Origin of the sequence: Flavobacterium frigoritolerans, from assembly GCF_025847275.1 — a bacterium.
Taxonomy (GTDB): domain Bacteria; phylum Bacteroidota; class Bacteroidia; order Flavobacteriales; family Flavobacteriaceae; genus Flavobacterium; species Flavobacterium frigoritolerans.
Map to the genome: position 1 here is coordinate 1 of NZ_JAOZEV010000012.1, position 57,671 is coordinate 57,671.

Here is a 57,671-nt window from a genome sequence, read left to right on the forward strand (position 1 = left end):
GTAAGTAACACCATTGGAGAAAATAAATTTGTTTATGATGTTTCTAATACCAATAACGTTTCACTAGGCGCTAATAGTCCAACTGATTTTAAAGCAGGAAATCACTCTTTTTTACAAAATACTGTAAATGCCGATGTGACAAGACTGTATAAAGATATTTTTAATGGTCTGAATGTAGCTTTTGGAGGAGAATATCGTTTCGAAAAATATAAAATTGTTGCAGGAGAAGAAGCTTCATATATTGATGGAGGATCGCAATCATTCCCAGGATTCTCTCCTTTAAATGCTGTAAATGAAAATAGGAATAGTGTAGGAGTTTATGCTGATGTAGAAGCAGATATTACCGAAAAATTATTAATAGGAGTTGCTGGTCGTTATGAAGATTTTTCAGATTTTGGAAATACTTTAAACGGAAAATTATCTGCTAGATATAAAATTCTGGATAATCTTTTTGTACGTGGAGCAATAAGTACTGGATTTAGAGCACCATCATTACATCAACAATACTTTAATAACATAGCTACTGATGCTGTTGATGGAAAAATTTTAAATTCAGGTATTTTTAGAAATGATAGCGATGTAGCTAAACAACTCGGAATTCCGAAATTAAAGGAAGAAACCTCTAGAAATTACAGTTTTGGAGTTGTTTTTTCTCCAATAAAGAAATTAAACATTACAGCCGATTATTATCATATCAGAATCGATAACAGAATTATCTTAACTGGAAATTTAGGTAATGATGCCTACGGAGAACCAGTTCCAGAACTTCGCGATTTGTTTGCTGTTTATGGAGCTCAAACAGGACGTTTCTTTACTAATGCAATCAATACTACTACAAACGGACTTGATTTAGTTATTGATTATGATATGAATGTAGGTGAAGGAAAAATGAATCTTTCGTTGTTGTATAACTATAATGATAATAAAGTTGACAAGCATTTAAACAATGTTCCAGCCTTATTTGCTGGTCAGGAAGATGTTTATTATGGCCCACAAGAAAGAAGTTTGATTGAAACCAATACGCCTAAACACAAAGGGACTTTTGCAATAAATTACAGTTTAAGCAAATGGAACTTTTTATTGAGAAATACTTATTTTGGAGAAGTAATTCGTGATGGATTTCCATTTGGTGGGATTCAAAAACATAACGGAAAAGTTGTTACAGATTTAACTGTTGCGTATAAGTTAACTCCAAAAATTCAAGTTGCTTTAGGAGCTAATAACCTATTTGATGTTTTCCCAGACAAGCAAATCTATGAAAATAGTTACTACGGAGTATTTAAATATGCACCTGTACAAATGGGAACAACTGGAGCTTACTATTTTGGAAGAATGAGTTTTAGTTTGTAGTAAGTGAACGGTGAGATGAAAAATCTAAACTAAACATTGTAAGGATTACTGTAAGTTGAAACTGAGTACTTATAAACAAAGAAACCGCCTAAATAGGCGGTTTCTTTGTTTATAATAGATTTTTTATTCTAGTTTGACACATTCAAAATTTTGAATATTAAGTAGTTCTATGATTTTGTCAGATTCTATCTTGTTAGCTTCAATTCGTAGTATTTTATCACAGTCTTCCAAATCAAAATTTATTTGATGGTCATGAAAATACTCTTGAATCCTTTTTATGATGATAGTTGTATCGGTTTCGTTTTGAACATTTGTTTTAAAAACTTCAATCATGATTTCTTTTTTATTGGTCCATTTTATTTCAAGTTAATGGCATAAATGCATTATTTTGATTTATTAATATGGATCGTTTCTTGTTTTTTCTAAAAGGGATTATAAGATAAACCAAGTCTAAAATAAGCTTGAGCATCTTGTTTGTTCTCATAAATATATTTATCGGTACGTTCTCCTTTTTCGGTAACGCGAGTGCTTAAAACATTATTTATTCCTGCTTTAAATGTGCCTATAATTTTTCTATCTAAATGATATTCGTAAGTTACCCCAGATTTTAGCTCAAGAGAATTCACTTCATAAATTCCGTTTAATTGAGGCTTTTTTAAATTCAGGTAAAAATTTTCAGAATCAAATTCAGTTCCAAACGAAATACGGCCGTTCTCTAGTAGCCCTCTTCTTAAAAGAATACTTTTAGGAAGGATTACATCAATTTCCCATTTAGAGTCTAAGAACTGGTGATTATAAGTAAATAAAGGAGCAACAGGAACTATTGAAGAAGGATCGGCAATTACCAAAAGACCTGCAGTAATAGTTGTATTTGCTGTTCTTTTAAGGACTAAGCTAGCAGTAGCAAATCCTTTAATACGCTGTATGTTTTCCTGATTTCCATCTGCTATTATTGTAGCATTGTAAATTATAGGTTTACTAAAGAGTGAAGACACATAGGTTGCACTTAATGCTCCTGCAAAATAATGAAAATCTTGTGTTGATCTTGTATGAGTTGCATTAGAATTAAAATTATAAATAGCACCAAATCCATAAGATTCATACTTATAAACGTAGGTGTTTGTTACAACAAATCGTTGCGATTTAGTTTTATACAAGGGTAAGTTTACTGCGAGTTTTAATCTGTTGTGACTGTCAAATCTCCCTTTTTCTTGTTTTTGCCCAAAGAGTTTAGAATCATAGTTTGCAGGACCAAATTGATCATATTGTAAGTCGAAAGTACGTGTAATTGGAAAGTTCTTCTTTACGCCTTTAATAAAGCCCTTCATTGTAGGGTTCTCTTCCTGAGCCGTGGCTTGTAAAGAAGCCAATCCTAATAGTGTAAAATAAATAATTCTTTTCATGGTTAGCGTATAAAAAAAAGTAAATCCATGCTACTGACTAGCGAAAAACAGGAGGCAAATATAGTTAGTAGTTTCTTATTATAAGAGAACAATTATACTAATGGCGCATGATTTATACCAATGGCGTTTGTATAATTTTAGCATTATAAAAGATTATAAATTAAATATTAAGCTAATTTTGCATTTATGAAATTTTTTAAAATTTATCAAAACTTTTTCTTAAGAAATCTTATTATAAATGCTCTTGTTGTAGGGATTATTTTTGCTTGTGTGTATGATGAGTTTAGTGTAGAGAATCTAGATTGGTTTTATCTTTTTAAGAAAATATGTTTGGGATATTTACCAATGTATTTTGGCGTATTGTGCAGTAATATTGTTTTGATTAAGATATTCTTTTTTCAAAAAAAGTATAAAATTTTTGCTGTACTTTTTATTGTCTATTGGATTTGTTTCTATTTTCTGATGTCTTGGTATTTTTTATATACAGATTTAGGCAGACTTAAAACGTTATCTGTATTTTCATTAGTTTGCAATGGTACAGGTATTTATTTTCTTCATTTATGGATTGTTCAGAAAATTTCTCAAACCAGTAAGGATCTTATTAATTATGAATCGGAACTTTCTTTTCTTAAACAACAACTCAATCCTCATTTTTTACTCAATGCAATGAATAATCTTTATGGAGAATCATTGGTTGCACCAGAAAGGCTTCCGGATCGAATATTAAATTTATCTGATATGCTTCGGTATCAGATAGAAGCTACCAAAAAAGATTTTGTGTTACTTGTTGAAGAAGTAGAATTTATTAAAAAATATATAGAGTATTATGCTTTTCGGAATGAACGTCTTTCGATTACACAAAATTATGAAGGTCATTTTGAAGGAATTGAGATATCGCCATTGTTTTTTTTACCATTAGTAGAGAATGCTATTAAATTTTCAGGAGAAACTTCTGCACCTTATATAATTCTAGATGTAAGCGTTAAGGAGAGAAAACTATCGTTTTCGATAAATAACAACTTTTTGATAACAGGTTCCAGACTTTCAAGTACTGGAATAGGGATTGAAAACCTTAAAAGACGCCTTGAAGTTTATGGATTAAAGCATGAACTTAAATACGAGAAAAAGGATGATTTATTTAGTATAAAATTAATAATATGGGATTTACCTACCGCTGCCTTATAATAGATGATGAGACTCCTGCTCACAAGGCTTTAGCTTCGCATATTGCTAAATATGATGATCTAGAGCATTCTGGAAGTGCATTTAGTGGTATGGAAGCCTTAAAATTGCTCAATGAAAATACCTATGATATTATTTTTCTGGATATTAATATGCCAGTTATATCTGGAGTAGAATTAATGGAGTTGCAGCCTAATCGTCCGCTCACAATTGTTACAACAGCCTATTCTGATTTTGCCCTTTCTGCCTACGAAAATGATGCTATCGATTATTTGCTTAAGCCTATTTCGATAGAAAAATTCACGAAAGCAATTACAAAAGCAAAAGCTTATTTTTTGGGTAAAAGCTTGAAAAAGGAAAATGAGAATAATTACCAAGACAAGGTTCTTTGTTATCGGGTAAATGGTCAAATAGCAAAAATATTATTAAAAGATATTATTTACATAGAAAGTTTAGGTAACTACATGAAACTATTTAGTAATAAACTAGATATTCCAATTATAATATATGGATCGCTTTCTAGTATAGCTAAAGATATTGATAGTATTAACTTTGTACAAATACATCGATCATTTATTGTAAATACACATGCTATACAGTCTCTAACTCCAAGAACGCTGACGATGTATAATGGTGAAATTTTACCTGTTGGAAGGAAATATCAAATTTTGGTTGATAATTTAAATTTATAGATTACAAAGATGTTTGACAGCAAAGAGAGCAAAGATTTAGTCTGAAAATGTTGATTATAGAATTGATTATTCTTTATATTATACTACTAAAAAATAATCTAAAATTTTTATAAGTTATTGATTACCTTTATGTAAGCCATTAATATGTGATTTATGGAAAGCAAGTCAGATCTAGAAAATAGTTTTTGGAGTTTAAGCATAGATGATGCTTATCATAAGTTAAATGCTAGTCCTAATGGACTAAATGATTCTGATGTTGCACAAAGGCTCAAGCAGTATGGGTCTAATACATTAAAGAACAATGCTAATACTTCTATGTTTATATTGTTTCTTTCGCAGTTTAAAAGCCCTATTACTATATTGCTTATTGTTGCGGCGATATTATCAGCTGGTTTAGGCGATATTTCGGATACTTTGATTATTCTTTGTATCATATTACTAAGTAGTTTACTTGGTTTTTGGCAGGAAAAAGGAGCAGCAAATGCTGTAAAAGAACTGCTAAAAATGGTTCGGCTCCAATGTAGAGTAGTAAGAAATGGAGTTTCGAAAGAAATAGCTGTAGAAGAGGTTGTACCAGGAGATGTGGTGACTTTATCAGCTGGAGATATAATTCCTGGTGATTGTCTTATTCTGGAATCTAAAGAATTGTTTGTTGATGAAGCCGCTTTTACAGGAGAAACTTTCCCTGTAGAAAAAAATAGTGGCGAACCGCTTCCTGCCAAAACAGTACTTTCTAAAAGGAGCAATACCTTGTTTATGGGCGCAAGCGTTATTAGCGGAAAAGCTTCGGCGCTTGTAATGGCAACAGGAAAGCAAACAGAATTTGGGAAAATATCGACTAACCTTCAATTAAAAGCACCAGAAACAGATTTTGAACTTGGAATACGTAAATTCGGGTATTTGTTGATGGAAGTTACATTAATACTTGTAATTATTATTTTTGGTGTAAACGTATTTCTGCATAAGCCTATACTAGACTCGTTCTTATTTTCCCTCGCACTTGCAGTAGGACTTACACCACAATTGCTTCCTGCTATTATTAGTGTCAATTTATCAACAGGTGCCAAAAGAATGGCTAAATTACAAGTAATTGTAAAACGATTGTCTTCGATAGAAAATATCGGAAGTATGAATATTCTTTGTTCAGATAAAACAGGAACAATTACTCAAGGAAAAGTAAACCTAAAAGATACTTTAGATATTGAGGGACAACATAGTGATAAAGTATTGCAATATGCATGGCTTAATGCATCTATGCAGCAAGGGTTTCGTAACCCCATCGACGAAGCAATATGTTTATCGTACAAAGAAACTACAACTGTATTTATAGCCAAGTCTGAGATACCTTATGATTTTATTCGCAAACGCTTGACTATAGTAGTAAAAGATGACAAACAAAGTTTAGCTATTACTAAAGGCGCTTTAAATTCAATATTTTCTATATGTACGCATGCAGAAGTTTCAGAAGGAAAGCTGTTGGATATATCAGATTCTAAGGCGTCAATATTAAAACAATATCAAGAGTTAAGCGAGGCTGGTTTCAGAACTTTAGGAGTAGCTTATAAGCCAGTAATTAATACTGCTGGATTTACTCGTGACGATGAAAAAGAAATGATTTTTTTAGGATTCATTACTTTATTCGACCCCCCAAAACCAAACGTTCAGGAAATAATAAGTAAATTAAATACACTTGGGGTAAAGCTTAAAATTATTACTGGAGATAATGCGCTTGTAGCAAAAAGTTTAGCATTACAAGTAGGTATCAAAGATCCAAAGATACTTACTGGTGCCGAATTGTTAAAAATGAATAAAGCAGCATTAATGCATCAGGCAATACATACGGATATTTTTGCAGAAGTAGAACCCAATCAAAAAGAACGTATTATTTCTATTTTAAAAAGTGGTGGTAATGTAGTAGGATTTATGGGAGATGGTATTAACGATGCTCCTGCCTTGCATACTGCCGATGTAGGTATATCTGTAGATACGGCTGTAGATGTTGCTAAAGAAGCTGCAGATATTGTATTATTGAGTCAGGATTTGGGTGTTTTAACAAATGGTATAGTTGAAGGGCGTAAAACATTTACCAATACAATGAAATATATTTTCATGGCTACCAGTGCCAATTTTGGTAATATGTTTAGTATGGCAGGAGCCTCATTATTTCTTCCCTTTTTGCCCTTATTACCTAAACAGATTTTATTGACCAATCTTTTAACAGATTTTCCAGAAATGGCAATTGCGACCGATCGTGTAGATGATCTCAATATACAAGAACCACAGCGCTGGGATATTTCTTTTATTCGAAAATTCATGATTGTTTTTGGTTTGTTAAGCTCCGTGTTTGATTTCTTGATGTTTGGTATTCTATTATTTATTTTTCATGCCAAAGAAAAAGAATTTCAAACGGCATGGTTTATAGAATCGGTAATTTCGGCAACATTAATAGTATTGGTAGTACGAACCAGATTACCATTCTTTAAGAGTTTGCCAGGTAAGTATTTATCTATTGCAACAGCAATAATTGTATTGTTTGTACTCCTATTACCATTTACGCCAATATCAGAATGGTTTGATTTTGTCAAGTTGCCTTTTATGATTTATATATGGATGTTTTTATTAATCACTACTTATATTATATCTGCAGAAATTGTAAAACATAAGTTTTATAAAGTCATGCTAAAAAAGCATAGGAAGCACCATTAGTTTTACTATTCTAAAAAGATATATTAAAAACATAAACTTAAAATCATTTGTTTGCTTAAAAGAATGTATCAGATAAGTTTATTTTAATTATGATTATAAAGATCTTGCTTCGGTAAAAGTGTTAAAATAATCGTTATATTTGATATGATTAATTGTTTTGTACAATGTTAGTATTAATAATGTACTAAATTCCCCTTTTTAGTCAAATCCATAATACGCTCAAAGCAAATTTTTATTATCTAAGATCAGGTTGCATTTTATTTTTTAATTTAAAATAAGTACAAGTATGAGGTCATTTATGATAAATACTTTAATGGCTATTTTGATTATTCATTCTGTGCGTATTAGAGCACAAACTATTGAATCTAATCAATTGCCTACAGTATGGAATCTTGAACAATGTATTGCTTACTCAAAGCAACAGAACATTCAAATTAATACTTTAAGATTAACAACTAAATCTACAGAACAAGATTTATTGTTATCGAAAGCAGCAAAGCAACCTAATCTTTTGGGCAATGCATCACAGACTTTCACTAATGCAAAAAATGCAGATTTAGTTGTTGGAGGTTTTCAGACCCAGTCTAGTTTTGCTGGTAACTATTCTTTAGGATCATCAATGGTTTTATACAATGGAGGTTATTTAAATAATGATGTCAGACAGAAAGAATTATTTATAAAATCGGCACAATTTAATGCCGATGCTGCTCAGAATAGTATTACAATATTAATCACGCAGGCATATTTAACCATTCTTTTGGCAAAAGAGAATAGTGTGTATTTAAATGAAATTGTGACTACTTCAAAAGCACAACTCAAGTTAGGAGAATTAAAATATAATGCAGGCAGCATTGCTAAGAAAGACTTTGTTTTATTAAAAGCACAATTAGCAACGGATAATTATAATTTGGTTGTTTCTCAGAATAATGAACGTCAAAATACATTAACATTAAAGCAGTTATTACAGCTTCCGTCAGGATATAATTTAAATATTCAGAAACCTGAAAATTTGACGACTACTTTACCTGTGATTAATTTAGAAGATGCTCAAAAAATTGCGTTAGAACAAAGACCTGAAATTAAAAGTAGTTTACTGGAAAAAGAGGCAGCTGATTTGGAGTTATTAAAATCCAAAGCTAGTTTTAAACCAACACTTACTGCTAGTGGTACATTGGCTTCGGGATATTCAGATAATCTTAATACCCCATTTGTATCACAATTGGATAATAATTTTTATCAGCGTGTAGGTCTTTCATTGACTATTCCGGTATTTAATAATCGGATAGCAAGAACAAGTGTCGAAAAATCTAAGATAGCAATAGATCAATCTAAGTTAGATCTTACCAATACTGAAACAGTACTTTCTCAAGAAGTAGAGCAAGCGTATATTAATGTACTTAATGCACAATCTCAGTTTACTGCTGCCAATGAACAACTTGACGCCAATACAGAGAATTATCGTATAGCAAATGAACAATTAAGATTGGGTGGAATTAATACTGTAGATTATCTACTGGAGAAGAATTTGTATGTTCAGGCATTCCAGAGTTTTATACAAGCAAAATACAATGCTGTAGTGAGTTTAAAAATATATGATTTCTATAAAGGAGATCCAATTAAACTATAAAAAGTGCAAAATGAAAAAAAGTAAATTAATCATCATCATCATTGGGGTATTACTTATAGGGTGCATAGGATACTTTATTTTTCATAAAGAGGGTAATACCGTAGCATTGATTACCGAAAAACCTCATTATGGAGATATAGCAACTAGTGTAACCGCAACAGGAAAAATTCAACCTGTAGATACCGTTGCGGTAGGAACGCAGGTTTCGGGTACGATACTAAAGGTATTTGTAGATTTTAATTCGGTTGTAAAAAAAGGGCAATTGCTTGCACAAATAGATCAGTCGCTATTTCTTGCACAAGTAGAGCAAATAAATGCCAATTTACAATTAGCAAAAAGTAATTTAAGTTATCAATCATCCAATTACAATAGGCAAACAGAATTATATAAGGCTGGTGGAATTAGCAGAGCCGATTTTGAAAGTGCAAAAAATCAATATGAAGTTGCGAGAGATAATGTAAATAGTGTTGTCGCACAATTAAAATCAGCACAGAAGAATCTTTCTTTTACCAATATTTTGTCTCCAATTGATGGTACTGTTTTGTCTAGAAAAGTAAGTGAGGGACAAACAGTGGCTGCGAGTTTAAATACTCCAACATTATTTAGTATAGCCAAAGACCTTACCAAAATGCAAGTTCAGGCATCAGTTGATGAGGCTGATGTAGGGAATGTTAAAGTAGGAGAGAATGCGAGTTTTACAGTCGATGCTTTCCCTGATGATGTCTTTACAGGAACTGTGATCGAAGTTCGCTTACAACCTGCTATATCTTCAAATGTAGTTACTTATACAACTATTATCAATGCTCCTAATAATGCTTTAAAGCTAAAGCCAGGAATGACAGCTAATATTATTATTTATACTAAAGAGGTAAAAAATGCATTACTTATTTCGGCAAAAGCAATCGCTTTTCAGCCCGATTCTACATTGGGAAAACAATTTAAGATTAGAAAAGTATTTCTAGGAAACAATAAAGAAAAGAAGGGTAGAATAAATTCTAAAAATGAAACTGCTCCCAAGCCACAAAAAGATAGTATCGATCATAAAAAAGCTATTGTATGGAAAAGAGTAGGCGATTCACTATTGCCATTGCATATAAAGATAGGGTTGGATGATGATGTTAATGTTCAGATACTAAGAGGGATCACTGCGCAAGATGAAATTATTACCGGTGTCAATACAGTGAAGCAATCTAAAAATTCTAAAGCAACAGAACAAAGTCCGTTTATGCCAAAACGTGGCGGTGGTGGATCAGGAAAAAAATAACAGCGTTTAGAAACACAAAATACATTGTGATGAGCAAAAAGATTTTGGAAATACAAGACTTAAAGAGAGAATTCACCATGGGATCAGAAACTGTTAGAGCCTTAAAAGGGGTATCTTTTGATGTTATGGAAGGAGAGTTTGTTACTATTATGGGAAGTAGTGGTTCTGGAAAAACTACCTTACTTAATATTTTAGGATGTTTGGATAAGCCTTCGGATGGGAATTACTTATTGGATCAGGTAAATGTAAAGTCATTATCTAAGAATGAATTGGCAGCATTAAGAAATACCAAGATTGGTTTTATTTTTCAATCGTACAATCTTTTGGCTCGTACTTCGGCTATAGAAAACGTAGAGCTTCCATTATTATATAATTCAAAAATATCTACAAAAGAAAGAAGAGAAAGAGCCATTCATGCACTCGAAGCAGTAAAGTTAGCTGATAGGCTGGATCACTTTCCGAATCAGCTTTCAGGAGGGCAGCAGCAGCGTGTAGCTATTGCTAGAGCTTTAGTAAACGACCCTGTAATGATTCTTGCTGATGAAGCTACAGGGAATTTGGATACAAGAACTTCTTATGAAATTATGGCATTAATTCAGGAATTAAACACACAAGGGAAAACAATAATTTTTGTAACGCATGAGCCAGATATAGCTGCTTTTAGCAATAGAACAGTAACACTTCGTGACGGCAGAATCATAAAAGATTTTAATAACCAAAACATAAAATCAGCGAAACAAATGCTAGCAGATTTTCATGTAGATGAAGATTATAAATATGAAAATAGCTAATCTTTTTCTGATAGCTTTAAAAGCTTTACGCCGCAATAAGCTTCGCGCATTATTAACAATGTTGGGAATTATTATTGGTGTGGCTTCAGTTATTGCCATGGTAGCTATAGGGCAGGGCTCTAAAAAAAGTATACAAGATCAATTATCTAGTATGGGATCGAATATGATTACGATTCGTCCAAATAGTAATGTAACAGCTGGAGCGCGTTTGGATATATCCAGTGTACAAACTCTTACGCTTAGCGATGTTGATGCACTAAAGAAAGAAACCAAATATTTAAATGCAATTTCCCCAGCTGTATCAAGCAAGGGGCAGGCTATAAATGGAGCACTTAATTGGCCTACGACGATGCAAGGTGTAAGTATGGATTATCTAAAAATTAGAGATTGGCCATTAAAAGAAGGTATAGTCTTTAGGGAATCGGATATACATACTGCAAATAAGGTTTGTCTTATTGGCCAAACGGTAGTAGATAATATATTTCCCTATGGCGTAAATCCGATAGGACAAATTATTAGATTTAATAAAATTCCTTTTAGAGTTATTGGTGTGTTAGAATCTAAAGGAGAAAATGCGTTCGGGCAAGATCAGGATGATATCATTATTTCACCCTTTACAACAGTACAAAAAAGGATAACAAATTCTATTTACCTGCAAAATATTTATGCATCAACATCCGATGAGAGTTTAACGCAATTGGCAACAGACGAGATTGAGCAAATCATGCGTACAGCGCATCGGCTTAAAGGCAAGGATGAGAATGATTTTTCGGTACGAACACAGGCTGAATTAATTAGTACGTTTAGTTCAACTAGTCAGCTATTAACGGTATTGTTAACTGCAATTTCAGGAATTTCACTTTTAATTGGCGGAATCGGAATTATGAATATTATGTATGTTTCGGTTACGGAACGAACTAAAGAAATAGGATTACGTATGTCTATTGGAGCAAACGGTAGAGATATCTTATTGCAGTTTTTAGTTGAAGCTATATTAATTAGTTTGACTGGTGGATTAATAGGTATTGTTTTAGGAATTGTTGCTTCTGAGTTGATACAATATTTCTTGCATTGGCCTACTTTAATATCTGAATCTTCGGTTATACTTTCGTTTTTAGTTTGTGCTATTACAGGCATATTTTTCGGGTATTATCCTGCGTTAAAAGCATCTAAACTTGATCCAATAGAAGCCTTGCATTTTGAATAAAATAAAATATTAAATTGTATCTGATTTTAAGTTATTTAGAATTACTTATTTAAAGATATAGTTTTATATGCATAATTGTAAAAACAGAAATGGTTTAATAATAAAAAAGTAATTATTTTGGATACATCAGAATTTTTAATACGCCTTGTAATAGCTTCTTTCGCAGGATTAATTATTGGTTTTGAAAGACAATGGCATCATAAGGAAACAGGTTTAAAAACCAATATGTTGGTAGCAACTGGCGCAGCAGCCTTTGTTTTGTTATCTATAAAAGTGGCAGCAACTGCACCAAATATTGATGTAACTCGTATTACAGCCCAAGTCGTTATGGGGGTAGGTTTCCTTGGGGCAGGAGTAATTTTTAGAGAAGGACCAAATGTACATGGATTAAATTCGGCAGCTACGATATGGTGCAGTGCGGCAATAGGATGTATAGCTGCATCGGGTTATTTTATAGAAGCTTTAATCTGTACGTTTTTGGTGATTATAGTAAATACTGCTATTGAACCTGTAGATAAGTGGCTGCGAAATAGAAAGTAATACGGTGGACTAAGAACCGAAAATAAAGTTTAGTTTTTAATTAAAAACTTGAAACTTGAAACTTGAAAATGATACTGAATTTTTGGCACGCAGAATTGGCAGATTAAGGAGATTGTTGCTAGTGAGTAGTTCTCTATCAGTTGTAATTCGATTAATTATTTAAGGTTTTTTACTTAAAATCTAATAAGCCATTCCTTAATAAGAGTAGTTTTTTATTTATTGTTTTTACGCTTGTATTCTAAATAAAAAAGAGGACTATAAAAGTCCTCTCTGTATATAATTATAGAAGCTCAGTGATTATTCACTTTCGGCACCAACAAAATCATCTCCTGTTTCTCCTGCTGCTACTAATTCTGGTTTTGAAGCTTTAAGAGCATTGAATCTTTCTAACTGTTCCATTTCTCCTTCTTCACCACTAAAGTATGGGAAAACATCCATAATTGGAGATTCTGCAATAGCTGGAATGGTATAATCTCCCATAGTATTTTTCATTATGGCAATTGTATTGTCATAAGCTTCTTTTACATCATTGGCTTGTACTAATATATACATATTTGATCTGCGCTCTTTACCACTTTCTTCGTCATATGCCATTAAAGAAACTTTTGATTTAAACCAGCGATCTGCATTTTCAAAAGGGTGAATTTCGGCATAATTAGCCATTTTTATATTTGTGATTTTAAATTCTTCACTAATATAGGCAGACATTTCTTCATTAATTCTGGTTTCTGCCTCTGTATAAGATAAAGCATCTACCAAATAAGGTTCTGTTGTAACCTTTTGTGTTCCAATATCATCTGTCTTTCTATATTTTACCTTGCATTCGTACCAAATTGTGCTCATTTCTTTTTTTTTAAGGGTGTCAAAGATAGATTTTAATGAAAAAGAAATCAACAATATATTAAATAGATATTCACAATTTAAAAAGTTGGTATCGTATTGGTTTTTTATGTCTTTTTTACGGGTTTTAAAAAATAACATAACTGTTTCAAAATAATCTGACAATATTAATCTACTATTTCTTATTTTTGAAGAAACATAACAACGTAATTTATGATTCTGGAAACAATAAAAAAGCATGTAGTGAGTCTATTAATTTCTTTATTTGGGATTGTTTTATTAGTGTTGTTCTACAGTTGTAATCCAAGAGAAAAACCAGCTAAAGAAAAGCAATCTATTTATCGCGCAGTAAATGCCAATAAAGACACCGCGGTTTTATCAATAGTGATAAATAAAACCCGTTTCTATGGTCAGTATGAAATTAAATATGGTGAAACTACTAAAGATTCTGGAAGTGTAAAAGGAAATATTAAAGGGAATATATTTATAGGCGAATATTATTGTAGACCTTACGGAGGTAACCTAAAAAGAGTTCCGATATCTTTATTAAGAAAAGATAATAAATTATTCTTAGGAAATGGAGTCACAACCACATATCTTGGATTTCCTTGTTTCGCTCCTGGAGTTCCTATAACTTATGCTGATGCTGAATTTGTATTTGAAGAGATAAAAAAATAAGTATTTTTTCTAAAGTTACAAAGGTTCTGAGTTGCAAAGGTTCAAAGACTGAGAATTTTGCAAGAGGGCACTGAAAAAGTAGTCATTTATCAAAAGAGGCTGTTTTCGATATCGAAAACAGCCTCTTTTTCTTTGGCGTACTCGGATAGTTTAACGGAGAGCACTTTCTTTTATTTGTAAAACTACCTCTTCAACTTTTAAGGACTTTTCAATGCTGTCCTTTGCAACTCAGAACCTTTGAGCCTTTGCTCCTTAAAAAAAACCTTAGCGCCTCAGAATCTTTTATTTAATTTCTGTAATAAATTCTTCTTTAGGAGTTCTGACTTTTTTCATGTTAACCAACCAGTCATTAGCTTCATCTCTGTAGCCAAGTGGTAACATTAATACGCTTTTTAAGCCTTGTTCTTTTAATCCTAAAAGTTTGTCCAATTCTGCAGGAATAAAGCCTTCCATTGGTGTAGCATCTACTTTTTGCTCAGCAGCTGCTACAATTGCAATTCCCATCGAGATATAAGCTTGGTGTGCTGCATGATTTGCATGTGACTCTGTAGAAAGAGGTTCGTAAAGTCCCCAAAGTGTTTTCTTGTAATCATCCATTGTATCAGCAGGTAAGCCTCTTTCAGCTAGAGTTTTGTTGAATACAGCAGTAATTCTTTCAAGAGAATAGCCATCCCAAGCAGCGAAAACTAGTAAATGTGAACAATCTGTAATCTGACTTTGGTTCCAACCTATAGCTTTTATTTTTTCTAATAATTCAGGATTACTAATTACAAAAATTTTATAAGGCTGCAATCCCGAAGAAGAAGGGGCAAGTCTGGCAGCTTCCAGTATATAATCCAATTTTTCTTGTGGTACTTTATTACCGTTCATTTTTTTAGTAGCATAACGCCACTTCAATGTGTCTAATAAATTCATCTTTATATTATTTTTAATTAGGAGATACAAATCTATATAAAAGCTTGTTACTTTTGGTAACTTTGTAACGAAAAGTAATAGTGACAAACGAGTAACCAAGTAACATGGTATGGAAACAGATAATGAAATTAGATTAAAACAATGCTATAGCACAGTGATGGCTATTCAAGATGTGGTTGATATTCTAAATGGTAAATGGAAAATATCTATTATTGCCTGTTTATGCTACAAAAAAATGCGTTATTCAGACTTGTTAAATGAAATCAAAGGAATATCAGGTAAGATGCTAAGTAGGGATTTGAAGGAATTAGAAGCAAATCTTCTTATTACAAGAACAGTTTTAAGTACTCAACCTATAATGGTTGAATATGAAATTACTGAATATGGCGCAACGCTCAAAGATGTTACTAAAGTAATCGCAGATTGGGGTATTAAACATCGACAGAGAATAATTAATAAATAATACCAAGTCTTTAGTATTCTGTCATGTTTTTTTTATTGTAGTACTATAGTATTTACTCTCAATAATTAAAAATTTAATCCTAAATATTCTCCAATATTGTCATTTTTGTAAATGTACAATATTGGAGTTATTTTGTGGATATAAAAGTATTCGATACAAGTTTTCATTCTCAGAACCTTAGTACCTCATAATCTTTATACTTTGATAAAATTATTTGGCTACTTTTTTAAATCTCATCATTGGAATTTCATCCATCATTAGATTAAGCTTACCATCTTTATCGATAGCATAGCCATTAATTTTTTTGATTGTTTGTAAAAACGTTTGTTCTCCACCACCTTCACAAAACATCAGCGTTGCTGGACCTTGCTCTCCAAAACTTAGTTTTTTACCTTTTAGAGTATATGGAGCACTATAACCATTGCAACCCGCGTTTCCAAAAACCTGACCAGCGCTTTCGTCAAACTTAAGAAATGGCTTTTTGTCTGGATATAAACCTTCAAAAGCAATACGTGGACCAGTAATATATTCTAGTTCCCAAGTTGTATTATAAAGATCAGCAGTTTTTGTGGTGTCTTTCATCGTTGTACAAGAATTAAATGACAGTGTTAAAACAGAAACAAATAGTAATACGTAGTTTTTCATAAGAGATATTTTAGAATATAAATTTAAATATTTTTAATCAGATTTGTTTATAAAAATCATGATTATTTTTGATTTGACTTGTTGAATTTTCTTATTTTGGTACGAGCACAATCTCAATAGGTTATAATGATATTATTCTTTATAAATCATTTGCAAAGAAATTAAAAGATTAAAGTTGTGCGCAAACGTGACAAATTAACGTCTGACAGTATGATTTATTATCTGGTTTTAGTCTGATTTTATTAGATATTAATAAGTGAGTACAAAAAAAGAGAATAGTAATTTTACTATTCTCTTTCCTTATTTAAAAGATACTTTTGTGGTGTTATTGGGCTAACCAATTTTTAAGGGTTTTCATTATTTTTTCCTGATCCTGTTCTGGAAAGTTTTTAATTCTTGTAGCATGACTTCCGCCAGGTAAAACCATTTTTAGAGCATCAAGCTTAGGATTTGGCGTTGGTGAACAAGCTCCCCATGTATCATAACCTCCGTAGATATAAAGTATTTTTGAACCTTTATTTTCTACATATTCTCTAACTTTTTTGATATATTTTGGATTGTAATTTGTTTGAACATCTTTAGGTGCAAATCGTGAATTTGATGTACTCTTTACTGAAGTTACTAAATCTTTTACTGGTGTAAAATCAAAACCATAATAACCCAATTCGCTCATATGTTGGTAATAAGATGGTAATAAATCATGAAAAGTGGCGTCGTTGTAAAAACTAATACCAACTATCTTATTCATATAATCAAACAGTTCTTTTGAAGTGGCATTTTTACTTGGAATATCTTCACATTTTCCTCCCCATTGCCAGAAAGAAAAAGGAAATTCCATAGCACTATATTCCAATGCTTCATCCATAGAAACTTCGGTAAAAGTCATTTTTTTAAGTTCTGCATAAGCTTTTATTTCATTAAGAAGCGCTGTTCTGTTTTGTAGTAATGCACGTTGAAACTCAATTATTTTCTCGCGACATTCTGCAGTTCCTACTGTTGCAAGATGTTGTTGTATTCTGGGATCTTCTTGTGTATTAATTAATGGAGCTACATAAGGAACTGCAATAGCAACATCTTTTGGGTATTTCGATTTGTAAATTAAGGTCGTTTCTCCTCCTTTACTAATTCCAGTTGAAATCCACTTGCCTGTATATAATTGTTTTAGTTTGGTAACTATATTATGATAATCGGCTATAGCCTGATCGTTGGTTAAGTATTCCCAAGGAATTGGGTTAGGTCTTGATTTTCCATAAAAACGATATTCTACAATAACCTGATTTGCATTTAATAAAGTGCTTAATTCGGTTTTTGTGTATCGAGCTGCGTACCCTTCTGTTTCAATGATCATTGGACTATTAAAATCTAAATGTGATAAATAGATGTAATGTTTAAACGTTCCTTTTTTAGGGTTTTTATGATCTAATGGTTCATTAAGAACTAATTGATACGATTCGGTAAATCCTTCCAAATCCTTCATTTTGGTAACCTCAACACCAGGAAATAATTGGGATAATTTATTCTCTAAATCGGTTTTAATGGCGGTTTCGGTTTGTGCAAAACTCAAACATGAAATGAGGGAAACTACCAGAAGTAATAAAATGTGTTTTAACTTTTTCATTATTTTTAAATTGATTTTTTTATAAAAATATAGCCTTCAAAACTAATCAATTTATACTATATTAACCTTAAGTTGCCTTATGTTAACTAGTTCTTTGTGAAATTGGATTTGGAAAAAATAATCTACTATTTTTAGTAAAATTTCAACTTAAAATATGGAACCTATTCAATTTATTTCAGACAATTTCATTGAAGAAAATTGTGATTTTAAAAAACTAATCGAAGGACTTCGTGAGGGATTTTCGACTTCGGCTATAGAAGTACCTCTTCGGCATCATCATGATTTTGCTAATCCAGAAGAAAACAAAGATTCAACATTATTATTAATGCCTGCTTTCCAACCGGGAAAAGATTTGGGAGTAAAAATCGTTACTGTAAGTCCTAATAATGGTAAATATGATTTGCCTTCGATACAAGGAACATACATTTATCTAGATGCTCATAAGGGTAATATTAAAGCTATTCTGGATGCAAAATCCTTAACGGGCAAAAGAACTGCTGCAACATCTGCATTGGCTAGTAGTTATCTTTCTCGTAAGGACGCTTCGTCTATGCTTATGATTGGAACTGGTGCTTTGGCTATTAATTTAATTCAGGCGCATGCCAGTGTTCGCCCTATAAAAGAGGTATATGTGTGGGGGAGAACCATACAAAAAGCACAATTGGTTTGCGACGCATTAAAAGGTTTTCCTTTTACATGTAAAGCAGTTTCTACAATAGAAGAGGTGATATCGCAAGTTGCCATTATTTCTTCGGCAACATTATCTCCTGTTCCGCTTGTGTTTGGTAAATGGCTTAAAGAAGGACAACATTTGGATTTAGTTGGTGCCTACAAAAAAGATATGCGTGAAGCTGATGATGAAGCAATCCTAAAATCTAGTGTGTTCCTTGATACCTATCAAGGCGGGCTAAAAGAAAGTGGTGATATATTGATTCCGTTAACTAATGGTATTATTACAAGAGAATCTATTAAGGCAGATTTATTTGAATTATGCAGTAATAAAAAAACAGGCAGAACATCTGATACTGAAATCACTTTTTTTAAGTCAGTAGGTCATGCTTTAGAAGATCTTGTTGCCGCGGCTTATTTTTATAAAGAGTTTAATTTAAAATCAGAAATAAATGTCTAAAACGTATACTAATATTTGCACCAACACTGAATATAAAATGGCTTCGAATGCGCTACAAATTAAAACAATTGATATGCATACTGGTGGTGAACCATTGCGTGTTATTGTTTCTGGGTTTCCTGAACTTAAAGGAAATAGTGTATTGGAATATCGTCGTGACATAAAAGAAAATTACGATTACTTAAGAACGTCATTGATGTTTGAGCCTCGTGGTCATGCTGATATGTACGGTTGTATTTTGCTTCCGCCAAATGACGACGATGCCGATTTTGGAATTTTGTTTATGCATAATGAGGGATATAGTAGTATGTGCGGTCACGCTATTATTGCTATTAGTACACTTGCCGCAAAAATGAATTGGATTAGTATTAAGGAAGGTGAAAATGAATTAAAAATAGATGCTCCTTGTGGTCGTATTTATTCATATGTAAATATAAAAAACAGAGAAGTAACAGGAGTACGATTTCATTGTGTACCTAGTTTTGTTGTAGGATTGGATCGTATTGTAGATGTTCCGGGTATAGGAAATATTATTTATGATTTGGCGTATGGTGGTGCTTTTTATGCTTATGTTGATTTGAGAAAGAATACGAATTTGAACTTTGGTTTGACAGAAGAAGACTACCGTGCTATTATCTTAAGCGGAATTGATATAAAACATGCTGTAATGAATCAAGACAAAGAAATTTTGCATCCATTTGAAGATGATTTGAGTTTTCTTTACGGAACTATTTTTATAGATGAACCTCAGGATATTGTTAATCATAGCAGAAATGTTTGTGTTTTTGCCGATGGTGAAGTCGATCGTTCTCCAACAGGTTCGGGTGTGTCGGGTAGAATCGCTATTGAGAACGCAAGGAATACTATAAATTTAAATGAATCTATTACGATTGAAAGTATTACCGGAAGTACTTTTAAAGGTTCGCTTGTTGAAGAAAAAGACTTTGGACCATTTAAGGCTGTGATTCCACAAGTAGAAGGAACTGCTTTTGTAACTGGCGTAAATACTTTTATTATTGATCCAAAAGATCCTATGAAAAATGGGTTTATTTTGAGATAGGTTTTTTCTTGAGGTTCAAAGGGGCAGAGGTTCTGAGGGGCTAGGAAACTGAGAGTGATTTTTTTGTTAAAAGGGAATCACAATCTTGCTATCCTGTGAAATGAAGGGGGGCGCATTAAATAGCTTGACAAAGATTATGTAGTTTCTCGTGATGATTCTTCGACTCCGCTCAGAATGACAATATTGAGGAGGAACTTTGTGAACTTTATGTATCCCGATAGCTATCGGGACTGTGTTCTTTGCGGTTAATTTCCCGCTCTTGATTAGAAAGAATTTAAAATCTTTGCGAGCTTTGCGTAAATCTTTGCGAACTTAGCGGTTAAAATTTTCACCACATAAGTTTTAAACATATTAATTAAACAATTTAAAATATAAAAAATGACAATTGGAATAGGAGGTTCAACCGTTGCTGTTGAGTTAGAAAAAATAGTAAATATGACACTGGATGTAAAACCAATACAAGCAGAGGAATATTTAGGACGAATTAAAAAAGCAGTTACTATTATGAAGGATATAAAGGTAAAGGCAACATTTGTTAATGCTGGAACGAACCTTTATTATTTTACTGGTACAAAATGGAATCCTTCTGAAAGAATGGTTGGAGCTTTATTATATGATGATGGAACACTGGATTATATTGTTCCTAAGTTTGAAGAAGGTACTTTTAAAAAGTATATGGAAATTAACGGAAAAATCAACTGTTGGGAAGAGCATGAATCCCCTTATGCGTTAATGGGAGAATTATTAAAGAATAAAAATATAGATAACGAAACTATCGCTATAGATGAATCGGCTCCATATTTTTTAGTCGATGGTGTGATCAAAACAAATCATACATACACTATCGTAAATGCACTTCCAATTACTTCGGGTTGTCGAATGCAAAAATCGGTTAATGAAATTGCGATTATACAAAAAGCGAAGGACATTACGATGGTAGTACAACGTGCTGCAGCTAGAATATTGCGACCTGGTATTAGCGTTAATGAGGTTACAGCTTTTATCAACGATGCACATATAAAAGCTGGTGTATCTTCGGGATCGTATTTTTGTATTGTCTTGTTTGCTGATGATACTCAATATCCTCACGGGGTATCTGTTCCTCAGGATTTAAAAGAAAATGGAGCTGTTATTATAGATACTGGTTGCAGACTAGAAGGGTATCTTTCGGATATTACCAGATCATACGCTTACGGAACTCCATCTGAAGAATATAAAACGATTTGGAATCTTGAAAAAGCAACACAACGTACCGCTTTTGAAGCTGCTCAAATAGGAGCGACTTGTGGTTCTGTTGATGATGCTGCCAGAAAAACTCTTGCAGAAGCAGGATTAAGCCCTGATTATAATTTACCGGGATTGCCACACAGAGTAGGGCATGGAACAGGTTTAGACATTCATGAGTATCCTTATTTGGTACGAGGTAGCGAAATTAAACTTGAAGAAGGAATGGTTGTAAGTAATGAACCGATGATTTGTATTCCAGGAAAATTTGGTATTCGTCATGAAGATCATTTTTATATGACTACTAATGGTCCAAAATGGTTTACCGAACCAATGGATAGTGTTGAAAATCCATTTGGGTATTAAAATTATTTAAAGTCTTTTAAGATGTTTGAAGTTTAAGCTTTAAATTTTCACGCAGATTTATTATCCTGCAAGGTCTTTTTTGACCTTGTAGGTATGATTATTAATATTAAAAACCTGTTGGGTATTTAGTACCGACTATCTATATACCTACAAGGTTTTAAAAACCTTGCAGGAAATAAGGAAAGTTTAATTTTCAATACGGTAGTTCGTCTGCCGGAATACCTATAAAATCGGGTTCGGGTGTAGTTTCAAACTGTACTGCTTTAATATCAGTATGACCTTGTTGAAGCGCCTTCATTACTCTATGCATTCCATCCATTAATCGCCCATTGGCACACAAGATAATAGGATATTCTAAACTTGCTTCTTCCATAAGTTTTATATGCTCCAGAATTGCCGTACCAGTGGGTAATTGGCTTGGGTCTTGAAACCAATATATTTCGTTTACTTCGTTAATTTCACTTAGTAAAATACGTTTAACTGAGAAGTTTTTTGACAACTCTATTAATCGATGTATATCCCAAGCTCTTAGGCCTTCTTTACTCGGACGTAAGTTATATTGTTTTCTCATATTGTTTCTTACTTAATCATGCAAAGTTATGTAAAAAGAAAAACCGCCGAAAGGATATCTTTCGGCGGTTTAGTTTTAGAAATTATTTTTCTAAAATCACTACTTATTTAATTACTAACTTTTTGGTTTCTTTAATCGTACCATCAGTAAAAACTACATAATAAATACCTGTTGGTAAATGGTTCACATAATAACTAGTTGCATTACGAACTGTATCGATTAAAGCTCCGGTATTATTATAAATTGAAATGACAAGAGTTGTTGTGTCTATATTCTTAAAGGAGAAATTAACAACATCTGAAGCTGGATTTGGGGAAACTGTAAATGATTTTTCATTTTCAACTTCATTAACTCCAAGTGTAGGAGGAAGGGTAACATCCATAGGAGCGCTCCAATCACTTGCACCAGTTGCATATACTGCTCTAATTCTTATTTTATAGTTTTTTTCTTCACCTTGTTTAGCTATATATTGGTTATAAGTAGTAGATGTTGCAAAATCTGCCCATCCTGTTACTGCGTTATATAATTGTATTTCATAACTAGTAGCTCCACTAATTAAAGCCCATGTAGCGTAAAAACCATAAGTGTAAGTTCCATTTGTTGGGTCATAAAATACTGGTATTTCAAGACCTGGGTTTACATCATCGAAAGTTACTGTTGCAATATTCGAATACGTAGAATATGTTGCATTCTCGTTTGCTCTTACTTTATATGAGTAGCTACTTCCTGCTGTTAACCCTGTATCTGTATATGAATTTTCATCGGCTCCAAGAGTTGCAATTACGCTGTATGTTCCGTTACCTAAGGCTCTTTCTATAGAGAATCCAGTTTCGATATCTGAGTTATCATCCCATGTTAAATCAACTTCAAGAGTAGTTGCATTTGCTGTTGCAACAAGATTAGATGGCGCTAGTAATGCTCCAGGAAGAATGAAATCTCTAGGAGTGCTCCAGTCACTTGTGCCAGTTGCATTTACAGCTCTCATTCTTACTCTATAACTTGTTTGTGTTCCTTTCTTAGTGATATATAAGAAATGCTCTGTTGATGTTCCTTGATCAACCCATCCGTCAGTTTCATTATATACCTGAATATCATAACTCGTTGCGCCATTAATTAATCCCCATGTTACATAAAATCCTGTAGCATATATTCCTGTATTACCTTCATTAATTACTGGTTTAGCCAATGTAGGGTTAGGATTTGTATCTTCGATAGTTGCGGTTACAACATTCGAATAATCAGAGCTTGTAGCATTCATGTTTGCTTTTATTCTATAAGAATACGCATTTCCTTTTGTTAATCCAGTATCAGTATAAGAAGGGATGTTTGGGGCAAAAGTTTTGATAACGCTATATGCGCCAGTTCCTTCGGCTCTTTCTAATGTAAAGCCTGTTTCATTATCTGAGTTGTCTACCCATGTTAATGCAACCGTAAGTGCTGTTACATTTATTGTTGCTGCCAGATTACTTGGAGCATTAATAATAGGTGTTGTTATAGACTCATTTGGTTTTGTATTATAAGCAAAATTAGTGATGGTATATCCATTTCCAGTTGCATCTACTTTTACTTTCATCCATCCATAACATATTCTTCCTCTGTTGGTGTATTCAAAACCTACATAACCAGTTTCGTTATCCCATACATTGTATGCTGCTGTACGTAAATCTAATTGATTAGGATATGCTCCCGGGGCTGTAAAATTACTTGACGATCCTATTGTGCCTCCTGCAGGAACTTTAGTAATATTTCTTGTTCCAGATTCGCAAACCAATCTTTTACCATAGGTTTCAATTTTTAATGCATTTGCTGCAAATTGCCATGCTCCATATTCGGTATTATCTCCAATAGCCAAACTAAACCATTTCCAGTTTGCTGCAGATGAAGCGCTATAATCAGGATTGTCTACATAATAGATTCCAAAAGGAGCCTCAAATTCTACTTTTATTGTTTTTGATGCATTATCAAGTGTTGTAACTCCACCAGTTATAGCTGCATCTTTAAATGTTACTATTACCGAAGAATTATTATTAGGTAAGTGAGAAGTTGCCTTTCCTGTGAAAGCAAGTACAGCTTTGGAGTTGTTCTCTAATGTTAAAGTTGCGGTTAATCCAGCTGGAACTCCTGTAATTGTATAATCAGTACCTGCTGTTAATGCACCTGTACTTTTTGTAAAAGTTCCGTTATTGGTCGATAACGTAATTACGGCATTTGCAGGAACGCTACCATCATTATTATCTGATTCATATAACGTACTAGGAGATAATGTTACACCAACTTTTGCAGTTACTCCAGTAGTAATAGGTGAGCCTGGTTGTGTGTTATATGCGTATTCAGATATTGTATATCCGTTTCCATCCGCATCTACAGTAACTTTAAACCATCCATAACAAGTCGCGCCCTCAAGTAGATAGTCAAAACCTACATATCCTGTTTTACCATCCCAAGCTTTGTATGTTGTTGTACGTAAATCCAATTGGTCAGGATATGCTCCTGGAGCTTTAAAATTGCTTGTTGGTCCTACTTGTGTATTTGCAGGAAGTAATGAAATATTTCTTGTTCCTGTTTCGCATACTAATTTTTTAGCATAAGTCTCGATCTTTAATGCATTGGCTGCATATCTCCAAGCTCCAAAAGATGGATCATCTCCTTTTTCTATGTCAAATGCTTTCCATGTAAGTGATGCATTTGCAGTAGCATCAGGCATATCTACGAAGTAAATTCCGTACGGATCTACAAATTTAATATCGAAATACATAGCAGTACAGGTCATAGTTGAAGCTCCACCTGAAAAAGCTGCTGGTAAGAATGTAATTGTTCCTTTGGCACTATTAGATTTTAAATGACTTGTCGCTTTTCCTGTTAAGGTAACGGTTAATTGAGAATTAGAATTAACTGTAATTACTGGAGTAATTCCTGCAGGAAAGTTATGAGTGAAATGTGTTCCAGATGCAAGTGTTCCAGATGCAAGTGCAAATGTTTCTGTTCCTGAAAGGGTAATTACTGGTGCAGCATCAAATGAACCATCGTTTATAACGGCTTCCTTAAAGAAGTTTGTACTTGATGCTAATAGACCTCCTGTAGTGTTTACTCCTGTAGCTATTAAGTTGCTTTCTTGCCAAAGTGTTTTTCTTGAAGGGTGCTCTAATGCAGCAAGCATTCTATCGATTTGTCCCTGAGTGTACATTTTATAGCAACCTTGGGCTCCATTGTATCCCATATAGTTTTCATTGTTTACTCTGTCGCCATTACAGTTTGTTCCTTGTGTACAAGATAAAGTATGTTTTCCGTCTTCGAGAGGAGTGTCATCTACCTCATCTGAACCTGTACATCCACCTTCGAAAGTATGTATTAAGTTTAAATAATGGCCAAATTCATGTGTTAGAGTAGCAGAAAACTCTTTGCTGTATGAGTTGTCAAATAAATAGGCTCCGTTAAAAACAACCCTAGCTGTATTGCTGGCAGTCATGCTTGAGCTAGGATACCATGCAACTCCTGAATTGTTAAGTGTACCGTCAGCATACAAATCGTTTTGGATGTAAACATTCATGTACTTTTTATTGTCCCATGCATCTGCTGCAATTTGATCATCGTATCCACCGCCATTACCATAACCATTTTTGGCTGGGTGAAATACAACTCCTGAGCTGCAACCACCATTTGGATCGATTTTGGCAAGTTTGAATTCAATTTTTAATGTTCCTCTTCTTGCTTGAAAAAAAGGATCAACCGTAGCGTAATCAGCATTACGTCCATTAAAATCATCATTAAGTTCTTTTAGATGATTTACGATTTTTTGGTAAGTAACGGTTTTTCCACTTTGCACATCACCATAAATATGAAACACTACTGGTATAACATAGGATGTTTCTACTTTTTTGGATGTTATGGATTTTCTCTCTGTACTGAATTTTTTACTAAATGCATCAAAGTCTTGTTTTTCTTTTAATGCATGGGGATTCAGTTTGTAGATTTTTTCGTTTTCTTCGCTAGTCCGACAAGGAAGACCTTGTGCACTTATTTTTAAAACGAAAATGAACGCCATAAATAAAAATAATTTTGTTTTCATAATCTTAGGAATTTGTTAGTATGAAACCAAAGATATTTTTATATTAAATTATGTAGTTATACTATTTTATTCGTTTATGATATGAAATTATCTATAAATTATGTTTAAAATTTCATTATGTATTTTTATTCTTATAAAATGATGAATATTTCTCATTTTGCGAATATTGGCTTTGAATAATAATTATTATCGAGTGTAACTCTATAAGACGGCATCTAGCATATTGAAGCATAGATTTTATGCGTAAAAAAGAATACCAAAAAATAAAATATTTCTTTAACAGCCTTGTTTGCTATGTGGATTTTGAATAAGTGAAACGTCTTTTTTAGAGTTTGTAAAATCTATATGTTAAAAAGTTTGTATCCAACTGCTTAATAATAAACTATTAAATTAGGCATAAAAAAAACAGGCACTGGGGAGTGCCTGTTTAAATTCAAGGAAAGCTTAATATGTTACTAATTCAAAATTAAAATTTATCCCAGAATAATTTTGTTGTCATTTTATCACCGCCAATTGCAGTGGCAGCAGCATTGTAGTTATCTCTGTTTAATGTAGAATCAAAAAGAGAATATATATTTCGTACTGGTACTTTTCCTTCAGCCTCAGCAACTGCTGTTGGAGGAGCTACCAAAATAGGGAAGTCTAGTCTTCTGTACTCAGTCCAAGCTTCGAAACCGCGGTTGTAGTAAGCAATCCAAAGTTGGTAAGCAATTTTTTGTTTATCAGTTCCAGAAGCAGTAGCAAAAGCTACATCAGTTCTAGCTATATAAGCATCTGCATCAGCACTTGAAACGTTCCAATAATCCATGCTAGAGCGAATTCCTTTTTCATAGTAATCGGCAGCTGTGCCACCTACGCTAAAGCCTCTGTTTGCAGCATCGGCAAGCAAGAAACAAGTTTCAGTATAATCGAAAATTACACCTGGATTTGTATTTTGTTTTATTCTAACTCCAGGAAGTGAGTAGCCACTGTAGGTAACTTGTTTTGCATATGGAGCACCTTTATATACTCCATCAATTTTTGAAATTGGATCAAAAAAGATATCTCTTCTTGGGTCAGATTTGGCATTTAATTCGTTTACAAAAAATTCTGTAAGTATGATTTGTGTTTCGTCTACCAAACTTGTATATAATGGATTTTGATCTACAGTAGTACTGAAGTATTGAAACAAAGCGTTTTCAGAATTGTTATTCATTAATCCGGAGTTATACGCAGATTCTACCATAGCCTTTGCTTTTGCAGCATCAACATCAGCAAGATGTAATCCCATTTTCAACTTAACACTGTTGGCTAGTTTTTTCCATTTTGCAACATTACCTTTATAAATAAGATCTGCCGAATCAAAACTTTTGTTACCACTATCTAGGTTTCCAATAGCCTCATCTAATCTGCGTGCTAAATCAAGATAAACTGTTTTGGCATCATCATATTTTGGAGTTGGATGATTCGTAATATCCAATGCTTCTGAGTAAACAATGTCACCAAAAATATCAACTAAAGTTTGGTAAGCCATTATGATTTGAATATCTAATACAGCTAATTTGTTTTTCTTAACAGCAATTTCTATTGAACCTAGAGCTTGCTCGTTAGTTATCATGTTTTTAGCAACTTGTAAATCTTTTAAAACATCTCTATATAATATTACCGAATGAGAGTTTCCCAAATTTCTTTTTGCCTGGTTGTAGTTTACTTCATCTGTATAAGTTGATGTAGACCAATATTGAGCATATCCTCTAAAGTTATTATCATTTACAGATGCATTTGTCAAGAAATAAGAATAATTTACTTGAGAGGTAGTCATTAAAGCACTAGGTATAGTAGTTGTATACGCTTTAGTGTTTTCGTTTAATGTATCGAGATCATCACAAGAAGCTATTGTAAGCAATAGTGCTCCTGCAAAGAATATTGTTTTTAAATTTTTCATTTTATTTGTTTTTAGAATTGAACTTTTAAATTAAAGTTATACTCCTTTGTTGTAGGCAATACTCCTGATTGAAAACCTTGTAAGTTACCAGATGATGTTCCAGCTTCTGGATCTGCATACGGAAGGTTTTTACTAATGATCCATAAGTTGCTACCGTTTACAGCAAAAATGACACTATTCATAAATGTGTTTGTTAAGTATTTAGAAGGCAGTCTATAGCTTAATCCTACTTCACGTAATTTTACATAAGATGCATCGTAAACGTATCTTTCTTGTGGCATAGCGTTATAAGTATCATAATCAGCCAAAACAACTGTAGTGTTAGGAGTTCCATTTGCCTTTACACCATCAAGAATAATTCCTCCACCATCAGCAATAGAATTTCTCACTGGGTTGCCTAAATGGTTGTTTCCTACAGTACTTTGGTAAATACCTGTTGTATGGCCATATTGTTGATCTAATGAATACACATCGCCACCTTTTTTAATATCTATAAGGAAGTTAAAAGTGAAATTTTTGTAGTTAAGGATGTTGTTGATACCTCCTGTCCATTCAGGATTTACATCACCAATTGTTGCTCCATTTACAATTTCATATTGTCCGTTGTCTTTTACAACTTTCTGTCCGTCTAGATATTTATATCCTCTTCCGATAAGTTGTCCGATTGGTTTACCAACTTCTGCGATATATCCAATTCCTTGAGTTGATCCAATAGAAAGTCTTTCGGCACCACCAAGGTCAAGCACTTTATTTTTATTGGTTGCCCAGTTAATTCTAGCTTCCCAAGAAAAGTCTTTAGTTTTAAACGGAATAACATTCAAAGAAAGTTCATATCCTTTGTTCTCAACATCTCCACCGTTTATCCATGATCTGCTATATCCAGTTTGTGAAGGAGTTTCGATTGATAAAATTTGATTAGTAGTATTTGTTTTGTAATAAGAAAAATCTAATCCTACTCTGTTTTTAAAGAATTTAAGTTCGATACCAGCTTCATAACCTTTAGTAAGTTCACTCTTTAAGTCGGCGTTACTCTTATTGTTTTCATCGGAAAAACGTATACCATCAGGTCCAAAATTACTCAATTTGTCATAGGTTGATTGGATTACTGCAAATTCAGCATCATTTCCAGTTTCAGCATAATTTAAACGTAGTTTACCAAATGATAACCAACTAGCATCGATATGATTGCTAAAAATATAAGTACCTGTAATGGAAGGGTATGTATATGTATTATTTTTCTTAGGTAATGTTGAAGATTGGTCAACTCTATAAGAACCTTCCAAGAAATAGGTTTCTTTAAAATTGAAAGTTGCATTTGCATATACACTTTGTGTACCTATAGTTTCTAAAAATTCCTGAGGGAAGTTAATAGGGGATATAGTATTACTTAACATATACTTTTCAGGAACGATTAAACCTCCATTAGTTGTTGAAAGGGTATTACCTTTAACTGATCGTCTTGAATTACCTCCTAATAACCCATAAAATTTGATATTTTCTGTTATATCAGTTTTAAAATTTAAGATTAAATCTAAATTGACTTCACGGAATGTTTTGTCATATCTGGAATATTGCCCTTTTTTATTTGCTACTCTTCTAGACCCTACTGCTATACGTTCTTCTTGTAATTGCGTATAATAATCTACAGATCCTTTACCTACAACGTTTAACCATTTTGCTACGTCTGTGCTTATTGCAAAATTACCAAAGAAACGATCTCTGTTTAAAGAGTTGTAGTTTTTATCTCGTTGAAAGTATGGATTATCATGAAATTGTACATCTAAATTTTTTGGTATTCCAATACTCCAACTCGTGTTTCTGCCTGTTATATTGTAAGCATCTTCTAAATCCTGAAAATCAATGCTTGTATTATACCATTGTCTCACACTACTTAGGTAGTTATTTCCACCATCGCCATATCCTGTTTCGTTCATCCCTTTTGCATACGCCTTTAGGTAATTTGCTGAAGCTGATATTTTGGTTTTTGGACTAAGGTTGTAGCTAGCTGATAAATTAAAGTTATCTTTTTTGTTACTGCTATTTGGTAATATACCTTGTGCTTGATTGTAATTTGTATATCCAAATCTAAAATCTCCATTTTCATTAGAACCTGCTACAGCTATACTATTAGTATAAGTAAGACTATGTTGGTAAAAATCATTAGGCGTTTTTTTAACAGGAGCCCATGGAGTTGGGATACCATAGGTAGGTAATTCTGGATAAAAAGAGTTCCACTTGTAAACTAATATGCTTGGATCATATTTTGGTCCCCAAGAAGCATCATCTGTTGCCGCATAAGGATGTACGCCACCACCTAGATTTACAGTACCACTAAAATCGCCATAACCGCCACCGTATTCCATTTGGTATTCTGGTAATGTTTTTTTATCAGCAACTCCTATGTTTACACCACTATTAAAAGTGATACCTAATCCAGCTTTGGTTTTGTTACCTTTTTTTAGAGTTACAAGAATAACTCCATTAGCAGCTCTAGAGCCATAAAGAGCAGAAGCAGCGGCCCCTTTTAGGACATTTATAGATTCGATATCATCTGGATTTATATCCGATGCAGCATTTCCATAATCATATCCACCGGTGTTTCCAGCTGTTTTTTGTTCTTTTGTATTGGTGTTGTCATTGTTCAACGGAACACCATCTACAACCCATAAAGCTTGATTATCTCCAGTTAACGATGATGATCCACGGATAACAACATTCGTTGAACCACCTATGTTGTTATTTCGTCTAATATCAACACCAGCAACTTTTCCTGAGAGTGAATTTGCTACGTTACCGCTATTTACCTTAGTTAAATCTTCTCCTTTTACTTCCTGAGTAGCATAACCAAGAGATTTTTTTTCTCTTTTTACACCTAATGCTGTAACTACAACTTCGTTAAGTGATGTCGAACCGCCAGACATTTTAATGTTTACCTTATTGGTAGTTGCAGGCATTTCTTGAGTTTTCATTCCGATGTAGCTAAATGAAAGAATTTGACTAGGAGACGCATTGATAGCGTACGCTCCATCAAAGTCAGTCTGTGTTCCTGTTTTAGTTCCTTTAACTAATACACTCACGCCTGGTAAAGGCATTCCTGTATCATCGGTCACAATTCCTGTAACTAATCTTTCTTGTGCAAGAATTAGTTGTGTTGCAAATACAAAAAAGAGTATTGCAACTTTCCTAAAATTAAATTTAAATTTCATATACTGGTTTTATTATTAATAAGTGCAAATATTTTGCATTTATAGCTTTTTTTATGCCAATATATTATCATAAACTCAGATTATATTATCTTGTTTTGAGTATATTTTATTTTTAATTTATTGTGTTTTCTAGATTTGAAAGTATTTGTTTACTAAATGGTTCTTTATTTGTTTTATTGAAAAAATTACGGGATAATATTTACTAAAATAATAAGGTGTAAATAGGGGATAAATGGCATATATTATGCATATTTATTTAGAAAAACTGGACAATTATTTATGTGTGATTTTGACAAAAAAGAAGCTAGATTTGAGTTTTATAAAATTTAATTTTTCAAGTAAAGTCGCAAAGTTTACAGGTTATTTTTTTTCGTCTTTGCGACCTTGCGAGAGATTTATAAGCAAAGTATTATCTTGATTTATAAACAGGAAATAATTAAAATAAATTCAAAAAAAAACAGTTACAAAATTGCTCTTGTAACTGTTAAAATTAATAGTCCTAAAAGGAGGGTATAAGACTATTTTTTTTGAATAAGTCTTTCTATATCTTCAATCTCTATAGGTAATGCTTCTGAAAGATTGATGTTACCATTATCTGTGAGCAGGTAATCATTTTCTAATCGACAACCGATTTCCTCTTCAGGTATATAAATTCCAGGTTCGCAGGTAAGCACCATTCCTTTTTCTAAAATGCGAGAATACAATCCCACATCATGAACATCTAGTCCTAGATGATGGGCTGTTCCGTGCATAAAATATTTTTTATAAGCTGGAGAATCTGGTTTTTGATTAGCTATATCTTCGTTGGTAATTAATCCAAGTTTAATTAGTTCTTTTTCAACCAAAGCAGCCATTTGTTTTTCGTAATCACTATGTTTGATACCAGGTTTTAATAACTTAGAACCTTCTTTTAAACAATGTAAAACAGACGAATATACTTCTCGCTGACGAGGAGAAAATACTCCATTTACAGGAACACATCTGGTAGTATCTGAATTATAATTGGCGTAACAAACACCAAAGTCAACCAAAACCATTTGATCGTCTTTACAAACGGTATCATTAGAATTATAATGTAGGGCACATGCATTTTTTCCAGCAGCAATAATTGGTTTAAAAGCATGACGTGTAGCACCATTTTTTATTAGCTCGTAAACAAGTTCGGCTTCTAATTCAAATTCATTTATGTTTGGTTTAATAGCACTAAGAAGGCCTTCGAAGCCTTTAACGCTAATAGCTACTGCTTTTTTTATAAGACTAACTTCTTCTTCAGACTTTATTGGTCTTAATTCACGGGTAATTTTTGCAGCTCGATCGTATTGATGTAATGGATATTTTTCTTTGCACCATTGTATCATTCGGTCTTGTCGAGTGACCATTTCGGATGTAATTCTTTTAATGTGTTCATTGTGACCCAAATAAAAGGTATCAGCTTCAAAAGCAAAAAGCTGCAATGTCTTTTCGTATTCATGAACCCATTTTACATTTTTTATACCCGAAATTGCTGTTGCTTCATCTTTGGTCAAAAAATCCCCATCCCAAAGTTTAGTATGTTCGCTTACTTCTTTTACAAATAAAACAGCTCGATTTTCTTCTTTATATGCATCTGGATAAAGAACCAAAATAGTTTCGTCCTGATCAATTCCTGTTAAATAGAATAAATCATTGTTTTGTGCAAACCCCATAACATCATCTGCATTATTAGGCATTACATCATTAGAAACTAAAATAGCCAAGCTATTTGGGCTCATTTTTTTCGAAAAGCGTTTTCTGTTTTCGATAAATAAAGAAGAAGGAATCGATTCGTATCTCATAAATTTTATAATTGAAACATTTGTGTATTAACGGAGGTGTTTTTTCCAGAAATAATTTCTGAAACAATTTTACCAGTTGCAGGTGCCAAACTTAATCCCATCATGGCATGTCCAGTTGCCAAAGTTAAGTTTTTTATTCTTTTATCTCTAGCAATTATTGGCATTCCCGATGGAGTGCAAGGTCTGAATCCGTACCATGTTTCTTTTTCTTTGGGCATTTCAATCTTTAAGTCAGGGTAAAAATCATTGATACTATTAACAATTCCCTGAACTCTATTTTGGTTGATTTTGGTATCGTTAGTATGAGTAATTTCCATTGTACCTCCAAAACGAATATCATTGTTCATAGGAGTCACAGCAACTTTTCCTTCGCATAGAATTGCTGGGATAGAAGGTTTTTTACTCATATCTTTTAAAGTAAAGCTATATCCTTTTCCTGGTAGAATAGAAATAGATCTATTTAATTTTTTGGCAATATTTGGGCTCCATGATCCAGTTGCTAAAACAACTTCGTCGGTCATAAAAGGCCCCATGTCGGTAAGTATTTCGGTAACAGTATTGTTTTTTATTACAAAATCTTCAACTAGGGTTCTATTGTGAATTGTTACATTCAATCTACTCAACTCTGCTTTTATAAATTGCATGAATTTTTGAGGATAGATATGCGCATCACTTTTATAATGTACACCGCCTAATACATCAGTTTTAGTGCCTTTTTCTAGTTTAGTTACTTCATCTTTAGAAAGGTAATCTACTTCTAAACCAAAACATTCAGCTAATTTTCCTTCATGATTAATTTCTTCGGCTGTTTTCTCTGTTTTATAAAGCATTAGGAGTCCTTTTTTTTCATAAAAAAAAGAATTATTTTCTTTGATAAAATCTTGATATAGCTCTTTACTAAAAAGGGATAAATTACAAAGTGCTGGCATTGCTTTTTCTACATGTTGTTTATTGGCATGTTTGTAAAATTGTAATCCCCATTTTGCCAAATCCATACTTAATCTGGGTTTTACATAAAACGGACTTTGACTATCAAACATCCATTTTATCCCTTGAGTAATCATCCCTGGTTGTGCCAACGGAATAATATGTGAAGGAACTATCATTCCTGCATTCCCATAAGAACAACCATCTGTCATATCCGATTTATCGAAAATAACCACCTGATATCCTTCTTTTGCTAAATAATATGCTGAACATAGTCCGATTATTCCTCCACCAATAATGCTTACTTTTTTCATTATACTTATAAATTTATAAAATCATTGATACGAATTATGTTCTGTAAAACAATGATTTGTTTTGAATTATATTTTTATTAAATTACTTGAAAACCAAATGCATAAGGATCTTCATCTTCATCAATGATTATATTGTTGTATCCATATACTTTTGCCCATCCTTGTATGCTTGGAACAATAGCTTTTATATCTCCAATAGTAGTTTCTTCTTCGACTCTTCCTATAAATTTGCTGCCAATAAAACTTTCGTGTATATAATCTTCCCCTTTTTTTAGTTTGCCCTTTGCGTGAAGCTGAGCAAGTCTAGCTGATGTTCCAGTTCCACAAGGAGAACGATCTATGGCTTTGTCACCATAAAAAACAGCATTTCTTCCTGATGATGTAGGGTCTATAGGATCGCCTGTCCATAACATATGACTTACATCGCGAATAGTATCATTTTCTGGATGGATGAAAAAGTTAGGATACTTTTCGTTAATTCGCTTGCGAACTTCCTGACTGTATTGAACAATTTTTCCTGCTGTAAAATTCTGTATTCCCGAAAAATTGGTTTGCGGATCTACTATTGCATAATAATTTCCGCCATAAGCTACATCAAAAACTATTTCGCCCAATTCAGGACAATCCACAGTAAGACCTTCTGCAGCTAAGTATGATTTAACATTGGTTAATCGTACCCAGTCTACTTTTTTTCCTGTTTGTTGGTATTCAATCTGAACCAAACCAGCAGGAGCTTCCATTTTTATCTTACCTGGAATTTTTGGAGTTACCAATCCTTCTTCAATAGCGATAGTTATCGTCCCGATAGTTCCGTGACCGCACATTGGCAAACAGCCAGATGTTTCGATAAATAAGATTCCAAAATCATTATTAGGATCACTTGGTGGATAAAGTATGCTGCCGCTCATCATATCATGACCTCGAGGTTCAAACATTAGTCCTTTTCGGATCCAATCGTACTCTTTTAAGAAATGTTGGCGTTTCTCACTCATGTTGTTCCCAACCAAATTCGGACCGCCTCCAGCAACCACTCTCACTGGGTTACCGCAGGTATGTGCATCGACACAAAAAAAAGTTTTTCTTGGCATATACTAAATAGGTTTGTTGGTTATTATATCATTTACGGTTCTGGTAATATTTAAAGGATTTTTATTTTGTAATGCACTAGGTAATAACTCGTCTGGCCAATTTTGGTAACTAAACGGGCGTACCCAGCGTTTAACCGCATGAATTCCTACAGCTGTAAATCGTGAGTCAGATGAAGCAGGATAGGGGCCACCATGAATCATCGAAGCACACACTTCGACACCAGTAGGTACTCCATTAAAAATTAATCTTCCGACTCTGTTCTGTAAAGCATCTACAACTGCATTATAATTAGAAAGTTCCATTGGCTCAGCAATTATAGTTCCTGTTAACTGTCCGTCTAATTTATTAATTATTGTTAGCAATTCCTCATTATTTTTACATTGAACAATAATAGAAAATGGACCAAAAACTTCATGGCTTAAAGCAGGGTTTTCTAAGAAGGTTTTACCATCTACAGTGAGTATTGTTTGTGGAGCATAATTTGGAGCGATTTCTCCCTTATATTCAGCAACAGTACTTACTCCGTTTTGCGATTGTATCTTCTCTTTTCCATTATTAAAATCAGCTTTGATTGATGGATGCAACATACAAGAGGGAGCTATTTTTTCAATTTCTTCTGCTAATTGATCTATAAATTGATTTAATTTTTCTCCTTTTATCCCTAAAAGTAATCCTGGATTAGTACAAAACTGACCTGTTCCTAATGTTATTGAACCTGCATAGGCAGCTGCCCATTTTTTACTGTTTTTTTCTAATGCATCAGGTAATATAACCACAGGATTAATGCTTCCCATTTCGGCAAATACAGGAATAGGTTCCGGACGTTGTGAAGCCAAATCAAATAAAGCTCTACCACCATTAATACTTCCTGTAAAACCTACAGCTTTTACAAGCGGATGTTTTACCAAGCTTGTTCCGAGTGTTACTCCGCTACCAATTAAGTTGGAGAAAACGCCTTCGGGAATATTGTTCTTTTTTGCTGCTTTTATGACTGCGGAGGCAACCATTTCGCCTGTTCCGATATGCATCGAATGACTTTTTACGATTACTGGACAGCCTGCTGCCAAAGCTGAAGCGGTATCACCGCCTGCAGTAGAAAATGCAAATGGAAAATTACTCGAGCCGAAAACAACAACTGGTCCTAATGGAACTAGCATTTTACGTAAATCGTCTTTTGGTAAAGGCAATCTATCCGGAATAGAAGTATCTATTGTTGCTTCGAGCCAGCTTCCTTCAGTTAGCATGTTTGCAAAAGTACGTAATTGAAAAATTGTGCGTCCGCGTTCTCCTTCGGCTCTGCCTTTTGGATATCCTGATTCTGAGCAATATACTTCTAGTAATTCATCGCCAAGAGCGAGAATTTCTTCGGCAATAGCATTTAAAAAATCAGCCTTTTTTTGTGCTGGATAATTTTTATAAATTTTAAACGCATCATTTGCCAGAGCAACAGCTTCATTTATTTCCTCAGGAGTTGCTTCTATAAACGACCAAGGATTTTCTATATTCAACTGAGGATTTATTGTTTTATATATTTTAGTTCCTGCTGCTTTAAGCTGACTTCCTATATAATTTTTTCCTGTAATCATTTTTTGTATGTTTAAGATTATAATTGAATCCGGACTTGCTAAAAAAATATTATGTTTTATGAGCTGGCTATCATCACAAAATAACCAGCTCAAAAACAAACCAAACTAAAAACAAATCAACTTTTAAAAAAAAAGTATTTTTAATCCCGTTGGTTTTGAATTGCAAAGTTTTATTCGACACTTAGAGTTGTGTGTTTTGTTTTGCTGCAGATTTTATAGATTAAAACGATTCAGCTTTTTAATCTTTTAGTCTGGGCAATTTTTTTTAAAATGTCTTTAGAACTTTACAATAAATAATTTCAAATTTTTAATAAAAAATCTGTTTATAAACCAACGGGGTATATTTTTATAGTACTATCGATTTATAATCAGGGAGCGTAGGTCTTGTACGTAAGCCTTCTGCAATAATTGCCAAAACTCTTTCTCTTTCGGCTCCATGAAGTGGTAATCTCGGGGCACGAACATGTTCTGTTCCCAGACCTGTAGCTACTTCAGCTAATTTTATGTTTTGTACCAAAAGCGGATTAATATCCAATTCTAATAAAGGCAAGAACCATCTATAAATAGCCAATGCTTCTTCGGCTCTTCCTGCTTTTGCTAATTTGAAAATCGCTACTGTTTCTGCTGGAAATGCATCTACTAGACCCGAAACCCATCCATCAGACCCCATAAAAATACTTTCTAATGCTAGAGTATCAACACCAGACAATACTTTTAAACGGCCTTTAAAACGATTTATAATTCGGGTTACATTTGATATGTCTCTGGTAGATTCTTTTACCGCTTGAATATTATCGAATTTCAAAATTTCTTCGAACATATCCAATGAAACGTCAATTTTATAATCGATAGGATTGTTGTAAATCATGATAGGAAGCGAAGTGCTTTTTGCCACTTCAGAGAAATAGGTAACTGTTTCATGACTAGCTGCATTGTAACGCATAGGAGGTAATAACATTAATCCTTTAGCACCATTTTCTTCGGCTTTATTAGCAGCAAGAATTGCAGCCCGCGTAGTTTGTTCGGCTATATTCATGATCACTGGAACTTGTCCGTTAACGATGTTAATAGTCTCTTTGATCAATTCTTTTTTCTCATCTTCTAATAGCGTGCTTGCTTCTCCAAGAGTTCCTCCCAGAATAATTCCAGAAACACCAGCTTCAAGCTGCGCTTTTACATTTACTTCAAACATATTGAAGTCTAATTTGTCATCGGCAGTAAACTTTGTTGTAACTGCTGGCATAACGCCTTTCCATTGAATACTCATAATTACGATTTTAATTTTTTTCAAAAATATTTATAACCTGTAAATATGTAATTAGGTAAGTTATCATAAAAAGATACTATATTATCCGATTTAATGCTAATTTTTAAAAATATTACTTAATATCTATATGTTTTTTTATATTTATGGCATATAATTTATCTGTTATGAAAGTATTTCCATTTAAAATTCCAAAAACTAAAGAAGATTCACTAATTTATCAAGAGGATGTAGAGTTTGTTTTTTATGATAAATTACATCAACACGAAGAAATTCAAATAAGCTATATTGAAAATGGTGAAGGAACCATTTTTGTAGGCGACACTATTTCTCCATATCAAAAAGGAGATATTGTCGTCATAGGAAGTAATTTACCACACGTGTTTAGAAGTGAAACCAATACAAATGAGTTATCAGTTATGTTAACATTGTTTTTTACATCTAATTCCTTTGGAAAAGATTTCTTTATGCTGCCTGCTTTAAAAGACATCCAGCCTTTTTGGGAAAATAGCAAAAACGGATTTGTAGTTAATAATCCTTCTAATAAGGTCGTTAAGTGTTTTAAGAAAATTAAAAAAGTAAATGAATTTGATCGTTTTATTCTGTTTTTAGAAATAACTAAGAAACTTTCTCAAGATAAGAAGGTGCCACTTTCTAGTTATATCTATGATAAGAAAATTACAGATAATGAAGGTAAGCGTATGCAAACGGTTTTTGAATATGTAATGACTAATTTTCAGAAGAATATTACCCTCGAGGAAATTGCTGCTTTATCGAATATGACTAAAAATGCTTTTTGCAAATATTTTAAAGTCCGGACGAACAAGACTTTTTTTCAGTTCCTGATAGAAATACGGATTGAGCGGGCCGGGAAGCTATTATCCCGGTCCCAAGAGCTTTCGGTTTTAGAAGTTTCTGAATTATGCGGGTTTAATAATATTTCTAATTTTAATCGAAAATTCAAAGAAATTAAAGGGATTTCTCCCTTGGCTTATAGGAAATCCCAAATGCTAAAATGGAAACAAAAAGTATAATAGCTATTTATGAAGTACCAGTACTATATAAAAAAAGCTAAATCCAAATGAATTTAGCTTTTTGATAATTGTTTTCAAGTTTGCTTAAGTTGAAAAAGTTAGTCCTTTATTTTTAAAATTACTAAACAAAGCTTGACGGGCACTACTGATAGTTTCTTCGGTACGGTAAATACTGCACCAAAATTTTACTAATAATTTATAATTTCCATCGGATATGGCGGTGTAGTAAATTTGTGGAGTTCTGGTGTCATTTATCAACGGCTGACTATTTAAGGCTTCTAACACGATTAAATTGATGTTTTCTGGAATTATATCACCTACAACCTCAAAGGAAATTTCTACAAGTTTAAAATTATCAGTGTACGTCCAGTTGGTTATATTTTGAGATAATAAATTACCATTCGGAATAATTATTTCAGCACCATTTGGAGCATTAATTTTGGTAGTACGAAGTCCCATAGCTTTTACTCGGCCTGATTGAGAGCTAATCTCGATAACATCACCAATTTGTATTGGTTTATCAAAAATCAAAATAATACCAGATACAAAGTTGCTTACAATGTTTTGTAAACCAAGTCCAACACCAACTCCCAACGCACCTAGTAAGATGCTAAGTTTGTCTAATGGCATTCCCGATGCTGCTACAGCCAGTAAATAACCACCAATTAGCACTACAAGACGTGTAATTAATAATTTGGAATGCTGACGTTTATTTACGTTTTCTTCATTCTCTTCATCGACTTCTCCAAAAAAGTAAGCAACATATTTTTGAAGAAGATGAGCCATCCAGATTATAATAAAAAATAAAACAATATTTTCCAGAGTAAATGTGATACTTCCGATAGTATTGGGATGGGTAAGGATTGAATTAAATGAAACACGCAACGATTCCCATATATTTAAATTAGATGCAATCACAATTAACCACATATAACTAATTACGATTATAAATGGTTTTTTTAGGTTGTCTGATAAGCTCTCATGATCAAATATAGTTTCGATTCCGCGCTTGATTCTTGTAGTATATATTTGTAAAAGAATAATTTCTAAAATTATTTTTAAGAGTACACTAAGTGCAATGATTTGGGTAATTGCAATAAAGGCAGTAAGACTAAGCATATTTGAAAGAGAAACTCTTCCAAATAGATTAAAAATTATAGCTAAAACATTTAAACTAATGAATATTATACTCGCCCATTTAAAGAAAGCCTTTATGTATAATTGATCTTTTATACTTTTTAGTTGTACCAAACCATAACGTATTCCTAAGACATTAATCAGGATAAAAGCACAACGCTGAAACAAGCTAATTCCGATAAATAAATCTAGAAAACAAAGGGCCGAAAATAATCCTACTAATAGAAATAAGTTTCGCATAGATTCCTTAGACCAATGATTTTTAAAAAGAATAGTAAGAGCTATAAGTAAAATCAATTGTAATAATTCTATAAATAATGCGGGAGCATATAAATTACTTACTATGGCAATATTGAGCCCAATTACAATTACAGGAAGGATGATACCGCTGTTTAGGTATTTAAAATTAAGAAGAGAAAGGTTTTCATAGTGATTATTATTCTTTAGGTATTTAAGATTACGTGATATATACCATGCCAATAATCCCATAAAAAACGCCAAAGTGATTAATCCGCTGATGCTGTAGTTTAAGTAATAAGAAACTACGCTATTTTCTATAGCAACTTTTCCTTTTATATTTTTAGAAATGTCTTTTTTAGCAATAGTATCATTAGTATTCCATAAAAAAGGATATTCTCTGCCAAGAATGCTTATCCCTGATTTTTCAAGTTTCTTTTCAACAGTTAAAAGAGCGCTTGATACAGCAATTTTTCTTTGTACAGTTAACCTGTTTTTAGTGTTTAGAACCTCTAGATTGTGGTTCATAAGACTATCTGTACTTAAATAGGTTTTTTTAAGATTTAAGAATTCATTCTTGAATTGTTTGCGAAGTATAGTATCTTTTAATAACGTAATTAATGCTTTGTCTTTGCGTAAGTCAGCAAATCGTACTTTGATTTTATCAAGGTTCTTGTTACGTAAATTAATGGCAGTATTTTGCTCCTCTAATTCCTGACGAATTTCTTCGAGAACAATACGATACATTTGTTGGTTACGTACATTCGGGTTTGCACCTTTTAAATTAGCCAGAATAAGATCTAATTTATTTTGAGTTCTGTCAATTTCTGCAAACAGATGAAATGTACTACCTTCAAAAACAGCGTCATTATAAGCAGATTGTAATACTTCACCAGCTTTTTCGATAGCCATAAGATAGTCACTATCGGTCTTCGTTGAATCGTCAAATAATTTTCCACTACCTTGGGTTTTAGTAGTATCCGGATTAGCTGCGGTTTGCGAGTAAGTAACCGGTGAGAAGAACAGTATCGTTAGTAATGATAAAAGTCCAATAAATTTTCTGTTATGAAGCATAATATAAATCATGTATTTAGCTACCAAATTTAGAAAAATAGATGGGTATAATACTTATAAGATGTAAACTTTAAGTTTTGTTTACCTAAAAATTTAACTATGAAAGAGATATTGGTTTATCTAAGTGAACAGTATAAAAGTTTATATTCCCTTAGATAGCTTGTATGATTTTAAAGACTAAGATCATTTGTTTTGTTTAAAAAAAAACAACCATATAAGAGATGTAAGTTTGTTAAAGCAAAGTATTTAAATGCTTGTAATTTCTTAAATGACTTATATGGTTTTATAGGGTGATACAGGTAAATAAGATGAAAAATTATTTCTTCATTATCAATGCCTTATTGTATTCGTAATTCATTTTTGCAATAGACAATACTGATATACCTTGCGGACATTCTACTTCACAAGCTTCGGTATTAGAACAAGCTCCAAAACCTTCTTTGTCCATTTGGTCAACCATTGTGAGTACCCTCTTTGAAGCTTCTATTTTTCCTTGTGGGAGTAATGCTAAGTGTGTTATTTTGGCACCAACAAATAGGGCAGCACTAGAGTTTTTGCAAGTTGCAACACAGGCGCCACAACCTATACATGCAGCTGCATCAAATGAAGCTTCGACAGTTTCGTATGAAATAGGAATGCTATTGGCCTCTGGGGCTTGACCTGTTGAAGCTCCGATATAACCACCAGCTGTAATGATAGAATCAAAAGATGTTCTATTAATTTTTAAATCCCGAACTACAGGAAAAGCTGTTGCTCGAAAAGGTTCAATATATATAGTATCCCCATCCTTAAAACTTCTCATATGAAGTTGACAAGTAGTAGTCTGTTTTAAAGGACCATGTGCTCTTCCATTAATCATAACACCACATTGCCCACAAATGCCTTCTCTACAATCATGGTCAAATTCAATAACACGTTCTTTAAGTTGAATAAGTGATTCATTTAAAAGATCAAGCATTTCTAGGAAAGACATATGCTCGGTAACACCATCTATCTCATAATCTACCATTTCTCCTTTGGAAGTGGCATTTAATTGACGCCATATTTTAAGATATAGTTTCATATTTTATAATTTAAATTATTTGTAGCTGCGCACCGCAAGTTCAACATTTTCAAATACCAAAGGTTCTTTGTGTAGTTCAGGAGGATTAGTAAGCCCTTTCCATTCCCAAGCCGAAACATAACAATAATCTGCATCATTCCGTACTGCTTCACCTTCATTACTCTGATATTCTTCTCTAAAGTGCGCACCGCAAGATTCTTCTCTTTGCAAAGCATCATAACACATTAGCTCAGCTAATTCTATATAATCTGCCACGCGTCCTGCTTTTTCTAATTCGCTGTTTAAAGTGTCATCTCCAGTTATAAGTAAATCTTTTTCAAAAGATGCTTTTAATGTTTTAATAGCTACAATAGCTTCTTCAAGATTTTGTTTACTTCTGGATAAACCACATTTTTCATAAAGCAATCTGCCTATGGTTTTATGAAAGTAATCAGTTGAAAGAGTTCCTTTACTTTGTAAAAAACGGTTTAATTGTTCTCTAACCGAATTTTCTGCTTCTGCAAAAGCGGGATGATCAGTACTGATTTTTGTTGCTTTTAATTCACCAGACAAATAATTAGGAATAGTATAGGGAGCTATAAAATACCCGTCGACACAAGCTTGAAGTAATGAATTTGCACCAAGTCTATTCGCGCCATGATCGGCAAAATTGGCTTCTCCAAGAGCAAATAATCCAGGAATTGTTGTCATAAGTTCATAATCTACCCAAAGTCCGCCCATAGTAAAATGCGCAGCAGGGGAGATAAGCATAGGTTCTTTATAAGCATCGATTCCATTTATTTTTTCATACATAGCAAAGAGATTGCTGTATTTGGCTTCGATTGTTTTTTTGCCTTGAGCGGCTATAGCATCTGAGAAATCAAGATATACTGCATTTTTCATTGGTCCTGCACCATGTCCGGAATCAATACGTTCTTTGGCTGCGCGAGAAGAGATATCTCTTGGGGCGAGGTTTCCAAAGGCAGGATATTTGCGTTCTAGATAATAATCTCGTTCTTCTTCGGGAATAGAATTAGGAAGTCTGTCGTCACCAGCTTTTTTAGGTACCCAAATACGTCCATCATTTCGTAGTGATTCGGACATAAGGGTAAGTTTCGACTGATTTGCTCCATGTTGAGGAAGGCAAGTAGGGTGAAACTGAATCCAGCTTACACCTGCCATATAAGCTCCTTTTTTATGAGCTCTCCATAGTGCCGAACTATTACATCCCATGGCAAGGGTAGAAAGATAGTAAACCTTACCATATCCACCTGTTGCAAGTACTACAGCATCGGCAACATGACGTTCTATGGCTCCTGTTTCAAGATTTCTGGCAATAATACCTTTGGCTTTACCATCGACCAATACTAGTTCTAGCATTTCATGGCGGGTATGCATCGTAACTTTCCCTGTGTTTACTTGACGAAGAAGCGATTGGTAAGCTCCTAGTAATAGTTGCTGACCTGTTTGTCCGCGGGCATAAAAAGTTCTTGAAACCTGTACACCTCCAAAGGATCTATTATTAAGATAACCTCCATATTCTCTGGCAAAAGGTACACCTTGAGCCACCGATTGGTCTATCAAACTAGCAGAGCATTCGGCTAAACGATATACATTGGCTTCACGAGATCTAAAATCACCACCTTTAATAGTATCATAGAACATCCTATAAACGCTATCGCCATCGTTTTTATAATTCTTAACCGCATTTACACCTCCTTGTGCCGCAACCGAATGGGCTCTTCTGGGAGAGTCTTGAAAACAAAATGATTGAATGTTGTACCCTTGTTCAGCTAGTGATGCTGCACAAGAAGATCCTGCAAGTCCAGTTCCTACAACTATAATAGTCAGTTTTTTTCTATTGGCTGGGTTAACAAGCTTTGCTTTGGCTTTATAAGTATTCCATTTATCAGCAAGAGGGCCGTCAGGTATTTTTGAATCTATCATTTTCATACTATTTTAAATAAATATAAAGAGGAATTGCCATGAAACCTCCTGTAATGATTAGGGTATATCCCCATCCGAATATTTTTATTGCCTTTACGTATTTTGGATGATAAAGGCCAAGTGTTCTTGATGCGCTAAAAAAACCATGCAGCAAATGAAAACCTAATGCTACAAAAGATATCTCGTAGATTATAACATACCATAGCTGCGAATAGGATTGTACAACAACTTCATATAGATCTTTATTTCCAGCAGCATCTATAGGTAGGTTTGTAAATTTATAAACATACCAAAAATCCTTAAAATGAATTATAAGAAATAGGAGTAGAATAGTTCCTAATATACCCATGTTTCGGCTATTCCATGCGCTGGCAAAATTTCTTTTGTCATAATGATAGTTCTGTTTACTAGCAGTATTATTTTTTATTGTAACTATTATAGCATAAAGAGCATGAGATATTAAAGACAAATACAGGACCCACGAAATGATTTTGATGAATACATTACCAGATAATAGCTTGGAGTACCAATTAAATTGTTCTCTTGCTTGATCTTCGGGTAAAAAAAGCTGCAAGTTACCGAGTAAATGTATGACAAGAAAAAAGCATAAAAAGAGACCAGTGCCAGCGATAATGATCTTGTTTTTTAAAGTAGTAGATTTCATTTATTTGCAAGATTATTTAATAACTTATTATTAATTAGGAGAATCTAAATTTACTATTTATGATTGAATTTCATGAAGAATCTTTCTATTAAAAATGTAAAATGGAATGGGTTTAAATAATCTAGTTGTAATCTTATTACGGCAATTATTTTGAAAAATACAATTATAGTTTTGCAGTTTCAAAGCGATTTCATTCAAAAATAAAACACATTAAGGTTATGTGAAAAAAAATAATTTTAGAGAAAAATTTCGGCTATCATTTTATGCTTATATTTCTAAGTGTTATATGCTATTTTGATTATTATTCCCAAGTAAACTAGTAATACTTCAAAAAAAAGCAACTAAAACCAAAGTATTATTTATTCTTTAATTTTAAGCCTAACTTATTTGCTAATAATAAATTATTAAAAATAAAATAACGATTTCATTAAATAGTAAGTAATTATTTAGGATAAAACAAATTTATTTTTGTAAGATTTTGTGGTTATTTTTTTATATTTGTGTATGTCACTGGCTTTATACAAAATCCAATATTTGAAATTGTATAAGAAAGATATCTCCGTAATGTATTAACTTTATTAAGTTATGCTACCATTTCGATAGCAGGAATACTAGAATACATTAAATATTTGAGGATGATTTTAAAGACCATTGAGATATTTACAATACCACCAATCTAGTTAATTGTCTAGAGAAAAATTTATAATTATTTTACAGTATCATTATTATACCTGTGAAGGTATAATTGTATAAGCCATTCCAAAAACTAGATAATAAGAGTCTAATTATCCCCACAAATTTTTATAAATTATGAAGCAAAACAAACTTTTTTTGGTAGTCTTTTTTTGTTCTTTTATCTTGTTCAGTAGCTCATTAAGTGCACAATTAATGGCAGTAGAATCAAAAGACACTTTAAACGGAAAACCCAAATTTACAGCAAGGCTAATAGGTAGGCTTAAGCTAAATGGTATTTATGATATTAAGGGAAATCTTAACGGAAACAGTTCTTTTCTTATTCATAAAAATGATGTTTCGGGTATGGATATACCTGCTTTTAGTATGGATATGAGACAATCACAGTTGCGTTTTGTAAGTACGATACAATTAAATAATGGTAAAGAATTAAAATCAATGCTGGAAGCTGATTTTGAAGGAGCAAATAACACATCTCAGTTTAGGCTGCGTCATGCTTATATTCAGTATGATAATTGGACAGTGGGGCAGACCTGGTCAAATTTTGGAGATTCATCATTATGGCCAGCGCCTTTATTAGATTGGGATGGACCAACAGGTATGGTACTCTCGCGCAGAATTCAGGTGCGATATACAGGGCGTTTTAAAGAAAATGGGCCTACTGCTTTTGAATTATCTGCTGAGACTATGGAACCTCGCCGTTTATATGATTATACATTAAGTCCAGCCAGTGGTGTAGATTATGCGCCATCCAGACTTCCTGATGTGGTAGCAGGTATAAGATATGCTTTTGATAATGGAGGATTTATGAAATTAGCTGGTCTTTACCGCAGTATCGCGTATGATTCTCAGAACATCGCAGCAGGAGAAACTAAATTTGATTTTGATTCACAAGATGCTGGTGGTGTTACTGGTATTATGAGCATTTTTTTTAGAAAAAAATCGGGATTAGTAAATAATTTACAAGCACAATGGACAATAGGCAAGGGGATTAGTGATTATTTTTTGGCCGTAGGAGGTTCTGGTCTTGATGGTTATGCTAGATCTGATTTTTCAGGAAAGCTGGATTTAATGCCTGTACATGCAGGTTTTATATCATATCAACGTTATTGGGATAAAAAGTTTAATACAATGCTTATGACATCATATAATCATTTCTATGATGGCGGAGGCACTCAGGCAGGATGGGATAAAATGACTAATTATCAGTTTACGCTTAATGTGTCTTATGATTTCTTTGATTTTCTTACACTGGGATTCGAACCCCAAATTGGCTATAAAGAATTACAGTACAATGATGGCAGCAAACAGGGAGCAAATGCTGTTCGTATTAATTTTGGTATGCTCTTTAATTTCTAATAACATGATTAACTCAATAAATATAAAAAAAATGAAAAAATTAGTACTTGTATTTTTGTTGTTTTTGGCAACATCTATGGCTTTTGCACAACAAAAGCCAAGAATTATAATTCTTGCTACAGGAGGAACTATTGCAGGTGAAGGAAAATCATCAGATAGAGCCGGATATACAGCAGGCAAAATTCCTGTATCTGATCTTATAGGGAGTATCCCTAGTGTAAATGCTATTGCAGATATTAGCGGTGAACAAATATCGTCTGTTGGAAGTCAAGATATGAGTATAGAAATTTGGAAAAAATTAGCAGTACGTATTAATGAAATAGCTAGCAAAAATGAAGCTGATGGTGTTGTTATCACTCATGGTACCGATACTCAGGAAGAAACTGCTTATTTTCTGAACTTAGTTTTACCAAACGACCTACCTGTTGTATTAACTGGATCTATGCGTCCAGCAACTGCTATTAGTGCCGATGGGCCTAAAAATCTTTTTGACGCTATTACTGTTGCTGCAAATCCTAAAAGCAAAGGACGTGGCGTAATGGTTTCTTTTAACGAATCGATATACGATTCAAGAGAAGTAACTAAAACAAGTACGACCAAAGTAAATGCTTTTAGATCTCCAGATACAGGGCCACTTGGTGAAGTATATGATGGACGTGTTGAGTATTATAAAACAGCTGTAAGAGAAAGCGGAAAAGAAAAACCTTTTGGAGTAAACAATAATACTAAACTGCCTAGAGTAGAAGTTGTATATATGTATGCCGATGCATCTGCTGATTATATAAATTATTTAGTAAAGCAAAAAGTAGATGGAATTGTAATAGCTGGAGTTGGAAATGGAAACTTTTCAAAGGCTTTTACAGATGCAATAAAAAAAGCTACTAAGGCAAAGATTGCTGTATGTCGTTCAAGTCGCAGTCTAGAAGGCAGAGTAGTGCTGGATGGAGAAACTAATGATAATGAACTTGGTACAGTTGTATCAGATAATCTAAATCCACAAAAAGCAAGAATATTATTGATGCTTGGACTTACAAAAACTAAAAATCAAAAAGAACTGCAAGATTTTTTCTTCCGTTTTTAATTCCCTTTTAATAATTTAATAAATACTATTATGAGCAACTTTCGTACAGAGCATGATTTTCTTGGAGAAAAACAAATACCAGACAATTGTTATTATGGAGTACAGACAGTACGTGCCAAAGAAAATTTTGATATAACTGGTATTCCAATAGGATCAGAACCTTTATTTATTAAGGCTTTTGGTCATGTAAAAAAAGCTGCCGCAATGGCAAACAGAGATCTTGGTGTATTAGATGCAAAAAAGGCAGAAGCAATTATTTATGCATGTGATCGACTAATTGCAGGAGAATTTGCAGATCAGTTTATAAGTGATCTAATTCAAGGAGGAGCTGGAACATCTACCAATATGAATGCAAATGAGGTAATTGCCAATCTTGGATTGGAATATATGGGACATAAAAAAGGAGAGTATCAATACCTTCATCCTAATAATGATGTAAATCTTTCGCAAAGTACAAACGATGCTTATCCATCAGCTTTTAGAATAGCAATTTACCTTAAAATAGAGTCTTTTACCAATGCATTGGAACAACTACAGGATTCATTTTTCCAAAAAGGGAAAGAGTTCGCTAATGTTATCAAAATGGGGCGTACACAATTGCAGGATGCAGTACCAATGACATTAGGGCAGGAGTTTAATGCCTTTGCAACAACCATAGGAGAAGATGTAATGCGTTTACGTCAATCAGAAAGGTTAATTACCGAAGTAAATATGGGAGCTACTGCTATTGGTAGTAAAGTAAATGCACCAGAAGGCTATCCAGAACTTTGTGTAAAATATCTTGAAGAAGTAAGTGGGGTACCAGTTACTCTAGCGGCAGATTTATTTGAAGCTACTTATGATCCAAGTGCTTTTGTAGAAGTAAGTGGTACTTTAAAAAGGAGTGCTATTAAATTGAGCAAGGTTTGTAATGATCTTCGTTTATTGAGCAGCGGACCTCGTTGTGGATTTAATGAGATAAACTTACCAGCTCTTCAGCCAGGATCATCGATTATGCCTGGAAAAGTAAATCCTGTTATCCCCGAAGTGGTAAATCAGACTTGTTTTTATGTTATTGGAGCCGATTTAACGGTTACTATGGCTGCTGAAGCGGGACAATTACAATTAAATGTAATGGAGCCTGTAATAGGATTTGCCTTGTTTACATCACTTGAATATCTTACCAAAGCTTGTAACACTTTGAAAGACAAATGCATTGTAGGAATCACAGCTAATGCTGAACATGCTAAAGATTTAGTTATGAATAGTATTGGTATTGTTACGCAACTTAATCCAATTCTGGGATATGAGTCTTCTGCAAGTATAGCTAAAGAAGCGCTTAAAACAGGTAAATCGATACATGATATTGTTGTAAATGAAAGAAAGCTTATAACTCAAGAAAAATGGGATGAGATATACTCAATAGAAAACTTGATTAATCCTAAATTCATTACTTCATGATATTAGTACAGTTCGCTATACTTTTGGCTATGATCCTTATTGGGTCAAGGCTTAAGGGAATCGGTTTAGGTGTTATGGGAATGATAGGGCTACTTATATTTGTTCTGTTTTTTCATATGCGTCCTGCCGATCCACCCATAGCGGTACTACTTATCATTTTAGCCATTGTAACCACAGCTGCCACATTACAGGCAGCTGGAGGTTTGGATTATTTGGTAAGCATTGCCGAAAAAATTATTCGACGTAATCCAAAGCATATTACTTTCATAGCGCCGTTTACCGTTTATTTCTTATGTTTATTTGCGGGTACAGCGCATATTGTATATTCGCTGCTTCCTATTATAGCCGAAGTATCAGCTAAGAAAAGAATACGACCGGAACGACCATTAAGTATATCGGTTATCGCATCACACATGGCACTTACTGGTAGTCCAATGAGTGCTGCAACAGCATCATTGGCCGCTATATTAGTGTATTCTACAGCAGTTGTTGATATAATGAAAGTGTGTATTCCTGCTTGTCTTATAGGAATTGCTGCAGGAGTTTTTTCGGTATGGAAAAAAGGTAAAGAACTTAACGATGATCCAGAGTTTATCGAAAAAATGAAAGATCCAGTATTTGCAGAGAGTATAGACAAGACATCTGAATCAAACAGAGAATTAAAACCAGGTGCTAAAACAGCTGTTTTTATTTTTGGAAGTGCAATATTACTGATCATATTTTTTGGAGCTTTTCCACAATTTCTTCCTAATGTGGGAGCAGGAGCTGCAGGATTTGCAGTAGGAGCAGACGGGGCTATTAATCTTACCGGATTAATAATAATGATTACATTATCAGCTTCGGCATTGATAATGATAATTACAAAAACATCGGCTGTATCGGTATCAAAAATGAGTCTGTTTACTTCAATGGCGACTGCAGTTGTTTCAGTGCTTGGTGTAGTTTGGATGAGTGCTACTTTTATGGGAGCTAATGAAGTTTTAATAGAAAGTACCTTCAGAGATATAACCTCAGAGTATCCTTTTACTTTTGCTTTTGCGTTGGTCATCATGGGAGCACTAACTTTTAGTCAAGCTGCTACTACAAGAATCATGATGCCAATAGGATTGTCTTTAGGAATTGGACAGCCACATCTTATAGCTATGTTCCCCGCAGTTAATGCAGACTTTATATTACCGGGTTACCCTACATTGGTTGCTGCAATGGATTTTGACCGTACTGGTACAACCCGTATAGGTAAATATGTAGTTAATCATAGTTTTATGCTTCCCGGACTTGTTACGATTGCCGTAACGATTGCTTCAGGTTTTTTATTAAGCATGTTTTTGTAGTATTTATTTTGAGTAAAAGTGGTACATAACAATAAAACATAGTATAAAAATGATATTCTGATTGCATTTTTAAAATATAAAAGCCCAATTCTTCATAGGATTGGGCTTTTTGCTTCTTATTGATAGATTTATTTTTGAAAAAATAATAGGTATAAGTTCCTTGAACAACAGTAAATTAAGTAGTGTACTTAGTTTGGTACTTACTTTTATTTAAAAATAATTCATTTTTTGTATTGTTTAACTGTAAAGACTACGTATCTTTGCACCCGAAACAACGCGGGATAGAGCAGTAGGCAGCTCGTCGGGCTCATAACCCGAAGGTCACAGGTTCGAGTCCTGTTCCCGCTACTAAGACAAAAGCTTCAGAGAAATCTGGAGCTTTTTTGTTTTAATTATTTTACTTAACGTTCCATACCATACACGAGCGGGACGCCTGGCGCCTTCTGCAAATATTGATATTCATTTGTAGAAAAATGTTGATTTTTGGCCCTGCAAAGAGCTCTAGAGTAAGTTAAGCCATATTTTTGGAATTTTCGGATTTGCCAACAAAACCAACTTTCCACTAAGTCAATTGTCCAAATCCGTTGTATTTGTAATATATCGTTTTTTATTCTGAGATGTTTGGATAATTTTGTATAAAATATTCTAATGAACATATTTCTTTAGGAGTTTTTTGTCCTTCATAATAAAAGTAAACGTTAGGATTCTCATTTCCATTAGCTTTGAAATACCAAAACATATACCCTTGATGCATCATAAAAACAAAATCATCATCATTGAGAAAATTTTCAGCATTATCTTCATCCAATAATTCTTTCGCCCATTTATTCAATTCTTTGTATTTATTGAATAAGTCAGTTCCAGTCATTCCTTTAGGAGTTGAACTTTCGCAAAGCTTATAAAAATCCTTATAGATTTTCGGAAAACTTAAACCATTCGTCATTTCTACTTCATTTAAATTATTCATTTGATTTCAATGGATTTTAACAATTCTGTTTCTCAAAATGAGGTATAACGCCTGTTAGCTACTGGCTTTTTCAATTATTCTTTTTAACGTTTGAATTGTCAAATCATCTTTTATATTTTCAGTTTTTATTGTCTCAAAATAGTTAAAATAATTTGCAATTTCTGTTATATCCTCTAGTGTAATTGATTTGCATTTATTTAAGAATTCGATATTATCAATTAAAGCTAAGAAAATATCATTTCTATATCTATCGCGTTCTTCCCCAATAATTAATAACTTTTTAAGTAACTGAAATCTTTTCATCATTGTTGAATTAAATTCATCATTTTCATTTTGCCCGCTTCCTTCTAAAATACTTTCGGTAAAAATCTCCAATTGGTTAGTGCTCCAGTTTTCTAGTTCAGTTTCCAACTCTTTCCAATCTGTTTCCAAAAAATAGTATTCTAATATTCTTATTACATCATCATTTCCGCCACCAACTGTCCAAACATCACTATCAACAACTTCATTTTTTAAGATGAATGAATATAACTCAAGAATTGCTGAATTTTCACTTTCAGTTTTACAATTTTCTTTATATTTCTGTTTAAATAAATCAAAGTCTTTTTTGAGCATTTTTTCTACGGTTTTTTTGAATCTTGTAGTTAACTTGAATAGATGTCTGATAAAATCCGACTTATCTATTCTAAAGTGGATTGCTATGTCTGACAAATGTCAGTGTTTATTTGTTTTCAAAAATAGGATATTTACTTAACAATATCCGAACGAACTTATATTTGTTGAATCCTTTAGTACATTCATGAGTGCAATTTCAATAGTATAAAATTTTATGTCAAGCTAATTCTTGTTTAAACTCTAATTAGTTCTACTTTCTGAAAATAAAATAAGAACTAAACAAGCCAACTTTTATTCCATTGATTTAATATTATAAATGACTAAGATCAAATTTGAACATGGAAATCAATATAAAATAATATTTATTTTTTAAGTCATCCACAAAATGGTCCGAAAACTGTCCCGTTTGAGCTACTAAGACAAAAGCTTCAGAGAAATCTGGAGCTTTTTTTATGTAGTATAATATTTTGAGGTTTAAAATCTGTAGACTTGTTTTAGGATGAGACAGGGGCAGTTTTTATTTCGTCCGTTTTGCTTCTATCTTTTTTCCATTCTGTAATAAAAACAAATTTGAAATTTCTCCTTTTTCGTTCTTTTCAAACTGAATTTGTGCATCTACTACTTTGTAGAAAAATAACATTTCACTTTCTGCAAATATCGGCAACACATTTTGTCCTGTCAATTGTGAAAAAAGTTGGTCTTTATCTACTGTAATTTTGATTTCAAAACCATTTTCAACTTCATAAGTCCCAACGAACTTTTGAAGTTCTTCAGTTGTAATACTAATTTCTTTTCTGATTTTTTGCACAGGCAATGGTTTATTATATAGAATACTTCTAATTGCTTTAGTAGGAATTGAAACGTTGTTGTGATTTTGAAGTATTATTATTGTTTTATCATTTGTAATATGTCTATCGATAAGAGTTGCATAGCCTGGCCAACCCCCATCATGGTTTGCAATTTTTCCAAAATCAGCATTGTTTTCAATTCCCCAACCAAAACCATAATTCCTTTTAGCTCCGTCTTTCAAAGTTGCTAATTCAAAAACTTCTTTCATTCCCTCTTTTGTGAGTAATTTATTGGTATATAATGCTCTATCCCAAATCAATAAATCTTTTACAGTTGAATTAACTGATCCGTCTCCAACAATACCATCAAGCCAAATAACGATTTTAGTTTCTTTCAATTCGTCTGGTAAAGCATATTTTTTCAAACTATCTGAGTAAATATAACCAAAAGCATAATTGTCAATTTTCTTTGGCAATAATCTACGATTGTAAACAAAGGTATTTTTCATTTTCAACGGTTCGAAAATAGCTGTTTTTAAATAATCAGCGTATGTCAAACCCGATGCTTTCTCAATTATTGATGCCAATAGTGCATAGCCCGTGTTGCTATATTCCCATTTAGTATTTGGCTCAAATAATATTTTTGGTTGATGGTTACTAAACGTATTAATTATGTCTTTGTTAGTAGCAATTTTAGATTTGTCAAACAAACTATCCATAAGCGCCATATAGTCTGGCAGACCTCCAGTATGATTCAATAAGTTTCTTACAGTTACACCTTTATAAAAAGAAAGTTCTGGTAAGTATTTTTTAATGTCATCGTCCAAATTCAATTTCCCTTTTTCTTTAAGTATCATTATCCCCATAGCCGTGAACTGCTTTGAACAAGATGCCAATTCAAAAATCGAATTTTCGTCCAATTTATCTTTTGTTGTTTCGTTTGCAAGTCCAAAACTACGGTTATAAATAACTTTCCCTTTTTCTGCAATTAGAAAATTTCCATTAATTTTCTCTTTTGAATAAAGAGAATTGAGTAAGCTGTCAATTTTTTGAATTCTGTCTTGTCCAAATGTAAGATGCCCAATTAAAAGAAGTCCGATTGTAATTGTTAATTTCATTTTTTTATTTCTAGTTAATTAATGTAGAGAGATGTCTCGAAAAATTGCCACCAACTTATTTATATGTGCGACAAAATCACACATAGCCATCCAAATTTGGATAGCTATGTATGATAAATTTTATACATTATTTATCTTTCAAATATATATTTTTTTCACTACAAACTGTCAAAGGACATTAAATTTGATTGATGCTTTTTAGCACTTATATGAGTGGCTATGCAAACAAAATGCATAGATAAAATTAAGATGCACATGCTAAAATACCGTAATAACCCATGATAATTTGGTTAGATATTAGAATGCTTCCCGCTACTAAAACTAAGCTTTAGAGAAATCTGAAGCTTAGTTTATGCAGTATAGTATATTGACGTTTAATGAGTAAGCCAAATCTGTAGACTTGTTTTTAGGATGAGACAAACGTTTGTGGCAAGGTTGCAAATCCGGGCTATCGGGTATAATTCATTTTTTGTATTGTTTAACCGTAAAAACTACGTATCTTTGCACCCGAAACAACGCGGGATAGAGCAGTAGGCAGCTCGTCGGGCTCATAACCCGAAGGTCACAGGTTCGAGTCCTGTTCCCGCTACTAAGACAAAGCTTCAGAGAAATCTGAAGCTTTTTTTGTTTGTATTAGAATCTATCAAAAACAATTTATACTTGATTCAGTTCGCGAGTGCGAAGTCAGGAGATATTTGTATGGCTTTTAGTTGAATACTAGGAGAGCGAGGGCTTTGTTTGTTTTAACTATGCTTATAAACGTCTTTCTTTGTTAACTTTTAATTGTATTCACGAACGAGATGCTTGCGCAAGCAGGGCGATAGCTTTTTTGTCTGTTGTTATATGTCACATAATATTGTTACTGGGTACTTTTTATGTTGAAATATTTTTATGTGATTTTCTAAGTCACTAAAAATTGTTTCAAATCTTTCAAAGTCCTCTTCATAACCAAATGATCCCATCTTTTTTAGTCCATCTATAATTCTCAAAGTCCCAACTTTTTCAAATCGTTCTTTGAAGTTTATAAAGTCTTTGTGGGTTATAGCAAGCTGTATTACGCCAAAAAAGAAATTACAATTTCCACCTGAAAAGTTCCAAATTCTCTCAATGCCTGGTTGCATCTCTTTTGTTGTTCGTTGGTCGTAGCCACTTCCAATTTGTCTGCCTAATATTTCCTTGTCTTTCAAATTGTCAATTGTCGGTTTTTTACTTGAATTGTAAGTTGTCGGAACTAAAATATAATTGCATTGTCCTCTGTATTGCTCAATAGCTGTACATATAACTGCTCTGTAATTGCCGTCTTTAAGTTTAAAAGTCAATAAGTCATCAGGTTGAAAATAGAAGTTAGTTATTTTTCTATATTTTTTTCTTGCTCTTATTTTTGCATTTGTCTGACTTATTTTCTTCCAAAATTTGTCAAGTTCTTTTTTTCTTGCCTTGCCGTCTTTTTCATTGTTTTTTGCCCATTCTCTAACGCAAGCAGCTTTGTCAATAATTGATTTTACATAAGCTAATTTATCATCAGTCAATACTCCCATTTCCCAAAGAGCCAAGGCACAAGAAGTAACATAAATTTCATTGTCAAAGTCGTCAAAGTAGTCAGATTGAATTAAAGGGAATTCTTTGTTGATAATGTCAAATTCTACTCCATTGTCATACAAGTCCATAATACCCCAATAAGTATCGTGGGCTGTGTCACCATCAATTATCTTAACTCCGTCTGTTGCCATTTTTTGTTAATTTGTATCGTTTTGTAAATTTACCACTAACGTTCTAATACTACAGCGGATTTGACATTAAGCCTTATTTTTGAATTTGTCACCTAAGTGATAGTGAATAGGCGAAACAAATCATTCCAAATCCTTTGTAGTACTTATTTCTTTAGTTGTTCAAGCAATAGTTCTTTTAATTGTGAATTTAATTTTGAGATTGCTTTTGTATAATTTCTTCCCCAAATAGAATAAATAATCTCTTCGACGTTATAGCTTTCTAGTTTTTTCAACTCATCAATTAAAAGTTCTAAATTTTGTTCTTTATTCATTAGTGCCGCAAGGTTTTTATATGTCATTTCAAACTGTGCAGAGAGGATACCTTCACAAATCAGAACTATTGATTTTTTAGTAACTCCATATTTATCAATTAGGTCATTAATAAAGTATTTATGAACCATTTGATGTTCATCATCTAATATTTCAAAATATTTATGAACTAATGGAAAATATTTTTCAGAAGCCAATCCCAACCCAAATACGGCATAACTTCCAGGTAAGCAGCTTTTTTCGCCTTCTTCTACGTCATTATACCATTCAAATTCTTTCATGGCAACCAATGCATATTGCTCGATTTTATCGTGTAGTTCGGGATATTGTAAGCAATTGGTAAAAAATCTGTTGGTAGAAGATTTTGCAATTCCTTTAATTGGTAAAAATTGTTTTTCAGATTTTGAATAAAATTTAATAGAGTAACTGTTAGGAAACCCTTTCTGAAGTAAATTAACTATGAAATCTAAAGCCTTTCCGTAGCATTCCGAAGTTTCGTTTTTGATAGTAACGGAAATTGTAGAAAAAACATCATTGGCTTTACATTCAATGTTTTTGTCTTTATAATGAATATCTTCTTGAGCAAATAATCCTGTACCGAAATTAAGATATTTCTTTGCTGTTTCAGAACCGAAATCCTTGCT

Annotated in this window: 43 protein-coding genes and 2 tRNA genes (1 of these 45 running past the window's edge); 21 read left to right on the forward strand and 24 right to left on the reverse strand. The window is 33.0% G+C overall.

Translation table 11 applies throughout. The features are described from left to right. The coding region (locus OIU80_RS14530; protein ID WP_264287715.1) for a TonB-dependent receptor plug domain-containing protein at positions 1-1,350 on the forward strand (1,350 nt) is incomplete at its 5' end. A gap of 123 nt (positions 1,351-1,473) precedes the next feature. Here the strand turns inward: OIU80_RS14530 and OIU80_RS14535 are convergent. Both OIU80_RS14535 and OIU80_RS14540 read right to left on the reverse strand, forming a co-directional pair. After that, complete coding sequence (locus OIU80_RS14535) at positions 1,474-1,683, reverse strand: hypothetical protein (RefSeq protein ID WP_264287716.1); 210 nt, start codon at positions 1,681-1,683, stop codon at positions 1,474-1,476. A gap of 89 nt (positions 1,684-1,772) precedes the next feature. Further along, complete coding sequence (locus OIU80_RS14540; protein WP_264287717.1) at positions 1,773-2,753, reverse strand: hypothetical protein; 981 nt, start codon at positions 2,751-2,753, stop codon at positions 1,773-1,775. A gap of 186 nt (positions 2,754-2,939) precedes the next feature. Between OIU80_RS14540 and OIU80_RS14545 the strand changes: the two genes are divergently transcribed. The 8 genes from OIU80_RS14545 (at position 2,940) to OIU80_RS14580 (ending at position 12,762) form a co-directional block, all read left to right on the forward strand. Beyond that, positions 2,940-3,938, forward strand: coding sequence for a sensor histidine kinase (locus OIU80_RS14545; RefSeq protein ID WP_264287718.1), 999 nt, complete (start codon positions 2,940-2,942; stop codon positions 3,936-3,938). Beyond that, positions 3,911-4,627 (forward strand): LytR/AlgR family response regulator transcription factor, encoded by a 717-nt coding sequence (locus OIU80_RS14550; protein WP_264287719.1) that lies wholly within the window; start codon positions 3,911-3,913, stop codon positions 4,625-4,627. The genes OIU80_RS14545 and OIU80_RS14550 overlap by 28 nt, the downstream gene beginning before the upstream one ends. 153 nt (positions 4,628-4,780) lie before the next feature. Further along, positions 4,781-7,333 (forward strand): magnesium-translocating P-type ATPase, encoded by a 2,553-nt coding sequence (mgtA, locus tag OIU80_RS14555; protein WP_264287720.1) that lies wholly within the window; start codon positions 4,781-4,783, stop codon positions 7,331-7,333. 286 nt (positions 7,334-7,619) lie between these two features. After that, positions 7,620-8,960 carry a TolC family protein gene (locus OIU80_RS14560; protein ID WP_264287721.1) on the forward strand — a complete coding sequence of 447 codons (1,341 nt, stop codon included), beginning with the start codon at positions 7,620-7,622 and terminating at the stop codon, positions 8,958-8,960. Between the two features lie 10 nt (positions 8,961-8,970). Then, positions 8,971-10,224 carry an efflux RND transporter periplasmic adaptor subunit gene (locus OIU80_RS14565; protein ID WP_264287722.1) on the forward strand — a complete coding sequence of 418 codons (1,254 nt, stop codon included), beginning with the start codon at positions 8,971-8,973 and terminating at the stop codon, positions 10,222-10,224. Between the two features lie 29 nt (positions 10,225-10,253). After that, a complete protein-coding gene (locus OIU80_RS14570) occupies positions 10,254-11,015 on the forward strand; it encodes an ABC transporter ATP-binding protein (RefSeq protein WP_264287723.1) in 762 nt (253 codons plus the stop codon). Further along, entirely contained in the window at positions 11,002-12,222 is a 1,221-nt protein-coding gene (locus OIU80_RS14575; RefSeq protein ID WP_264287724.1) for an ABC transporter permease, read from the forward strand. The genes OIU80_RS14570 and OIU80_RS14575 overlap by 14 nt, the downstream gene beginning before the upstream one ends. Positions 12,223-12,339: 117 nt before the next feature. Beyond that, positions 12,340-12,762, forward strand: a complete 423-nt coding sequence (locus tag OIU80_RS14580; RefSeq protein ID WP_264287725.1) for an MgtC/SapB family protein — start codon at positions 12,340-12,342, stop codon at positions 12,760-12,762. A 297-nt stretch (positions 12,763-13,059) separates the two neighbouring features. Here OIU80_RS14580 and OIU80_RS14585 read toward each other — a convergent pair whose 3' ends face one another. After that, positions 13,060-13,605 carry a DUF4494 domain-containing protein gene (locus OIU80_RS14585; RefSeq protein ID WP_229987032.1) on the reverse strand — a complete coding sequence of 182 codons (546 nt, stop codon included), beginning with the start codon at positions 13,603-13,605 and terminating at the stop codon, positions 13,060-13,062. Between the two features lie 240 nt (positions 13,606-13,845). Between OIU80_RS14585 and OIU80_RS14590 the strand changes: the two genes are divergently transcribed. Then, positions 13,846-14,280 carry a hypothetical protein gene (locus OIU80_RS14590; RefSeq protein WP_264287726.1) on the forward strand — a complete coding sequence of 145 codons (435 nt, stop codon included), beginning with the start codon at positions 13,846-13,848 and terminating at the stop codon, positions 14,278-14,280. 282 nt (positions 14,281-14,562) lie between these two features. On the opposite strand, the gene OIU80_RS14595 is transcribed toward OIU80_RS14590, so the two are convergent. Further along, positions 14,563-15,195 (reverse strand): NAD(P)H-dependent oxidoreductase, encoded by a 633-nt coding sequence (locus OIU80_RS14595; RefSeq protein ID WP_264287727.1) that lies wholly within the window; start codon positions 15,193-15,195, stop codon positions 14,563-14,565. 109 nt (positions 15,196-15,304) lie between these two features. On the opposite strand from OIU80_RS14595, the gene OIU80_RS14600 reads away from it, so the two are divergent. Continuing rightward, the gene (locus OIU80_RS14600) at positions 15,305-15,658 is read left to right on the forward strand and encodes a winged helix-turn-helix transcriptional regulator (protein WP_264287728.1); all 354 of its coding nucleotides are present in this window, start codon (positions 15,305-15,307) and stop codon (positions 15,656-15,658) included. A gap of 210 nt (positions 15,659-15,868) precedes the next feature. Here OIU80_RS14600 and OIU80_RS14605 read toward each other — a convergent pair whose 3' ends face one another. Beyond that, complete coding sequence (locus OIU80_RS14605; RefSeq protein WP_264287729.1) at positions 15,869-16,303, reverse strand: META domain-containing protein; 435 nt, start codon at positions 16,301-16,303, stop codon at positions 15,869-15,871. A 325-nt stretch (positions 16,304-16,628) separates the two neighbouring features. Continuing rightward, entirely contained in the window at positions 16,629-17,921 is a 1,293-nt protein-coding gene (locus OIU80_RS14610) for a S28 family serine protease (protein ID WP_264287730.1), read from the reverse strand. 154 nt (positions 17,922-18,075) lie between these two features. On the opposite strand from OIU80_RS14610, the gene OIU80_RS14615 reads away from it, so the two are divergent. The 3 genes from OIU80_RS14615 to OIU80_RS14625 all read left to right on the forward strand — a co-directional run bounded on the left by OIU80_RS14615 (position 18,076) and on the right by OIU80_RS14625 (position 21,700). Continuing rightward, positions 18,076-19,050 (forward strand): ornithine cyclodeaminase family protein, encoded by a 975-nt coding sequence (locus tag OIU80_RS14615; RefSeq protein ID WP_264287731.1) that lies wholly within the window; start codon positions 18,076-18,078, stop codon positions 19,048-19,050. Next, complete coding sequence (locus OIU80_RS14620; protein WP_264287732.1) at positions 19,043-20,110, forward strand: proline racemase family protein; 1,068 nt, start codon at positions 19,043-19,045, stop codon at positions 20,108-20,110. Before OIU80_RS14615 ends, OIU80_RS14620 begins: the two co-directional genes overlap by 8 nt. 378 nt (positions 20,111-20,488) lie before the next feature. Next, positions 20,489-21,700, forward strand: a complete 1,212-nt coding sequence (locus OIU80_RS14625; protein WP_264287733.1) for a M24 family metallopeptidase — start codon at positions 20,489-20,491, stop codon at positions 21,698-21,700. 193 nt (positions 21,701-21,893) lie between these two features. On the opposite strand, the gene OIU80_RS14630 is transcribed toward OIU80_RS14625, so the two are convergent. The 9 genes from OIU80_RS14630 to OIU80_RS14670 all read right to left on the reverse strand — a co-directional run bounded on the left by OIU80_RS14630 (position 21,894) and on the right by OIU80_RS14670 (position 38,464). After that, positions 21,894-22,271 (reverse strand): hypothetical protein, encoded by a 378-nt coding sequence (locus OIU80_RS14630; protein WP_264287734.1) that lies wholly within the window; start codon positions 22,269-22,271, stop codon positions 21,894-21,896. 103 nt (positions 22,272-22,374) lie between these two features. After that, complete coding sequence (locus tag OIU80_RS14635; RefSeq protein ID WP_264287735.1) at positions 22,375-26,337, reverse strand: M43 family zinc metalloprotease; 3,963 nt, start codon at positions 26,335-26,337, stop codon at positions 22,375-22,377. Between the two features lie 466 nt (positions 26,338-26,803). Next, entirely contained in the window at positions 26,804-28,261 is a 1,458-nt protein-coding gene (locus OIU80_RS14640) for a SusD/RagB family nutrient-binding outer membrane lipoprotein (RefSeq protein ID WP_264287736.1), read from the reverse strand. An 11-nt stretch (positions 28,262-28,272) separates the two neighbouring features. Next, the gene (locus tag OIU80_RS14645; RefSeq protein WP_264287737.1) at positions 28,273-31,467 is read right to left on the reverse strand and encodes a SusC/RagA family TonB-linked outer membrane protein; all 3,195 of its coding nucleotides are present in this window, start codon (positions 31,465-31,467) and stop codon (positions 28,273-28,275) included. 518 nt (positions 31,468-31,985) lie between these two features. After that, entirely contained in the window at positions 31,986-33,281 is a 1,296-nt protein-coding gene (locus tag OIU80_RS14650; protein WP_264287738.1) for an aminopeptidase P family protein, read from the reverse strand. A 5-nt stretch (positions 33,282-33,286) separates the two neighbouring features. Further along, positions 33,287-34,522, reverse strand: coding sequence for an NAD(P)/FAD-dependent oxidoreductase (locus OIU80_RS14655; RefSeq protein WP_264287739.1), 1,236 nt, complete (start codon positions 34,520-34,522; stop codon positions 33,287-33,289). Between the two features lie 77 nt (positions 34,523-34,599). Further along, a complete protein-coding gene (locus OIU80_RS14660; RefSeq protein ID WP_264287740.1) occupies positions 34,600-35,610 on the reverse strand; it encodes a 4-hydroxyproline epimerase in 1,011 nt (336 codons plus the stop codon). 3 nt (positions 35,611-35,613) lie between these two features. After that, positions 35,614-37,197: an aldehyde dehydrogenase (NADP(+)) gene (locus OIU80_RS14665; protein ID WP_264287741.1), complete on the reverse strand. Its 1,584-nt coding sequence runs from the start codon at positions 37,195-37,197 to the stop codon at positions 35,614-35,616. Between the two features lie 346 nt (positions 37,198-37,543). Further along, positions 37,544-38,464 (reverse strand): dihydrodipicolinate synthase family protein, encoded by a 921-nt coding sequence (locus OIU80_RS14670; RefSeq protein ID WP_264287742.1) that lies wholly within the window; start codon positions 38,462-38,464, stop codon positions 37,544-37,546. A gap of 164 nt (positions 38,465-38,628) precedes the next feature. Here OIU80_RS14670 and OIU80_RS14675 point away from each other — a divergent pair, with 164 nt between their 5' ends. Further along, a complete protein-coding gene (locus OIU80_RS14675) occupies positions 38,629-39,495 on the forward strand; it encodes an AraC family transcriptional regulator (protein WP_264287743.1) in 867 nt (288 codons plus the stop codon). Positions 39,496-39,579: 84 nt separating this feature from the next. On the opposite strand, the gene OIU80_RS14680 is transcribed toward OIU80_RS14675, so the two are convergent. The 4 genes from OIU80_RS14680 to OIU80_RS14695 form a co-directional block, all read right to left on the reverse strand. Further along, complete coding sequence (locus OIU80_RS14680; RefSeq protein WP_264287744.1) at positions 39,580-41,943, reverse strand: mechanosensitive ion channel family protein; 2,364 nt, start codon at positions 41,941-41,943, stop codon at positions 39,580-39,582. Positions 41,944-42,259: 316 nt separating this feature from the next. Next, on the reverse strand, positions 42,260-43,006 hold the full coding sequence (locus OIU80_RS14685) for a succinate dehydrogenase/fumarate reductase iron-sulfur subunit (protein ID WP_264287745.1): 747 nt from the start codon (positions 43,004-43,006) through the stop codon (positions 42,260-42,262). Between the two features lie 15 nt (positions 43,007-43,021). Further along, positions 43,022-44,932, reverse strand: coding sequence for a fumarate reductase/succinate dehydrogenase flavoprotein subunit (locus tag OIU80_RS14690; protein WP_404827378.1), 1,911 nt, complete (start codon positions 44,930-44,932; stop codon positions 43,022-43,024). A 7-nt stretch (positions 44,933-44,939) separates the two neighbouring features. After that, complete coding sequence (locus OIU80_RS14695; protein ID WP_264287747.1) at positions 44,940-45,596, reverse strand: succinate dehydrogenase cytochrome b subunit; 657 nt, start codon at positions 45,594-45,596, stop codon at positions 44,940-44,942. Positions 45,597-46,484: 888 nt separating this feature from the next. Here OIU80_RS14695 and OIU80_RS14700 point away from each other — a divergent pair. From OIU80_RS14700 to OIU80_RS14720, 5 genes are all read left to right on the forward strand, one after another. Then, positions 46,485-47,648 carry a porin gene (locus tag OIU80_RS14700; protein WP_264287748.1) on the forward strand — a complete coding sequence of 388 codons (1,164 nt, stop codon included), beginning with the start codon at positions 46,485-46,487 and terminating at the stop codon, positions 47,646-47,648. 31 nt (positions 47,649-47,679) lie between these two features. Next, a complete protein-coding gene (locus OIU80_RS14705; protein WP_264287749.1) occupies positions 47,680-48,729 on the forward strand; it encodes an asparaginase in 1,050 nt (349 codons plus the stop codon). A gap of 30 nt (positions 48,730-48,759) precedes the next feature. After that, positions 48,760-50,169, forward strand: coding sequence for an aspartate ammonia-lyase (gene aspA, locus OIU80_RS14710; RefSeq protein WP_264287750.1), 1,410 nt, complete (start codon positions 48,760-48,762; stop codon positions 50,167-50,169). Beyond that, positions 50,166-51,500, forward strand: a complete 1,335-nt coding sequence (locus OIU80_RS14715) for an anaerobic C4-dicarboxylate transporter family protein (protein WP_264287751.1) — start codon at positions 50,166-50,168, stop codon at positions 51,498-51,500. The genes aspA and OIU80_RS14715 overlap by 4 nt, the downstream gene beginning before the upstream one ends. A gap of 275 nt (positions 51,501-51,775) precedes the next feature. Continuing rightward, a tRNA-Met gene (locus OIU80_RS14720) sits at positions 51,776-51,848 on the forward strand. Positions 51,849-52,107: 259 nt separating this feature from the next. On the opposite strand, the gene OIU80_RS14725 is transcribed toward OIU80_RS14720, so the two are convergent. The 3 genes from OIU80_RS14725 to OIU80_RS14735 all read right to left on the reverse strand — a co-directional run bounded on the left by OIU80_RS14725 (position 52,108) and on the right by OIU80_RS14735 (position 54,988). Then, entirely contained in the window at positions 52,108-52,467 is a 360-nt protein-coding gene (locus tag OIU80_RS14725) for an SMI1/KNR4 family protein (RefSeq protein ID WP_264287752.1), read from the reverse strand. Positions 52,468-52,521: 54 nt separating this feature from the next. Further along, on the reverse strand, positions 52,522-53,082 hold the full coding sequence (locus OIU80_RS14730) for a hypothetical protein (RefSeq protein WP_264287753.1): 561 nt from the start codon (positions 53,080-53,082) through the stop codon (positions 52,522-52,524). 517 nt (positions 53,083-53,599) lie between these two features. Beyond that, complete coding sequence (locus tag OIU80_RS14735) at positions 53,600-54,988, reverse strand: serine hydrolase (protein ID WP_264287754.1); 1,389 nt, start codon at positions 54,986-54,988, stop codon at positions 53,600-53,602. Between the two features lie 516 nt (positions 54,989-55,504). Here OIU80_RS14735 and OIU80_RS14740 point away from each other — a divergent pair. After that, positions 55,505-55,577 (forward strand) — tRNA-Met (locus tag OIU80_RS14740). A gap of 250 nt (positions 55,578-55,827) precedes the next feature. Here the strand turns inward: OIU80_RS14740 and OIU80_RS14745 are convergent. Further along, positions 55,828-56,718: a hypothetical protein gene (locus OIU80_RS14745; RefSeq protein WP_264287755.1), complete on the reverse strand. Its 891-nt coding sequence runs from the start codon at positions 56,716-56,718 to the stop codon at positions 55,828-55,830. Between the two features lie 143 nt (positions 56,719-56,861). Then, positions 56,862-57,671, reverse strand: the 3' end of a protein-coding gene (locus OIU80_RS14750; protein WP_264287756.1) for a DUF6138 family protein. Its footprint extends 858 nt past the window's final position; the window shows 810 of its 1,668 coding nt (coding positions 859-1,668); its start codon lies beyond the right edge, outside the window; it ends in the stop codon at positions 56,862-56,864.

Coding starts and splice junctions, on each gene's coding strand:
- OIU80_RS14535 (WP_264287716.1), bottom strand. CDS start 1,683: ATGATTGAAGTTTTTAAAACAAATGTTCAAAACGAAACCGATACAACT.
- OIU80_RS14540 (WP_264287717.1), bottom strand. CDS start 2,753: ATGAAAAGAATTATTTATTTTACACTATTAGGATTGGCTTCTTTACAA.
- OIU80_RS14545 (WP_264287718.1), top strand. CDS start 2,940: ATGAAATTTTTTAAAATTTATCAAAACTTTTTCTTAAGAAATCTTATT.
- OIU80_RS14550 (WP_264287719.1), top strand. CDS start 3,911: ATGGGATTTACCTACCGCTGCCTTATAATAGATGATGAGACTCCTGCT.
- mgtA (WP_264287720.1), top strand. CDS start 4,781: ATGGAAAGCAAGTCAGATCTAGAAAATAGTTTTTGGAGTTTAAGCATA.
- OIU80_RS14560 (WP_264287721.1), top strand. CDS start 7,620: ATGAGGTCATTTATGATAAATACTTTAATGGCTATTTTGATTATTCAT.
- OIU80_RS14565 (WP_264287722.1), top strand. CDS start 8,971: ATGAAAAAAAGTAAATTAATCATCATCATCATTGGGGTATTACTTATA.
- OIU80_RS14570 (WP_264287723.1), top strand. CDS start 10,254: ATGAGCAAAAAGATTTTGGAAATACAAGACTTAAAGAGAGAATTCACC.
- OIU80_RS14575 (WP_264287724.1), top strand. CDS start 11,002: ATGAAAATAGCTAATCTTTTTCTGATAGCTTTAAAAGCTTTACGCCGC.
- OIU80_RS14585 (WP_229987032.1), bottom strand. CDS start 13,605: ATGAGCACAATTTGGTACGAATGCAAGGTAAAATATAGAAAGACAGAT.
- OIU80_RS14595 (WP_264287727.1), bottom strand. CDS start 15,195: ATGAATTTATTAGACACATTGAAGTGGCGTTATGCTACTAAAAAAATG.
- OIU80_RS14600 (WP_264287728.1), top strand. CDS start 15,305: ATGGAAACAGATAATGAAATTAGATTAAAACAATGCTATAGCACAGTG.
- OIU80_RS14605 (WP_264287729.1), bottom strand. CDS start 16,303: ATGAAAAACTACGTATTACTATTTGTTTCTGTTTTAACACTGTCATTT.
- OIU80_RS14610 (WP_264287730.1), bottom strand. CDS start 17,921: ATGAAAAAGTTAAAACACATTTTATTACTTCTGGTAGTTTCCCTCATT.
- OIU80_RS14615 (WP_264287731.1), top strand. CDS start 18,076: ATGGAACCTATTCAATTTATTTCAGACAATTTCATTGAAGAAAATTGT.
- OIU80_RS14620 (WP_264287732.1), top strand. CDS start 19,043: ATGTCTAAAACGTATACTAATATTTGCACCAACACTGAATATAAAATG.
- OIU80_RS14625 (WP_264287733.1), top strand. CDS start 20,489: ATGACAATTGGAATAGGAGGTTCAACCGTTGCTGTTGAGTTAGAAAAA.
- OIU80_RS14630 (WP_264287734.1), bottom strand. CDS start 22,271: ATGAGAAAACAATATAACTTACGTCCGAGTAAAGAAGGCCTAAGAGCT.
- OIU80_RS14635 (WP_264287735.1), bottom strand. CDS start 26,337: ATGAAAACAAAATTATTTTTATTTATGGCGTTCATTTTCGTTTTAAAA.
- OIU80_RS14640 (WP_264287736.1), bottom strand. CDS start 28,261: ATGAAAAATTTAAAAACAATATTCTTTGCAGGAGCACTATTGCTTACA.
- OIU80_RS14645 (WP_264287737.1), bottom strand. CDS start 31,467: ATGAAATTTAAATTTAATTTTAGGAAAGTTGCAATACTCTTTTTTGTA.
- OIU80_RS14650 (WP_264287738.1), bottom strand. CDS start 33,281: ATGAGATACGAATCGATTCCTTCTTCTTTATTTATCGAAAACAGAAAA.
- OIU80_RS14655 (WP_264287739.1), bottom strand. CDS start 34,522: ATGAAAAAAGTAAGCATTATTGGTGGAGGAATAATCGGACTATGTTCA.
- OIU80_RS14660 (WP_264287740.1), bottom strand. CDS start 35,610: ATGCCAAGAAAAACTTTTTTTTGTGTCGATGCACATACCTGCGGTAAC.
- OIU80_RS14665 (WP_264287741.1), bottom strand. CDS start 37,197: ATGATTACAGGAAAAAATTATATAGGAAGTCAGCTTAAAGCAGCAGGA.
- OIU80_RS14670 (WP_264287742.1), bottom strand. CDS start 38,464: ATGAGTATTCAATGGAAAGGCGTTATGCCAGCAGTTACAACAAAGTTT.
- OIU80_RS14675 (WP_264287743.1), top strand. CDS start 38,629: ATGAAAGTATTTCCATTTAAAATTCCAAAAACTAAAGAAGATTCACTA.
- OIU80_RS14680 (WP_264287744.1), bottom strand. CDS start 41,943: ATGCTTCATAACAGAAAATTTATTGGACTTTTATCATTACTAACGATA.
- OIU80_RS14685 (WP_264287745.1), bottom strand. CDS start 43,006: ATGAAACTATATCTTAAAATATGGCGTCAATTAAATGCCACTTCCAAA.
- OIU80_RS14690 (WP_404827378.1), bottom strand. CDS start 44,932: ATGATAGATTCAAAAATACCTGACGGCCCTCTTGCTGATAAATGGAAT.
- OIU80_RS14695 (WP_264287747.1), bottom strand. CDS start 45,596: ATGAAATCTACTACTTTAAAAAACAAGATCATTATCGCTGGCACTGGT.
- OIU80_RS14700 (WP_264287748.1), top strand. CDS start 46,485: ATGGCAGTAGAATCAAAAGACACTTTAAACGGAAAACCCAAATTTACA.
- OIU80_RS14705 (WP_264287749.1), top strand. CDS start 47,680: ATGAAAAAATTAGTACTTGTATTTTTGTTGTTTTTGGCAACATCTATG.
- aspA (WP_264287750.1), top strand. CDS start 48,760: ATGAGCAACTTTCGTACAGAGCATGATTTTCTTGGAGAAAAACAAATA.
- OIU80_RS14715 (WP_264287751.1), top strand. CDS start 50,166: ATGATATTAGTACAGTTCGCTATACTTTTGGCTATGATCCTTATTGGG.
- OIU80_RS14725 (WP_264287752.1), bottom strand. CDS start 52,467: ATGAATAATTTAAATGAAGTAGAAATGACGAATGGTTTAAGTTTTCCG.
- OIU80_RS14730 (WP_264287753.1), bottom strand. CDS start 53,082: ATGCTCAAAAAAGACTTTGATTTATTTAAACAGAAATATAAAGAAAAT.
- OIU80_RS14735 (WP_264287754.1), bottom strand. CDS start 54,988: ATGAAATTAACAATTACAATCGGACTTCTTTTAATTGGGCATCTTACA.
- OIU80_RS14745 (WP_264287755.1), bottom strand. CDS start 56,718: ATGGCAACAGACGGAGTTAAGATAATTGATGGTGACACAGCCCACGAT.